This is a genomic window from Microbacterium sp. K2 (genome assembly GCF_051365005.1).
GTDB classification, from domain to species: domain Bacteria; phylum Actinomycetota; class Actinomycetes; order Actinomycetales; family Microbacteriaceae; genus Microbacterium; species Microbacterium foliorum_B.
In genome coordinates, this window is record NZ_JBLWII010000006.1 from 227,218 (window position 1) to 283,915 (window position 56,698).

Below are 56,698 nucleotides of genomic sequence, written 5' to 3' on the forward strand. Positions count from 1 at the left end.
GGCGAGGCCGTGATCCGCCAGGTGCTCGGCGCGACGTTCGTTCGCGAAGAGCCCTACGAGCCCCCGACGAGGTTCTCCTGATGTACGACGGAATCGTTCAGGAGCTGATCGACGAGTTCGGTCGGCTCCCCGGAATCGGCCCCAAGTCCGCGCAGCGCATCGCATTCCACATCCTGCAGACGCCGACGTTCGACGTCGCGCGGCTCGCCGAGCTGCTCGTCGAGGTGCGGGTGCGGGTGCGCTTCTGCGAGATCTGCGGCAACGTGTCGGAGCAGGACCGCTGCGCGATCTGCCGCGACCCCAGACGCAATCCTGCCCTCATCTGCGTGGTCGAAGACGCGAAGGACGTCGCCGCGATCGAACGCACCCGCGAGTTCCGTGGTCTCTACCACGTGCTCGGCGGGGCGATCAGCCCGATCGCAGGCATCGGACCCGACGACCTCCGCATCGCGCAGCTGATGACTCGGCTCGCCGATGCCACGGTGCAGGAGGTCATCCTCGCGACGAACCCCAACCTCGAGGGTGAGGCGACGGCCAGCTATCTCAGTCGTCTGCTCACCACCATGCAGATCACCGTGTCTCGCCTCGCCTCCGGACTTCCGGTCGGCGGTGACCTCGAATACGCCGACGAGGTCACCCTTGGGCGCGCGTTCGAGGGCCGTCGCGTGCTGTGAACACGCAGGGCGGCTTCACGCGACGCGGCTGGCTGCTGTTCGGCGCCATGGCGCTGCTGTGGGGCGTGCCCTATCTGTTCATCAGCATCGCGGTCGAGTCGTTCTCGCCGCCCGCCATCGTCGCAGGGCGCACCCTCATCGCGGCACTGCTGCTCCTGCCGTTCGCGCTTCGAGGCGGTGCGCTGAGAGCTGCGTGGAAGCACTGGCCCTGGGTGCTCGCCTTCGGGCTCGTCGAGATGGCCGGCCCGTTCCTGCTTCTCGGTCACGCCGAGATGACCCTGCCCTCGGGCATGACCGGTCTGCTCGTCGCGACGGTGCCGCTGTTCGCCGCCCTGATCGCCCTGAGCGGCGGGGACCGGGGCGTCCTGCGCCCGACGCGCGGAATCGGCCTTCTCGTGGGATTCATCGGCGTCGCGATCGTGGTCGCCGGCCCCGGACTCTTCGGCGGAGAGGTCAGTCTGCTCGCGGCCGGCGAGGTGCTGCTGGTGGCCGTCCTCTATGCGATCGCGCCCTTCATCGTGGCGCGCAAGCTCAACGACGTCCCCTCGCTCGGCACCATCACGCTGTCACTGCTCATGATCGGTGTGATCTATCTGCCCATCGGTCTGCTCACGCAGCACGAGGTGCCGACGCTTCCCTCGATCTTCGCGCTCCTGGCGTTGGCCGTCATCTGCACCGCCGTCGCCTTCCTGGCGTTCTTCGCGCTCATCCGCGAGGTCGGCCCTGTTCGTGCCCCGCTGTTCACCTACGTCAATCCGGTCGTGGCGATCATCCTCGGGGCGATCGTGCTCGCCGAGCCCCTGACACCGGGGCTGCTCATCGGATTCCCGCTCATCATCGTGGGCTGCTGGTTCGCCGCCACCGGCGGACGCCTCCGCCCGCAGGCCCCCGCCACCCCCGACCTGGCTGTCGCGCCCCTGCCGCCGGCTCCCTGGGCTCGCCCGACAGCGTCACATGCGAAGAAGCGCATATGCGCCGATCGTAGAATGAGGGTGGGCGGATCCGCCCGACATCCCAGGGAGTGAACGTGGCCCTCATCGTGCAGAAGTACGGCGGCTCCTCAGTCGCCGACGCAGAGAGCATCAAGCGCGTCGCCAAGCGCATCGTCGATACACGCCGTGCGGGGCATGACGTGGTCGTCGCCGTGAGCGCGATGGGCGACACGACCGACGAGCTGCTCGACCTCGCGAACGAGGTGGCTCCGATCCCCGCTCCGCGCGAGCTCGACATGCTCCTCTCGAGCGGAGAGCGCATCTCGATGGCGCTCCTCGCCATGGCCATCCACTCGATGGGGTTCGAGGCGCGTTCGTTCACCGGCAGCCAGGCCGGAATGATCACCGACTCGCAGCACGGCGCGGCGCGCATCGTCGACGTCACGCCCATCCGGCTGCGGGAGGCCCTCGACGAGGGGGCGATCGTCATCGTCGCCGGGTTCCAGGGGTTCAACCGCGACACGCGTGACATCACCACGCTCGGTCGTGGCGGCTCCGACACGACGGCCGTCGCCCTGGCCGCGGCCCTCGATGCGGATGTCTGCGAGATCTACAGCGACGTCGACGGCATCTTCACGGCTGACCCTCGCGTCATCCCGAAGGCGCAGAAGCTCGACCACATCGGCAGCGAGGAGATGCTCGAGCTCGCCGCCAACGGCGCCAAGGTTCTCTACATCCGCGCCGTCGAGTACGCACGCCGTCACGGCGTCCTGATCCACGCCCGTTCGACGTTCTCGTCGTCCGAGGGCACATACGTTCTGGGCGAGGGCATGAAGAACCCTCGCGAAGCCGAGGGAGCAGAAGCCATGGAAGAACCGATCGTCGCCGGTGTCGCCACCGATTTCGGCCAGGCCAAGATCACCGTCGCGGGCGTTCCCGACGTTCCGGGCAAGGCCGCGGAGATCTTCAAGATCGTCGCCAAGTCCGGCGCGAACGTCGACATGATCGTGCAGAACGTGTCTGCGACCGGTCGCACCGACATCTCGTTCACGGTTCCCAAGGCCGACTCCGCGGGCGCGCTGAAGGCGCTGGCCGGTGAGCAGACCGAGGTCGGCTTCCAGAACCTCGTGCACGACGACCAGATCGGCAAGCTGTCGGTCGTGGGTGCCGGCATGCGCACGCACTCCGGCGTCTCTGCCGTGCTGTTCGAGGCGCTCTCGGCCGGCGGCATCAACATCGAGATGATCTCGACCTCCGAGATCCGCATCTCGGTCGTGCTGCGCGACACCGACCTCGCCGAGGCCGCCCGTACCGTGCACACCGCCTATGGCCTCGACGGCGACGCCGAGGCGACCGTCCACGCCGGCACCGGGCGCTGACCTCAACACGATAGACTCACCGAAACCCTGACATCGGCGCCAGGCGCGGCATCCGCACCCCGACGTCGCGCCCGAAGCCTCGCATGCAGTACTGCACGACGCCAAGGAACATCATGACCCGCATCTCCGACTCAGGACTCTCCGTCGCCATCGTCGGCGCCACCGGCCAGGTGGGCACCGTGATGCGAGAGATCCTCATCGAGCGATCCTTCCCGATCCGCGAGCTGCGCCTGTTCTCGTCGTCGCGCTCCGCGGGCACGGCCATCGAGTTCGGCGGAGCGACGGTCATCGTCGAAGACGTCGAGACCGCGGATGCCCGGGGCATCGACATCGCCCTCTTCTCGGCCGGTGCGACCGCCAGCCGCGCCTACGCTCCTCGTTTCGCCGAGGCCGGAGCCGTCGTCGTCGACAACTCCAGCGCCTGGCGCAATGACCCCGAGGTTCCGCTCGTGGTCAGCGAGGTCAACCCGCATGCGATCGATGACCGCCCTCGCGGCATCATCGCCAACCCGAACTGCACCACGATGGCCGCCATGCCGGCGCTGAAGGCACTGGATGCCGAAGCGGGCCTCGAACGGCTCATCGTCTCGACATACCAGGCCGTGTCCGGTTCCGGCCTCGCCGGTGCGCAGGAGCTTCTCGGCCAGGTCGAGGGCGTGCTCGCCCAGGGCGACACGCTGCGTCTCGTGCACGACGGGTCGTCGATCGACTTCCCCGAGCCCGAGAAGTACGTCGCGCCGATCGCGTTCGACGTCATCCCGTTCGCGGGCAACCTCGTCGACGACGGCCAGAACGAGACCGATGAGGAGAAGAAGCTCCGCAACGAGAGCCGCAAGATCCTCGAGCTGCCCGACCTCCGCGTCGCGGGCACCTGCGTGCGTGTGCCGGTCTTCACGGGTCACTCGCTCTCGATCAACGTCGAGTTCACCAGAGACATCACTCCCGAGCGCGCGACCGAGGTGCTCTCCGCGGCTCCCGGCGTCGTTCTCGACGAGGTGCCCACCCCGCTGCAGGCGGCGGGCAAGGATCCGAGCTTCGTCGGTCGCATCCGCGCCGATCAGTCCGCACCCGAGAACAAGGGCCTCGTGCTGTTCATCAGCAACGACAACCTGCGCAAGGGTGCGGCGCTGAATGCTGTGCAGATCGCCGAGATCCTCGCCGAGCGCCTGGTGGCCATAGCCTGACCGCATCCCCGTCATGCGGAACCGGTCTGGTCAGGCCGGCCCGCGTGGTCGGCAGCGCCGTGACCTCGAACTAGACTGTTCCGGTGACCGAAACCGTCGATGTCGTCTTGATCGGTGGTGGCATCATGAGCGCCACCCTGGGTACCCTGCTGCACGAATTGCAGCCGGATTGGAAGATCGTCGCCTTCGAGCGACTCTCCGATGTGGCGCAGGAATCCTCGAATCCCTGGAACAATGCGGGCACCGGCCACGCGGCGCTCTGCGAGTTGAACTACATGCCGCAGCAGAAGGGTGCTCCACTCGACCCCGCCAAGGCCGTCTCGATCAACGAGCAGTTCCAGCAGAGTCGTCAGTTCTGGTCGTCGCTGGTCGAGAGGGGAGTGCTCGACGCTCCGTCGACCTTCATCAACGCGACCCCGCACATGACGTTCGTCCGTGGTGAGAAGGACGTCAAGTACCTCAAGGACCGCTACGAGGTTCTCAAGAAGCAGCCCCTGTTCGACGGCATCGAGTACAGCGAGGACTCGCGCGTCATCAACAAGTGGGCGCCGCTGCTGATGCAGCAGCGCCGCAAGGGTGAGCCGTTCGCGGCCACCCGCGTGCCCGCGGGCACCGACGTCGACTTCGGTGCGCTCACGCACCAGCTCTTCGACCACCTCACCGATTCGGGCGTCACGCTGCGCACCAACCACGAGGTCAAGAGCCTGAAGAAGCAGAAAGACGGCACCTGGCTCATCAACTACCGCACGACGATCGGGCGCACGCCCAATCAGATCAAGGCGCGCTTCGTGTTCGTCGGCGCCGGCGGCTGGGCGCTCAAGCTGCTGCAGCGCTCGGGGATCCCCGAGATCAAGGGCTACGGCGTCTTCCCGATCGGTGGTCAGTTCCTCAAGACCTCGAACCCGAAGATCGTCGCCCAGCACCAGGCCAAGGTCTACTCGCAGGCTTCCGTCGGAGCGCCGCCCATGTCGGTGCCGCACCTCGACACCCGTGTGGTCGACGGCGAGGCCTCGCTCATGTTCGGCCCGTTCGCGACGTTCAGCCCCAAGTTCCTCAAGAACGGCTCGATGCTCGACATCGTGTCGCAGGTGCGCACGCACAACCTGTGGCCGATGCTGCGCGTCGCCTTCGCGAATCCCGACCTCATCACGTACCTGGTCGGCGAGCTGATGAAGAACCACGCCAAGAAGGTCGACAGCCTCCGCACATTCATGCCGACGGCGAAGGACGAGGACTGGACGCTCATCGACGCCGGTCAGCGTGCACAGGTGATGAAGAAGGATGCCAAGAAGGGCGGCATCCTGCAGTTCGGCACCGAGGTGGTCGCTGCAGCCGACGGCTCGATCGCCGGTCTGCTCGGTGCCTCGCCCGGTGCGTCCACTGCCGTGCCGATCATGCTCGATCTGCTCAAGAAGTGCTTCCCCGACGAGTACCCCGGGTGGGAGTCCGAGCTGCGTGAGCTCATCCCCACGTTCGGCGAGCAGCTGAACAAGAACCCCGAGCTGGCGGCGAAGTCCACCGCGGCGACGGCGGCCGCTCTCGGCATCAACGAGTAGCGCGCCGGTGGCGAAGCTCTACTTCCGCTACGGGGCGATGAACTCGGGCAAGTCCACCTCGCTGCTCCAGGCCGCGTACAACTACGAGGAACGCGGCCAGCATGTGCTGCTCGCGAAGCCCGCGATCGACACCAAGGGCGCTTCCGAGATCGCAAGCCGTCTCGGAGTGACGCGAGAGGTCGACTTCCTCATCGATTCCGATGCCGACGCTCGGGCGCTGTTCGCGGCGCAGCGAGAGGCGGTGCGCAGCGCGGCCGCAGGGGAGCACCTCGCGGGCGGAGCGCTCGACGTCGCGTGTCTCCTGATCGACGAGGCGCAGTTCCTCACCTCCGAGCAGGTCGACGACCTCTTCCGCATCGCGATCGAGGACGGCATCCCGGTCATCGCCTACGGGATCCGCAACGACTTCCTGACGCACGCATTCCCGGGGTCGGCACGGCTTCTCGCCATCGCGCACTCTCTCGAAGAGCTCAAAACCATCTGCCGCTGCGGTCGCAAGGCCGTCTTCAACGGCCGCGTGGTCGGCGGTCGCTTCGTCTTCGACGGCGATCAGGTCGCCATCGACGAGGGCGCCGACGGGTCGGTGGCGCCGGAGATCACCACGTACGAGTCGCTGTGCGGTGCGTGCTACCTCGAGGAGTCCGGCGGGCGCCTGGGCTGAGAGCCCTCTGCACATCCTCCCTCCGCCTTCGGGCGCTGTCTCGGCATGCGCGGATTGCGTGGTCTGACCACACGCGCTACTGTGGTCAGACCACATGAGCACGACCGTGACGGACGCAGCCAACGTGAACGATGAGGAGAGCGGATGCCGGAGCAACCTGCACGCGCCTGGCGTCTCGTCCTCGAGCACGTCGAGCGAGACCTTCTCGACGGACGTCTCGGACCCGGCGACCGCCTCGCCTCTGAACGCGACCTAGCGGCCGACCTCGGCGTCGGACGATCGAGTGTCCGCGAGGCTCTGCGCGTACTCGAAGTGATGGGCTTGATTCGCACTGCGACGGGCTCAGGGCCCCAGTCGGGGGCGATCGTGATCGCCACGCCGACCGGCGGCATGTCGACGCTCCTGCGGCTCCAGGTCGCCGCACAGGGCTTCCCGCTCGCGGATGTGGTGCAGACCCGTCTGGTGCTCGAAGACGCCGTCGTCGAGGCGCTGGCCGGCCAGCACGAACCCGATCTCTCTGTCACCCATCGAGTGCTCGAGGCGATGGAAGCCGACGGGCTCACGTCCGAAGAGTTCCTCGCCCTCGACGCGCAGCTGCACCTCGCACTCGCCGAGTCCAGTGGCAACACCGTCGTCGCGGCGATCATGGCAGGGCTGCGCACGGCGATCGAGTCGTACGTGCAGGCGGGCGCGGCCGCGATCGATGACTGGGACGCCATGGCCTCGGTGCTCCGCTCCGAACATCGGGCCATCATCGAGGCCATCGGCGCGGGCGACGCCCAGACCGCGAAGTCTCTCGTGCGCGCGCACATCACCGGCTACTACACCGCGGCGGGCCTCACCCGCAGCACTCGACCCACCGACTGAGAGGACACGACATGGTCCAGCGCCAGGTTCCCAACCCCGCAGAGCTTCTCGACCTGATGAAGTTCAAGAAGCCCGAGTTCAACGGCAAGAAGCGCCGCCTCGACGCTGCGCTCACGATCGACGACCTGCGCACGATCGCGAAGCGTCGTACCCCGAAGGCGGCATTCGACTACACCGACGGCGCGGCCGAGGGCGAGCTGTCGCTCACGCGTGCTCGCCAGGCGTTCCGGGATGTCGAGTTCCATCCCGGCATCCTGCGCCCGGCTCCCTCGGTCGACACCTCGGTCGACATCCTCGGCGGCCCGTCGGCGCTGCCGTTCGGCATCGCCCCGACCGGTTTCACCCGTCTCATGCAGACCGAGGGCGAGGTCGCCGGCGCCGGCGCCGCAGCCGCGGCCGGCATCCCGTTCACTCTCTCCACTCTCGGTACGACGTCGATCGAGGGCGTGAAGGCCGCGAACCCGCACGGCCGCAACTGGTTCCAGCTCTACGTCATGCGCGATCGTGAGATCTCGTACGAGCTCACCCGTCGCGCGGCCGCCGCGGGCTTCGACACGCTGCAGTTCACGGTCGACACACCGGTCGCGGGCGCGCGACTGCGTGACAAGCGCAATGGATTCAGCATCCCTCCGCAGCTGACTCTCGGCACGGTCATCAACGCGATCCCTCGTCCGTGGTGGTGGTACGACTTCCTGACGACGCCCAAGCTCGAGTTCGCGTCGCTGAGCACCACCGGCGGCACCGTCGGCGAGCTGCTCGATGCTGCCATGGACCCGACGATCAGCTATGACGACCTCGCCGTGATCCGCGACATCTGGCCGGGCAAGATCGTGATCAAGGGTGTGCAGAACGTCGAGGACTCGGTGCGGCTGCGAGACGCCGGCGTCGACGGCATCGTGCTCTCCAACCACGGCGGGCGTCAACTCGACCGCGCGCCGATCCCGTTCCATCTGCTGCCCGAGGTGCGCAAGGCGGTCGGTGACGACTTCACGGTCATGATCGACACAGGCATCATGAACGGCGCCGACATCGTCGCCGCCGTGGCGCTCGGCGCCGACTTCACGCTCATCGGCCGTGCGTACCTCTACGGGTTGATGGCGGGCGGTCGTGCAGGTGTCGACCGCACCATCGAGATCCTGCGCACCGAGATCGAGCGCACCATGCGTCTGCTCGGTGTCTCCTCGCTGGCCGAGCTCGAGCCCGCGCACGTCACGCAGCTCACCCGCCTCGTGCCGGTGACGCGCACGGCCTCCGACGCGGTCGTGCGCTGACGCAGCCTGTGGTCAGGCCGCGGGCTCGGCGATCGGCCGCGCCCGCGGCGGCCAGGGGATGAGCATCGACGTCCTGCGGCGATACTCCGCGTAGGCCGGGTACTTGCCGGCGGTGATGGACTCGGTGAAGATCGTCGAGCCGACGAACAGGACGCTGAGCAGGAACGGGCCGATGATCGTCCAGTTGACCGTCCCACCGAAGAACCCCGCGCCCGATGCCACAGCGGCGCTGGCCCCGATCGCGTAGAGGACCCACCATTGGCTCTGCTCGAAGAAGAAGTTGGGGTGGCGGCTGCATCGGAACAGCCCTTCGGTGACGAAGCCCGGTGCCAGAGTGCCACCGGCCTGCTTCTTCCGTCGGTGGAACTCCCACTGCTCGCGGTCGGCGACGGTCTCGCCGACCAGCAGCAGGAGGAAGAGCGCACCCAGGAGAAGATCCGCGGCGTTCAGCGGGGCGGGGTTCTGCCGAGCGACCTCGGCCGGAAGCGTGATCAGCACGAGCAGCGTCATCTGGTACCCGACGATGAACAGCAGGTTGAAGATCTGGAACTGCCAGGGCTTCATGCGCCCACGCAGAATCGCCCACCGATAGTCCTCCATGCCGGTGTATCCGCCCTTGCGGGCGAAGTTGAAGGTCAGGCGGATGCCCCAGGCGGTCACGAGCGCCGCCATCAGGGTCAGTCGGCCGGCATCCTCACCGCTCGCGATGCCGGTTCCTGCGAATATCCACACGTAGACGACCGGAAGGATCGACCATGCCCGGTCGACCCAGGAGGTGTCTCGGGTGAGGAGAGACAGGATCCAGCACGCCGCGCTCGCGGCTGCTGCGGTCAGGATGACGATCAGCAGCGGTTCCATATCGACATGCTAGAACTCTGCGGCCGATAGTGGGGGAGGCGGGTCTCGACCGTCAGAGGGTCGGGAGAAGCTCGTCGAGCTTCTCGGCGGTGTCCTCCCAGCCCTCGACGGCCACGGACGGCACACCGATCGCGAGGACGGGGTAGTCGTTGCCGCCCTCGTCGAGTCGGTCGCCGTAGAAGAGCATCGACGCGAGCGGGATGCTCGTGTGCTCGGCGAGCTGCCTCATGCCGAAGGCCTTGTCGATGCCCGCGAGGGTGATGTCGATCGAGGTCGAGCCGCCTGACCGCACCTCGAGGTCGGGAAGTCGCGCCGCCACGGCGTCGCGCAGAGACTCCCGCTTCGCACCGGACGGGTCCCACTCGTGCTTCGCATCACGGGGAGCCTTCTGACCGAGTGCCGAGAAGGTGATCTGAGATCCGCGGTCCTCGAGGATCTCGCCCCACGGCTGCGCCTCCCAGAGCCCCAGGCGCTCCGCCTCTTCACGCAGTGCGGTGAGGGCTGCGGACTTCTGCTCGGCGGTGAGGTCGTGCGCGTAGAGCGGCGAGAAGTCCGTGCCGTCGTGTCGCAGGTACCGGGTGCCGCAGGTCGGGAGCAGATGCAGTCGTGCGGCGGACTCGACATCGATGGCCCCGAGCCGAGCGATCACCTGCGCGCGGAACTGGGTCTCGTTGCCGCCCGAGATGATCGCGACATCGACCTTCTGCAGCAGGGCGAGCAGCAGCGTGGCCATGCGCGGGTCGATCGGCTCTTTCGACGGGGCGAGGGTGTCGTCGAGATCGAAGGCGACGAGTGCGGGCGAAGTCATGATGCCTCCAGCGTAGACGGGTGATGCGGAGAGAAGTGCGGTGCGAAGAGCAGCGTGCCGGCGATCGCGATGGCGACCCCGATCAGGGCTCCGCCGGAGTTCGCGACCACGTCGGTGAGGGTGGCCGCGCGATGGGGCAGTACGAGTCGCTGGAAGGCTTCGATCGAAAGCGACAGCGCAGGTCCGAGCACGATCGCCAGGGGCCAGAGGGGGCGCGGCACGAGGATGAATGCGAGGACGCCGATGGGCACGAACACCAGCACGTTGGCGATGATCTCGAGGCGGGTGAAGTCGAGAGACTCCCACCCCAGACGGTGCGCGGACGACAGCACGAGATCGAGCAGATTCGGCATCGACTCCTCGACGCGCGCGGGAGTGAGTGTGAGCAGCGCCAGACCGAGGAAGAACGGGACTCCGAGAGCGAGCGCGATACCGCGGGTGAGCCGGCGCGGGGGAGGCAGCAGACGACTCACACGGTGCCTTTCGCCTCGGGACGGATACAGAGAAGGCCGCCCGTGAGGACGGCCTTCCGGTGTTACTGGTCGGGGTGACAGGATTTGAACCTGCGACCTCTTCGTCCCGAACGAAGCGCGCTACCAAGCTGCGCCACACCCCGTTTTGCAACCCTCCGAGTCTACAGCGAAATGCTCCCAGCGCCGAATCGAGGCGTCAAGCGCGCGCCGTCAGCGTGAGGAGCGTCGCCTCGGGGCGGCATGCGAAGCGCACCGGTGCGTAGATCGAGTGCCCACAGCCGGCGCTGACGTTGAGCGGAACCGTGCGGTCTCCCTGCGTCCACGTGCTGAGGCCCTTCGCCTGCTTCAGCGGAATGTCGCAGTTGGCGACGAGAGCGCCGAAGCCCGGCAGGCAGACCTGGCCGCCGTGCGTGTGGCCTCCGAAGATCGCATCGGCACCGAGATCGACGAAGCCGTTCAGCACGCGCTGATACGGCGCGTGGGTGACTCCGAGCACGGTCGTGTCGGCATCTCGCTTGCCGAGGGCGTCGATCGCCTCCGGCAGATCTTCGAGTCGATCCCAGTCGCAGTGCGCGTCGCTCACACCGAAGAGCTCGAGCGGGTTGCCGGCGACCGTGAGTCGCCCAGCCGCGTTGTTCAGACTCGTCCATCCGAGCTCGTCGGTGAAGTAGGAATCCATCGCGTCGGTGTCGAGGAAGTTCAGGTCGCGCGGTCGCTCCGACGGGCCCGCGAAGTACCGGATCGGATTTCGCGGCGACGGGCCGATCACGTCGTTCGAGCCGTGCACGAAGACGCCGGGGACGCCTGCGAGAGGATCGAACGCTCGTCGAATGCCCGCGAGACCGTCTCGATGCCCCAGGTTGTCGCCCGTGTTGATGATGAGATCGGGCTTCAGCTGCGCGAGCGAGGCGAGCCAGTCCTGTTTGCGATGCTGCCACGGAGCCATGTGCGCGTCAGAGATGTGCAGCACGCGTAGCGGCGCTGAGCCGGGGGCGAGAGCGGATGCCGTCGACTCGCGCACCGTGAACAGGTAGCGCTCGATGCCGATGCCCCAGACGGCGGCCGCAGCACCAGCGGCCCCCACCGCGCCGAGCGCGATGAGGGCCGGGTGTGCCGCATGGCGCGACGTCACTTGCAGCTGACCTTGATGGATGTGCTCTTGGTGGTCGCCGTGTTCGCTGCCGGGTCGGTCGACGTCACTTCTGCACTCTGTCCGTTGCATGATCCGTCGAAGTCGATCGACGAGAACCCTGCGCCGAACAGAGCGCTCTGCGCTTCGGACTTCGACTGCCCGGTGACGTCCGGCACGGTCGCGCCCTGGCCGTTGCTCGGCGAGATCGTGATGGTCGCCCCGCTCGGAGCCTGTCCGGACGGGTCCTGAGCCATGATCACATCACCTGCGGGTCCGTCGACGGCCGGGCCGACGTTTGCGGTGAAGCCTGCTGCCTCGATGATCGAGCTCGCTTCTCCGACAGACTTGCCCACGACGTTCGGAACGTCCGTCAGCACCTGGCGGACCAGCTTGTCATCGGGCCGGGGGAAGTCGCCGGCGGGGTAGACGGCGTTCGCGGCTCCCTGGATCGCTCGGGCCAGACCGTAACGGATGTCGCCCAGTCGGGTGCCGTCGCCGTTGCGGAAGTCATTCAGCGGCACGCGGCCGTCGATGTTGCCCACCCATACAGCAGTCGTGACTCTGGTGCTCGATTCGACGAGCATCGTGTGCTCCTTCTCGGCGGTACCGGTCTTGCCGATCAGCTGGGTGCCGTCGAACGGGTTCGCCCTCGTGCCCGTGCCGTTGCCTTCCATCACGCCGCGCAGTGCGAATGCGGCGGTGGCCGCGACCTCGGGAGTGAGCTGAGGGGAGCAGTTCTGCGCGGGAGGCGTGATCTCCGCTCCGTTCTCACCGACGACCCTGTCGATCACGCGCGGCTCGCAGTACACGCCACCGTTCGCGACCGCCGCGTAGGCACCGGCCATCTGCAGCGGGGCGACGCTCTTCGAGCCGAGGACCGTCGGGAACGGATCGTTCGGGGCAGTGTTGGAGGTGGTTCCGCCGACAGTGATGTCATCGCCGTTGCCATAGTGGACGCCGAGTCTCTTGGCGACCTCGTTGATGTCGCAGAGGTCGAGCTGCTGCGCCATCGCGAGGAAGCCGGTGTTCAGCGACTGCGCGGTGAACTGCCGCACACTGCCCACCGAACCGCCGGAGTTGCCGAAGTTGTTGATCTTGGCGCTGTTCGTCACCCGGTCCCCGCACTTCGTGAAGGGACTGAAGGTCTTGAGGCGACCGTCGAGCACCTGGTTGACCGAGTGGCCCGACTCGAGCCAGCTCAGAAGCGTGAAGAGCTTGTAGGTCGATCCGGTCTCGAACCCGTAGGTAGAGCCGCCGTGGGCCTTGTCGGCGGCGAAGACCTGCGAGGTCTCGCCGGCGGCGAGGTTCGCCTCGGTCGTCTCGTTGAAGACGGTGTTCTGGGCCATGGCGAGGATGCGCCCGGTGGACGCCTCGACCGACACTCCGGCGCCACCGACGAGGATTCCGGGCATCGCCTGCGGAACCTGAGACCTCACGGCGTCGATCGCGGTCTGCTGCACACGCAGGTCGAGCGAGGTGTAGATCTCCATGCCACCGCGGCGCAGGTTCGCGCGACGCTCCTCCGCGGTGGCGCCGAAGGCCTCGTCGTTCTCGATGACGGCCTTGACGTACTGGCAGAAGTAGGCGTTGTCGCCTGCGGCTCCGCAACCCTGCTGAGGCTCGCTCAGCACCGGGGTGATCGGCGTGGCCACGGCCTCGTCATGTGCGGCCTGCGTGATCTTGCCGTCGAGCAGCATCCGCTCGAGCACGTAGTCTCTGCGGTCCTTCGTGTCCTTGTAGCCGTCGGCGTCGCCGTTGTGCGCGACTCCGGCGTCATCGGTCCAGATCCCGCCAGGGCGGTCGATGCGGAACCTGTTGGGCTCCTGGACCATGCCGGCGATCGTGGCCGCCTGAGCGAGGCTGAGGTTCGCCGCGGTGGTCGAGAAGTAGCGGTTCGCTGCGGCCTCGATGCCGTAGATGGTGCCGCCGAAGTTGGCGATGTTGAGGTAGCCGAGGAGGATCTCGTTCTTCGAGTACTCCTTCTCGATCTTCAACGCGTAGCGCATCTCCTGCAGCTTGCGCTCGACACCTTCGCCGCCCTTGGCGACTGCAGCATCGAGGAAGCACTGCTCGATCTGAGTGGAGTAGTCCTCGGCCGCAGGATCGACGTCCTGCTCGCACTCCTGCACCTGGACGTTCTTCACGTACTGCTGGGTGATCGTGGAGGCACCTCGGTCGGTGGTGCCCGCGACGTTCCCTACCGCGGCCTTGATGGTCGCGCCGAGGTTGATTCCGCCGTGAGTGTAGAAGTTCTTGTCCTCGCTCGAGAGCATCGCGTCGTACATCACCGGTGCGACCTGGTCGTAGGTGACCGGGATGCGCTTCTGCTCGTAGAACGATGCGAGCGCGACGGGGTTGCCGTCGAGACCGGTCGCGTAGATCGTCGACTGCTGCATCGGTGCGCCGACCTGGAGGTTCTCCGGGAGGTCTTCGAAGATGGTGAGGGCCTGCGACCCGGCGATACCGGTCATCGCCAGCACAGGGGTGACGCTGGCCGCGACGAGGAGACCGGCGACGGCGCTCAGCCCGACGAGTCCGAGGACTCCGCCGAGCGCACCTTTCACCGTGCGATTCTTTTGAGGCATACGCTAGATCGTAGGGGAGTTCCCTGAATACCGCCTTTGACGCAGCCGCTTGCGCGGTTGCCGCCAGACAGGAGAGCCATGACCACCTGGGAGTACCTCACCACCCCGCTGCTGATCCACAACACCGCTGCGATCCTCAACAACTGGGGCAAGCAGGGATGGGAGCTCGTGCAGGTCATCCAGGGGCCCGAGGGCGGGCTCGTGGCCTACTTCAAGCGTCCGGTGTCGGCGGATGCCGCCGGCAACGCCGGTCTCGCCGCCGCCGCTGAGGCGTCCCGCCAGTTCGAAGGGGGTGCGGCATGAGCGTCTCCCAGCGCCTGACCGAGCTCGGCATCGAGCTTCCGGCTGTGGCGGCGCCCGTCGCCGCCTACGTCCCGGCCGTCATCCACGACGGACTCGTGTACACCTCCGGTCAGCTGCCGTTCACCGCTGGTGAGCTGCCCGCGACGGGCAAGGTCGGCGCCGAGGTCAGCGCCGAAGACGCGAACGACTACGCCCGCACCTGCGCGCTGAACGCCCTCGCGGCAGCGGCGGATGCTGCCGGGGGAGTGGACAGGATCGGCGGCGTGCTGCGAGTCGGCGGCTTCGTGGCATCCACGCCCGATTTCACCGGCCAGCCCGGCGTCATCAACGGGGCGAGCCTCGTGCTGGGCGAGATCTTCGGCGATGCCGGTCGTCATGCGCGTGCGGCCGTCGGCGTGCCGGTGCTGCCGCTCGACAGCCCGGTCGAGGTGGAGGTCACCTTCATCCTCGCCTGACCGTCGTGTGCAGAAGGCCCCCTCCCGAATCGGGAGGGGGCCTTCTCGCATCCGGGCTATTTGACCTGAGCCGAGATGATGCTCATCACCGCGGTGTCTGCCAGCGTCGTGGTGTCGCCGACTTCGCGACCTTCGGCCACGTCGCGCAGCAGGCGCCGCATGATCTTGCCCGAGCGGGTCTTCGGCAGTTCACCGACGATGTAGACGTCGCGGGGTCGTGCGATCGCACCGATCTGCTCGCCCACCCAAAGACGCAGCTGCTGAGCGAGGCCGGCGGGGTCGTGCGCCGAGAGGTAGCTCTCCTTGATGATCACGAACGCGACGACCGCCTGGCCTGTCGTCTCGTCGGCGGCTCCGACCACAGCGGCCTCGGCGGTGGCCTCATGCGCCACGAGCGACGACTCGATCTCGGCGGTCGAGAGCCGGTGACCCGAGACGTTCATGACGTCATCCACTCGTCCGAGCAGCCAGAGGTCGCCGTCGTCATCGAGACGTGCGCCGTCGCCCGCGAAGTAGTAGCCCTGCTTCTCGAACTTCTCCCAGTACGTCTCCTTGTAGCGCTCGGGGTCACCCCAGATGCCGCGCAGCATGCTCGGCCAGGGTTCGGTGACCACGAGAAGACCGCCGTTGCCGTGGCCCACCTCGGCGCCGGTCTCGTCGACGACGTCGATCGAGATCCCGGGCAGCGGCACCTGGGCGGAGCCCGGCTTGGTGGCCGTGACGCCAGGGAGCGCCGACACCATGATCGCGCCGGTCTCGGTCTGCCACCACGTGTCGACGATGGGCGTCTTGCCCGCACCGATCACGTCGCGGTACCAGATCCAGGCTTCGGGGTTGATGGGTTCGCCCACCGAGCCGAGCAGACGCAGCGACGACAGGTCGAACTTCGCCGGCACGCTGCGGCCGATCTTCATGAACGAGCGGATCGCGGTCGGCGCCGTGTAGAAGATCGAGACCTTGTACTTCTCGATGATCTCCCACCAGCGGCCGGGGTGCGGGGCGTCGGGGGTGCCCTCGTAGATCACCTGCGTCGCCCCGTTGGCGAGCGGGCCGTAGGTGACGTAGCTGTGCCCGGTGATCCATCCGATGTCGGCCGTGCACCAGTACACGTCGGTCTCGGGGTGCAGATCGAACACGTACTTGTGCGAGTACGCGGCCTGGGTCAGGTATCCGCCGGAGGTGTGCAGGATGCCCTTGGGTTTTCCGGTCGTGCCCGAGGTGTAGAGGATGAACAGCGGGTTCTCGGCAGGAAATGCCTCGGCCCTGTGCTCGGGCGACGCGGCCGGAACCACGTCATGCCACCAGAGGTCGCGGCCGTCCTGCCAGTCGACCTCGTTCTCGCCGCGCTTGACGACCAGCACGTGCTCGACGGTCTGCTGCTCGCCGTCGCCACGGTCGGCCAGAGCCTGGTCCACCGCGGGCTTGAGAGCCGAGACGCGACCCTTGCGGTATCCGCCGTCAGCGGTGATCACGAGTTTCGCGCCGGCGTCGTCGATGCGCGAGCGCAGGCTGTCGGCGCTGAAGCCGCCGAAGACCACCGAGTGGATCGCTCCGAGTCGGGCGACAGCGAGCATCGACGCGATGGCCTCGGGGATCATGGGCAGGTAGATCGCGACCCGGTCGCCGTGGGCGATGCCGAGGTCGGAGAGCACGTTGGCGACGCGCTTGACCTCGTCGGTGAGCTCGGCATAGGTGATGGTGCGCGAATCGCCCGGCTCGCCCTCCCAGTGCAGGGCCACGCGATCGCCGTTGCCCGCCTCGACGTGTCGGTCGAGGCAGTTGTAGGCGACGTTGAGCTCGCCGTCGTCGAACCACTTCGCGAACGGCGGGGTTGACCAGTCGAGCACCTGCGTGAAGGGCTTGTGCCACTCGAGCAGCTCGCGGGACTGCGTGCCCCAGAAGGCCTCACGGTCGGCCGCCGCGCTCTCGTACAGCGCGGGAGAGGAGACCGACTGTGCGACGAACTCCTCGGACGGCGGGAACTGGCGGGTCTCATCGAGAAGATGATCGATCTGGCTGCTCATCGGCAGGCGCTCCTTTGCGGCGTAGCAGGTCGTGCGGGCGTGACCGCGGGGTGGCGCGATCAGGTCAGGGTGAATCTAGCCTCGGGCACAGACATCGCATACTGCCGAAAGTGGGTAGTCCGGTCGGTTTTGTCAGGACGGTCGCCTTGCGTACACTCGACGACAGCCGAATTATCATTCTGGCCTTGGCGTGCCCGATTCCCCCATGAGGGACGCCGTGGGCGGCATCTCATTCCCCCCGTGAGATGCCGCCCTCTCTTTTTCGGGAGCGCTCCCATCGGGGGTGCACTCCTCGTGCCCGTCTTCACGACCTCCTCTGCACGCGGAACGTCCGGTCGGGGTTGCCCACAGGTGCCGTTCGAACCTCTTCAGGCGTGCACCGAGCGCCCGGCGCTTGGCCTAGCTTCGGGGCATGTCCGATCCCTTCGTCATCCAGCCGCGCGGTTCGTCGTCGCCCGCCGACGGCACCCCGCGAGGCGGTGGCACGCCGCTGCAGGTCGATCCCGTCTTCGGTCCACTCGCAGAGCACTGCGCCGACGAGGAGGTCACCGACATCTTCGTCAACGGCGCCTCAGGGCTGTTCGTCGACCGGGGCCGCGGCGCCGAGGCCGTGCGGGGGTGGAGCGCGTCCGAACGGGAGGTTCGCGATCTCGCCGTCGCGCTGGTCGGCCTCGGCGGTCGCCATCTCGACGACCAAGCGCCCTGCGTCGACGTGAGGCTCGAGTCCGGCATCAGAGTGCATGCCATCCTCTCGCCGGTCTCGACGTCGGGCACGGCGCTGTCGATCCGCGTGCCCAGAGTGCGCGCCGCGGATCTCGAAGCGCTGGCGGCGCTCGGTGCCTTCGACGCCAGGCAGCACAGTTGGCTCCTCGGCCTGGTGGCCGAGCGCGCGAACATCCTCATCACCGGCGGCACCGGCACAGGCAAGACGACTCTGCTGTCGGCACTGCTGTCGGCCGCGCCGACCTCCGAGCGCATCGTCACGATCGAGGATGTCGCCGAGCTGCGGCCGCGGCACCCGCACCACGTCGCTCTCGAGGCGCGGCAGTCGAACCTCGAGGGCGCCGGCGGCATCAGCCTCGCACGGCTGGTCCGCGAGTCGCTGCGCATGCGCCCCGACCGTCTGGTGGTCGGTGAATGCCGAGGCGAAGAGGTGAGAGAACTGCTGACGGCCCTGAACACCGGGCACGATGGCGGCGCCGGCACCCTCCACGCGAGTGGTCTGAGCGACGTGCCGGCCCGGCTCGAAGCACTCGGCGCGCTGGCATCGATGGACGCCACGGCGCTCGCACGCCAAGCCGTGAGCGCGTTCACGATCGTCCTGCATCTCGACCGGGCTCCCGGCGGACAGCGCCGCATCGCGCAGGCGGGGGAGCTCGCTCTGACCGGTGACCGGCTGAGCATCGAGGAGGTGCGACCGTGGTGAGCGCTCGGCGGTGGGGCGCCGACGACGCGGGAACCGACGCTGCTACCTCCGTGCAGACGCTCGCCGTGCTGCTGCAAGCCGGAGCGGTGCCTTTGGTCGCCTGGCGTCACCTGGCCTCGATCGGCGACGTGCACGCTGCGTCCGTGGTGGATCGAGTGGACGACGGCGCCCCGCTCATCGCCGCGATCGAGGCTGAGGGGGGCCCGTGGCGAGACCTCGCCGCCGCGTGGGAGGTGGCGACAACTGTCGGGGCGCCCCTGGCCGAGGTGCTGCGAATGATCGCCGAGACGCTTCGCGACGCCGCATCTGCGGCCGACGACGTGCGAATCGCCCTGGCTGAACCTGCGGGAACCGCGCGGCTGCTCCTGTGGATGCCGTTCGCGGGTCTGCTGCTCGGCTTCGCGCTCGGCTTCGACACCCTCGGCGTCATCTTCGGGACGCCTGCAGGCGCGGCCTGCGTCGTGGCCGGGCTGCTGCTCGTCCTCGCGGCCCGAGGCTGGACGAACCGACTGCTTCGGCGCGCGAGACCCGAGCCGGGCACGCCAGGAATGCAGGCCGAGCTCATGGCGGTCGCTCTCTCCGGGGGCGCCTCGATCGACCGTGCCCTGCGCCTCGTCGCGGAGAGCCCGGCGTCTCGTCGCGGGGACGACGCGCGAATCCGCGCGGTGCTCGAGCTTTCGCATGCCGCGGGGGTGCCCGCCGGCGAGCTTCTTCGCGCCTCCGCCGGTCAGGAACGCCACGCGTCCCGCGTCGACGGCCGCATGCGCGCGGCGAAGCTCTCGACGAAGCTGCTGATCCCGCTCGGCGTCTGCACACTGCCGGCCTTTCTCCTGCTGGGAGTCGCTCCGCTGCTGCTGAGCGTGCTCCTCTCGACTCCGCTGCCGCTGTGACGGCTGCCGACCACAGGATGCTCGTGCATCCGCACACAGAAAGAAGGAACCCATGAACACTCTCCCTCCACTCACTCGGCGCCGTTCCGCGGCGCTGTTCGGAGACGACAGCGGCGCGGCCACCGCCGAATACGCGATCACGACTATGGCCGTGATGAGCCTGGCTGAGCATACTTGAAATCTTTGCTCTGTCTCCTTGCCACACTGTGCGCCAAGGTAGAGGCATGCCAGTACGTTTCACCATCGATAGCATCACCTCGAACGCCGGAGACACCGTGACCGTGCCTCCGGTGGCCGTCACCGCGATTGTCGGTAGCAACAACGCCGGCAAGTCCCGACTCTTACAAGACATAGCTCTCGTGATGAGTGACCGACGGGCCGCACCAGTCACGCTCGGGGATATTGCGGTGACCAAGCCATCGTCCGATCCGGAAGATGAGCTCATCGAGTGGCTGGATGTGAACGCGCTACGGACAACTGCTCAAAACGGCGTTCCGCAATGGACGTCGCCCACCGGAGGGCAGACGGTCTCGATGGAGCAGCTGAGGAACGCCCTCAACCCTCCCTTAGCGATCGGGAGATTTCCTCGCTTGGGAACTGCAGCCCCTCTGTTCCTCCATCACACGTCTGCGGGCGCACTCGCTGGTCATGCTGCCGGCTCGGCCCCCGTTGGCCCCGTCCATGGGGGCGGGTCGAATCCCCTCGGTCGCCTCTACCGCGATGGTGATCTCGAGGCAGAACTCGATGCATTGTCCCGATCGACGTTCGGCCAGGGGCTTCTGCTGGACCGAGCTAATGCTGAGTTTCGCCTCCGAGTAGGTGATGTGCAAGTGCCGGTCCCGCCTCTCAACCACCCAACTCGTGAGTACGCCGACGCTGTGCTCGACCTTCCGGTCCTCGACGAGCAGGGAGACGGGATGCGAAGTTTTGTCGGTTTGGCGTTGCTCGTGATGGCACGACCGCCCGGCGTTTTGTTGATTGACGAACCGGAGGCCTTCCTGCATCCCGGTCAAGCAAGGGCGTTAGGACGGTGGCTGGGGGGTGCAGCCCACGAAAGGGGCTTGCAAGTAATCATCGCTACACACGATCGCGACCTGCTACTAGGTCTACTTGAAGCATCTGCACCGATCAACGTTGTGAGGATTACTCGTCAGGGGGATCAGAACTCGTTCGCTCAATTGCCGCCGGACGAGATCCAGGAAGTCTGGGCTGACCCCGTCCTTCGCTACTCCAACGTGCTCCAGGGGCTGTTCCACCGACAAGTGGTTGTGTGCGAGTCGGATGGGGACTGCAGATTCTTCGGCGCCGCGTTGGACGACCTCGCTCTAACAACTGATCGTCGCGCGATCGCCGACGATGTCCTTTTCGTCCCAGGTGGGGGAAAGCAGCGGGTAGCTGCGATCGCCCGTGCCCTGGGTCGGTTGCGAGTGAGGTCCCGGGCAATAGTCGACTTCGACGTGTTCCGAAGCAAGGACACTCTTCGAGGAATCGTGGAGAGTGTTGCAGGCACATGGACAAGCGACATGAGCGCCGACTATGTGGCGATGGTTGCCCCTATCCAGGAGCGTTCTCTGTGGGACCAAGTAAAAAATCAGGGTATGGCAGCCGTCCCTCCGGGGGAACCAAACGCTGCGGCGCAGCGCCTCCTGGCGGCGCTGAACACCGTGGGGGTTCACGTTGTCCCAGTTGGTGAAATGGAAGGCTTTGACCGAAGCCAGTCACTCCATGGAGCGGCTTGGGTGAGCACCGCAATCGAACGTGGAGTTCACAAATCCGAGCAGCTCACGAGGTTCATCGAGCCGCTACTCGAAACCTGATTACTCCGCCGTCCTGAAGGCAAGGCGCTCGGCCCTCGCTGGTCCGATCTGGCAGCGGCCTTGCTGCTAGATGTGCAGATCGCCGGTAGCCTCCCCTTGAGGCAGTGCCAGGGCGGCGCTCGGTCGGACGAAAGGGTAATCAGGTGGCCAACAAGGGCTTGAGGAAGTACCGAAGGGTTTTCACGGGCGGATCAGCCGGACTGACCGGTGGAGGCGTGTCGACCTCTCTCGTACAGACGGACGGCTCGTATCTTCACGCTTTGATTGCGCTCATCGACAATAAAGGTGCGTTCTTTGATCCGCTCGATCTGGAGCACACTGGGAGGCTCGCTGACTCCGTGAAAGAGGTGCGCACGCTAGCGGTCGCAACTCAATCATCGGTTGAGTCCCAAGAGGCATATGAGATCGCCTTTGCAATCGCCGACGCCTGCCGCGTGTTCATGCGCGACTTCGACGAGTCTATGGACCTGGTGGTTTGGGGCGGTGTACTCACGGCGCTCCGGCGGGAGGTCGAGCGCCAGACCGCCTTGGCGGTACTCGTGTTCCAAATGCCGACACCTCGTAATCTGGACCTCAAGGCACAAGACGAAACTGTTCAGCTCATGCTTGAGAAGCTACAAAGCCGCTGAGAGCACATCCGAGACCTGCACTTTCTCATCAACCGGATCCACTTTTGTATTCGTCTATGAGTGAAAATTTGTGATTGACGCTCCCGAATGCTAAGTTTTTTGCGGCCCTGCATCCAGTTGGGCCGCACCCGATGGGACCTACAGGGTCGGATCCTGCCCGTCGCTACTGATTCCGAAACCACGGGCGAGTGTGATCACCAGCACATGACGAGCCCGGCGGGTGACCGCTGGTGAAAAACGGATCGCGACGAAGCGGTCCTGGCGGGAGTGACACACTGGCAGGTGCCCGCGAGACATGCAGGTGCTCCTTCTCTTTCGAGAGGAGTGGGCTTGCCTGCTCTCGCCAAACCCCGACCTACCCCGAGGCTTACGCTTCAAGAAGCTGCCCGCGACTCGCGTATTGGTTACTCGACGCTGCGAAAACGCGTTGCTGAGGGACTTCTCCCCGCCGAACGCGTTGGGCGTCGGGTGTTCATTCGCCCCGAACACCTTGCCGCACTGAGTTCCCCTTCTGTGGGACGCCCAACACTCGAGCGCGCCGTTGACGATGCAGTCGCTCGAGTGGTGGCTGCTGCGCCCCGCCTCACCCCAGAACAGCGCGAGCGTCTGGCGGTCATCCTGGGAGGTGCCGCGTGATCCCCGACCCAGCGCCCACCCCCGTAGAGATCCAATCTTCTGAGGTTCGTGAGGTTGCACCTCTCAGGAGCCGCGAAACCATGGCGGGGGGCCTCCTTGGGTGCCCCCCGCCCGCTACTGAGGTTTGTGAGGTTACTGAGGCCGAGAACCCCGACGCCGCTCGCGACTTCTTTGAGCGCTCAAAGTCCTTGGAATCGGACCATCAGAAGAAGCGCGCTACGCGCAGTGCTCGAGTCTTCTCTGTCATGCAGTACTCGCACCATGCAGAGACCGGTGAGGTCATGGTGAATCAAGCTCAACTCGAGCGCGGCCTCCAGCGGGCATCGATCAAGCGGTGGGCCTACGCCTGGCACGACCAGGATCAGTTCGATGCTGCGGACGTTGAGTACCAACGGTCAAAGGGTCGTCAGGTGGAGGTGGGCGACTTGAAGCCTCGACATGTTCACGTGGTGCTGCAGTGTGACGACAACTACACGATCCGTCAGATCTCCAACTGGTTGATGATCCCGTCTGCTCGAGTCAAGATCCCAAGCGAAGAGGGCGAGTACCGCGGCAACGGAGCACGCGAAAAGGCCTTCTTTGATTTTGGTGAGTATCTCACCCATGAGGGTCGCAAGCAGGCCAGCAAGCACCAGTACGACCGTTCGATCGTTATCGCAAACTTCGACTTCAGCTCGGAGCTTGACCAGCACCTCGCCTCGCGAAGGAAGGGCGTTCGCGGCGGCTCATCGGCGACTCGCAAGAGGGACGAAGTACGCATGAGAATCATGCGCGGAGAAGTCTCGTTGAAGTGGGTCCGCGAAAACGAGCCGGAGGTGTACGTGTCGGACCTCACGCATCTGCAGAAGCTTCGGCAAGACTGGCGGCTTCACCAACCGGCTCCGCGGCATCGCACGAGCTACTTCATGGGCAGTAAAGCGTGTGAACTCCGAAAAGGGCGGACAGGAAAGACCACGCTCGCCAAGTTGTTCGCCCGCTCCCTCTTCAGAGATCTGGATGCGGATGAGTGCTATCACGTCGCGACGGACCCCCGCGCTCCGCTGCAAAACTACAGAGGCCAACCGGTGATCATCTGGGATGACTACAACGCGCTCGACCTCATGGAGGCATTGGGCGGTCGCTCCAGTGTCTGGCAAGTGTTCGACGACCATCCCAGTGCGAGTGACGTGAACATCAAGTACGGCACAACCCGCCTCGTTCACACCGTCAACATCATCACCAAGACGACCCCCTATGCAGAGTTCCTCGACGGCCTGGCCGGCGAGTACACCGACAAGAGCGGGAAGCGCCATCACGCAGAGGATCGCAACCAGTCATGGGGTCGCTTCCCTGTTGTCTTCGAGGTGACGGTCGACAGCATCGAGATGCTGCTGAACCGAGGGTTCGTGAGCGACACGGACGACTTCCTCGCTTACCAGACCGTCGCTCGCATGAAGGCCAGCATGCGAAAGATCTCTTCCGCGATCGACTCGATCGAAGATGCCGCGGAACGTGAAGCGGCCACGCACCAGATTGGCGATGTCTTGCTGCGCCCGCTGTTGGAGCAGCATGGCAAGCTTCGCGCGAACCCAGCTCGCGGCAGGGCGGAGGTGGTCGGTGAGTTGCTCGCTTCCATCGAGATGCTCGATCCTGAGCAGGCCGCGGCCGCGGACCGCGCTGCGGAGCTGCAGCGGGAGATTGAACTCCTGGAGGAGCAGAAGCGCGAGCTCGCAGACAGCGCTCGACGGGCGGCGAGGTGTTCGTGTGGTTCGGGGTGTCCGGAAGGTTCAGACATCCACCATGCGACCGATTGCATCGTGGTCTCTGACGAGACGCGAATCGAACGCGGGCGAGCAGTTGCTCTGTCGACGGGGCGTCCGCAGTGAGCGTCGCAGTTTCAGCCCGCTGGCGTATTGGAGCTGCCCGCGCAGCGGCCCCCGGAGGGCACCAGGAGCTTCTGACGAGCGGAGCGGGTTCAGAAGTGTATGGGGCTACACCTTCTTCTGACGCGAAGGAGAACATCACCCACCGAAGGAAGCACAGGGGTGGTGTTCGGATGAGCGACAGGAGAAGCCCCTCGGGAGAGCCGCCGGGGGCTCCGTGGTCTGTTGCGTCGAGGACGGAACAGGATACGGAAGTGGTCGAGAGGAGCGAAGCATGAGTTACACGATGACCTTCGACGCGTCGCACAAGGTGGGACGCGGAGGACACGCGAAGGCCTTTTTCAGACACATCGCAAGGGACGCCGATCAGGCTGCTGGGTTCACATTCCCCCAGGCGAACCGGAACGTCGTTCCGGAGCGAACCAAGCTCAACGTCACATTGGTCAACGACGGGAAAGGTGGTTACAGACGCCTCACCTCAGTCGACGGCCGGCCACCAAGCGACGAGTTCGACGACTACCTTCAGCGGCGCCTCGGTACGGTCGGAAGAGCACTTCGGAAGGACGCTGTCCTCATCCGCGGGGTGATTCTTCAACTCGACCCAAAGTGGTTCGTGGATCACAATCCTGACTGGAGGGAAGCTGGAATGAACCGGGAGGCGTTCGACTACACGAACGCCGCATTGGAATGGGCGCGCAGCGAGTTCAGCGAGGAGAACATCGTTGGGCTCTCGGTGCACCTCGACGAGTACAACCCCCAGCTGCAACTCTTGATATCCCCCGTAACCCAAGATGGTCGGCTGTCGCAGAAGGACTTCTTTAAAGGGCCAACAGACCTCAAGCGTCAGCATCAGGAGCTCCGTGAAGCAGTCGCGGCAGCGGGGTATGACGTTGAGTATCGCGTTACTGAAAGATCGCGGGAGCACCTCAGTAGTCGTGAGTTCCAGTCGAAAGCGGATTGGCTCCGCGATGCAACAAGTGCGGTCGCCGAGGATCTCGAAGTCAGTAGACACAGAAGCAGTCAATTGGCTCGCCGATCCTCGGACCTCGAGGATCGGGAAACACTCTTGGAAGGGCGTGAACGTGAACTGGACGCAGCGCGTGTGATCGCAGAGCATGCAGCGGAGCGTGCGGAAGAAGCTCGGCGGCGAGCCCACAGTGCAGGCCTAGCGGCAGAACGCGCACGCGAAGAGATTGAACTGGAACGAGATCGGCTGCGGAGAATCAACCAGCGCCTCGAGTCGGTCCCCGCATACTTCGACCTCTGGCTGGACAAGACTTCGATCAATGGAGTACCGATACGAAAGCGATTCGATGTGGATCTAATCAAGATGCGCGCGGAACTCAAGCACAAGGTCACCGCGGCGACAGCGGCACCCGTCAAGCAGCAGGACGAGATCGAACGTTGAAACCCCAGGACGGGAGGCGCGGACGAATGCGGGCGCGCCTCGCGTCCGCATCTCGAGTTCTCCGTTCGTGGCACCCAGCTGGAGGCCGATGCCCAGCAGTCGATGCGTTGTACACACATCGCTCTCACTGGGCGACCATCGATAACTAAAGTGAGTCCAGGGCCCACCTGGCACCAGTCGCCGAGGCCTTGGTGACTTGAGGAGAACTATGGATAGGCATCTGAAGCCGCTCACTCCAGCTGAGGTCGAACGAGCCCTCGCCATGATTGAGAAGGGGCATCAGCTCGAGGGGCAGCAGTTGGACGGGGAGACGCTGGATCGCGCGAAACGAATACTCACCCGAGAGCTCAGCCCGGACGAGGCGCGCATCGAGCTTAGAGATGCGCTCCAGGCGATTGTTGAGAGCGAGAGGGCTGGGGGAGCTAACCGCTGAACGAATCGTCCAAGAGCGCTTGCACGGCAACCGCGACCTGCTCGAATCGACCCTCTCGGATTGCAGTGATCACCGTGTCCTCGTGAAGCCACGGGTTGCCGCCGACGAACCAGAGCCGCGCGACGTCATAGCCCTCGAGCGCAGTCAGCTTTCGCCAGGTCTCTTCCGCGCACTCAAGGCGCAGAATCGCTTCTCGGTCGGGACCAGAACCTTCCTGTTGAGCCCACCGAATCGCAGCTCGTGTGTCCTTTGAACCGGCCAACGTAGACACGAGCGTGGGGCCGAGAACATCGTTCAGGCGCCGGGTGATTTGTGCGGCGTGAGAGGCGGTGATGACAATGATCCTTCCCGAGAGCTTGAGGTCCATGCTCGCGGCGTTGCAGCTGCAGTGCAAGCCCCGCCTTGTCCGGGGTTGGGCCGTCGCGCGCGCGTCAATGCAAGTCCTTCACGTAGGCCTCGAACGAAAGCTTTTCATGTAGGCCTCGAACGAAAGCCTTTCGCGTAAGCCTCGAACGAAAGCCTTTCACGTAAGCCTCGAACGAAAGCCTTTCACGTAAGCCTCGAACGAAAGGCTTTCTCATGGCTCGACGGCCCGCGCCCCGGCCCGGCCCGACCGCAGACGAAGCCGCTCACAATGAAAGCCTTTCACGCCCCGACACCCCCGTCGCCTGGCTTGGCCGGCATGAAAGCCTTTCATAGCGCCCGGTAGCCCATGATCTGACGCGACGCGACCCACGACGAGAACCCTTCATCGCATAGGGAACGAAAGGCTTTCGCTCGCCGCAGTCGTGAATGCCTTCTGGTGCACCCGTCCGGGCAGCTTTCACGGCTCGACGGACGCGGCGTCGTCCTGGCATTCCTTGCGATAGTCGGGATAACTGAAGTTATCGGGGGTCAAGATCCGGCGAGAGCTGGCACCTCATCGATGAAGAGCGGTCAAGGGCGATACACCGCGAAAGCGCGCGCCAGACTCTCGGTCTTATTGGCTCTCCGTCGCAGCTTGCTCTTGCTCGAAGAGCAGAGGCGCCGCCGGATCTGCTAGAACGATGCTGGTGACTTCAGGGTTCTCCCCGTCCATCACCATTTTCACGATCACCGTGACCACAAGGCTGCTGTACGCGTCGAAGTAGTGGTTGTTGAGCTCGCCGACGATCTCGATTGACTCACTGTCGTCCATGAACCAGTCACCCTTGAAGATTGCGCCTTCGAGAGAGATCTCAGCGTCGGTGGTCGCGGTGACTACGTGCCCTTCCGTTTCGAAGGAGAACTCGGTGATCTGTGTAATGTCTGTGATGTAGGGACTTTCAATACCGGGAACCTCGAACTCAACGAACTCCGGGCGCTCGTAGTCTCCGCCGTAGGCAAGCTGCGCGCCGACCTCTTCACCAACCAGTTCATACAGCGCGTTGGTGGCCGCAGTAACCTTCGCGGCGTAGGCGGCCGTGGCTTCAATCTCAGCGCTCGCGTTTGGCACGTTCTTCACGGTCGCCAGGCGCCCCGGATCGATGCCGCGTGCATCGAGGTCCTCAAGCAGATCCGCGTGGAGCGACATGGAGTCACTGGTCAAGAAGCCCTTGTCTGCGGTAACAAACAGAACCTTGTCGAAGCCTCGTTCTTGAGCGAGAACGGCGAGTACTGTCTCCCAGATCATCACATCGCGAAAACCAAGAGACTTCATCTTCTGCTGGTGAGTGATCTCCAGAAATGGGCGGCGACGAGCGAGATCTCGTTCGACAATCTGAGCGACCGGGACGTCTGGCGTCGACTCAAGCTCGACACCATCTCTGTCGAACAGCGTCGCGAACGCCGCCGCGATATCGGACTCGATTCGATCGAAGCTCGCGTGCAGATGAGCGTCCGTATCGCTCACATCAACGCCTGCGCGCCCCATCGCTCTGATGCCCTTCGACGCTTCGCCGTGGGATGTCCTTGCAGCCTCGCGCCGCTGCCGATAGAGCTCATCTCGCACAACCTCGGGGACTATCACAGTGCACGATCCGCTCTCGGCTAGTCGCACGAGAACCCTCCCAACATCGCTAGTAAGCCACGGATCAGTGTGGATCGCATTCGAGTCGAGGACAACGGCGAGCATGTATTCATCATGCCGTCGCAGTGCGACGCGCGCCACAGCATTAGCGCCTCATCGGTGGCGGGGCAAACCGCCTGACCGGGTGAGGGCTGACAAGGGGAGCTCTAGCCTCGGTTCCACTCGAGTGTCACGCTTTCAGCTGCTCGCTCGATGGTCGTGACTCGCTTGCCATGGCCCACCGGCTTGATTCGGACGGTCATCAGTTCGCCAACCAAGAGCCGTCGTCGAGCGAGCGTTGCGTCGTTCCACCACGCTTCAACGTCGTCGACGACGGAAAGCTCAACAAGAGGGCTTCTCTGGACGGCGCGCGTGATCTGGTCGTCGAGTTCCGCCAGGGCACTCATGATCTCGGTCAGGCTCTCGTCGGCTTCAGTGTCGGCCATCAGCCCACGCGCAACGAAGCTGGCGATCGACCGCCGCCGAGCCTTGAGCGCCTCGCGCTGAGAGTTCAGGGTGGCGACGTCCACTTCTCCGGAGCCAGCGCCGATCAAGTCAAAAGCGTCGTGAGCCGAGAGGCGAGCGATGCAGACCTCGGAGACATACCTATCGATGATGTCTCCATTGCGCATGAAGTGACCTTGCGGGCAGCGGTAGGCGTGGTAGCGATGCGACTCAGCCGAGCTGCCATCTTGGCGAGCGGTCGGATGCGTCTCACCTCTTGCTGATCGAACCGGACGCGAACAGACCGCACAAACCGCGAGCCCTGAAAGGAGCCATTTCCGTGCTGTTCCACTGTGACTTGGGAGGACGCCGATGAGGCGGCCACGGCTCGCGATGAGTTGCTCCCGCTTGACGATGGGTTCCCAGGCTCCCGGCGTGCAGGTCTCGAGATCGATGGAGGAGGCATCGAACTGTCCGCTTGGCTGCGCAGGTGGTAGCAGTGCCGCGTAGAGCGGGTTCAAGAGCAACCGTCTAACGGTCGTGGCGTGCCAGGTGGATCCCTGCCGCGTTCGCCGTCCTTCGCTATTGAGATCGCGCGCTATCTGCGCCAGAGGCGCACCAGCGAGGAACTCTAGGAAGATCCGCCGGACGTCGTCGGCTTCGCCATGGTTCACTCTGTAGCGCGTGCCCGCGTCGTCCCGCTCGATGCTTGGCACCCAGTTGTAGCCGTGAGGAGGTTTGCCGGGTGTCGGGTGGCCAGCGATACGGCGTCCGACGGCGTACCGTGCAGCCCGTTCAGTCTTGATCCTCACTTCGCGTTCGGCAAGTAGGACGAGCTGCTTGAGCATGAAATCGTCGCGCTCAGTGTCGATACCCTCGCGGATGACCACGACCCTGACGTCGCGTCGGGGCGGGCGAATGTCCAGCACATCGATAAGGCTGCGGGTGATGCGAGAGGTTTCGGTCACGACGATGGTGTCGAGCTCGCCTCGATCAAAGGCCTTGAGCATTGCAGCCCACGCCGTCTTTGGGCCGCGCTCCTTTGATGCTGACGTGTCGTTGTCTTGAAACTCTCCGGCGACATGCCAGCCGCGTCGGAGTACTTCCGAGCGACAGTCTTCGACCTGCTGCGCTATTCCCTGATCCTCATCGACGGATTGCCTCGCGTAGATAGCGACGCGCGGGGTCACTGGGCTGAGTTGAGGCACTGTTCGATCCTTGCAGAGTAAGTGTGTCGATCTGCGGCGGTCGCGACGCTGGCTGGCGCCTTTGCATGTCTGGCTGTTAGGACGGCAAGTTGAGCTCGTGCAACCTGGTCACCTCTGGCGCACTCGATCAAGCGGGATCCCGATCGGATAGCTACCGCGTCAACGCCTCGGATGCTTCTACGCGCTGGTCCACCCGGGCGCGCAGGATCTGACCATACCGAGTCATGCCCTTCCAGTCCACGACTTGTTCCCCGTCTTCGTCAGACGTGATCGGCACCATGATCCTCTGCCGACCGAGCCGGTGAAGCGTGAGCTTGTAACCGAAACCAAATTTTGGGACGCACTGCTGGGTAAGCAACGTCACCATCATGAGGAGTGCGTCTTCGGTGGCCGCGTCCGAAACGGGCTCGAGAGCCGTCACGTCGTCAGAAGCACTGAATGGCATCGGTTGATATTTGGCGTGCCCCGTTCCGCCGTCGCCGTTGTAGATCAGGGTGACCCACCCACCCGGGAACAGAGCCGGAACGTCTGCGAGGTCCACGATGCTGTTGTTTACCCTGGAGCCAGCGACGAAGGGTGTTTGTCCCGGCCGGCGGTGCGCGGTGATGAGTCGCTTTCCCTTGTGCGCGCGGAAGATCCCGCGCTGCCGCTCGGGCACATCGACGACGTACATCGGCCCGAACCTGAGGTCCGGAAGCTCTTCGGACGGATCGCAACCGCCCGTCGTGAGCACGCTCTGAATCGGTCGAGCCGCTGCCGTCATGAGCTCGGCTCCTAGCCGTTCCAGCCCTCGCCAGTCGACGACGAGCTGGCCACCGTCTCCACTAACGACGGGCACCATGATCCGCATCTTTCGGAGGCGCGCCATTGAGACGCCATAACCCCACGAGAACTTTTTCAGCGCACGCCGCATGATCGTTGCCAGTGTGACGCCAGACAGTTCATTCAGCTGCTCATGACGGAAGATGAGGAAGTTCTGCGCCGTATAGAACGCCATCGGCTGGTAGAACGTAGCTTGTGTCTTGAGCGTGACCGTGACGCAGTTACCCGGCTCAGTCGGCACACCCTGGTCAGCGACGATCGCAGCGATGCTGTTGGCGGACTGGGTTTGACTGAGATACGGAATCGCGGGATCCCCTCCCGCAAGATGCACCCTGTCGAACCAGGCGTTGGATGATGCCATCGACTCAAAAACATCGGTGATGAGCATCGGCGCGAACTGTAGGTCGTTGTATGCGCTCATACGGTGAAGTCTTCACCGGTGGCCGCCTCATCGGCCGCCACCTCGTTCTCGACCTCAGCCGTCGGCGCTATGAAGTTTCCAAGCCCATGTGTGTGCATATCAACTTGCCATGTCACGTAGTCCGCGACGGTGGCGTAGAAGTCCTCGTACGCGGGCGGTTGATCGTCGAAGTAAAAGTAGCTGTGTTGCCACTCGTCGGTCGCCGTTACCTCTGAGCGAACGACGAAGCGGGTGTCGTCGGGCACACCGTCCTTGATCACCTCGAGAAGGTGCTTGCGGCGATCAGCAGCCCGGCCATCATCTATGAGGCCGATGTGTTGACGGACCTTATATCCGTCGTCCTGGAAGTCGACGAATGCGGTCTTCTTCGTAGCTGGGTGGGGCACGCCAGCGGTGAACAGCACCACAACCACGTGTGTACCGATGCCATGGAAGGTGTCCGGATTCATGGTGAGCACAGCATCGAGCGTGTGATCCTTCAATATCCGCGCCTTGAGTTCTCTGTCCTCTTTGGTCTTGCCGACCATTGCAGACTGCGGAACGATCGCCGCAAGGCGTCCACGAACCCCGAGGAACGAGAGCGCTCGGTGAATGAATGACAGCTCCGATAGATGTCGAGTGTCCTTCCCCTTCGACTGCGAGTACGGGGGGTTCATCAACACCTTCGTGAAGTCTTCAAGCTTCCCGGGACGATCTGGGTTCAAGGGGAAGAAGTCAGCTCGGGTGACGTCGAAGAAGTTATGACGCTGAAAGTTCGCCTTGCCGTCGCCGCGAAGAATCATGTTCGTCGTGCCAACGGCGAACAGTTTGTCCTGGAGCTCCACGCCGTAGAGACGGAACTTCTTGATTTCGTCGAGTTTTCCCTCCAGCGACTTTGCGTCGTGGCTGTTCCGACGAATAGCGTCATCAAACATCCGGCGCATCGCAGCGATGAGGAACGCCCCAGACCCGGCCGTGGGGTCCAGGACGACGTCGTCGCCGTTTACATCGATGAGTTCGCTCATGAGATCAGTGACGTGGTGCGGAGTCAGCACGATGCCGAGCGAGTTACCATCGGAGCCTCCGTACTTGACGAACTCCCCGTAGAAGTTGCCGAGCACGTCAAATGCGGAGTACGACGGGTCTGAAACAACCTCGAAGACGTCGTGGTCGAGAATCTCCGTGAAGTGGCGCATCGGCGTTCTGCCGAGGTCCTTATTCCTTCTGTTCAGCAAGACGTGGCGCTTGATGAACGAGAACCGATCGAGCATGATGCCGATCTTCTGCTTCGGGCCGAGATCGGCTTCAGGACTCTCGAGGTACTCTTTCGCCGCGTTGTAGACCTTCTCGCCATCCTTGTAACCGTTGCGCTGGTCGCCAGTGAGATCATCCAGCAGGTCGGGACGGTACTTGAGCGCCAGCAAGATCGCTGAAACGAGCGTGGCCTTGTGCTCGTTCTCCAGCGACGCGTGGTTGCGCATCCCCTCATGGAGAATGGCGGCAACCTTGCGGATCTCGCGAACATCCCGTTCCTCTTGGGGCAGCTCGCCGCGAACTGCCACTCGGTAGTACTCGTCAATGTTCGCCGGCGCGAACGTGGTCAGCGTCTCGAGACTGTCGAGTTGCCGAGGTTGTGCGCCGGCCTCGACGAACGCAACGGTCATTTCGTAGTGATTCTCAGTGCCGGCGACCCCAACCGCGAAGACCTTCTTGCCTGTTCGCTGTGCGAACACGAGCGCGTAGTGGACGGCGCCGTTCAGCGCATAGTTCGCTCGGGCAGGGTAGCTGGTGTCAATCTGCCCGTCCTCGTCGAGGCCCACAGAGTCGTCGTACCTAGCCTTGTCCTCGATGACGACGAGGAACTCGCCGGACTCAATGACGAACTCGGGCTTGCCTCGGCCGCTGCCGTTGGACTTCGACGAACCCTCTAGCGCGTTGTAGATGTACGCAGGGGCATCTGCGCAGCTCTGTTCCCAGGGCCTGGAGAATCCAATGTCGCGGAGCAAGTCTCGAACAAACTGGTCCGTCGATCTTTCATTTCCCAAGGCAGTACATCTCTCAATCAAGTCCGTTGTTCTATCTGCGAATCTAGTGGAACCCGAGCAGCCCATGCCGCGAGCTGCGCCCCGGTCTTCGCTCGCTCACCACATCATTCTCGTGTCGGGCAACGAGTCGGGCGTGCCAACCGCAAAAGTATGCCTTTAAATGACGACGGCCGCCGCCGTGGCGTTCGCGGGGCTGCTCGTCGTCATCATGAGGTCGGATGAGGTGCGCGGCATCCTCACCGACCTGGTGCGCCGGGCGCTCACGGTGTCGTGATGAGCGCCGATCGTGACGGCGAGCGGGGGTCTGTGGCCGCCGAACTCGCACTCGCGCTGCCCGCAGTGGTCCTCACGCTTCTGCTCGGGGCCGGTGCGCTGGGCGCGGCGTCTCGGCAGGTCGCGCTCCAGGATGCCTCGGCCGACGCCGCGCGCCTTCTCGGCCGAGGGGAGGACACGGGCAAGGCATCGCACGCGGTGTCGACCGCGGTTCCGGGCGCCGGAATGTCGAGCAGCTCATCCGGTGATCTCGTCTGTGTGCAGGCGCACGCCGACGTCGCAATCGGCGGATTCATCCGGATCCCGTTGCGGGCGTCCAGCTGCGCGCTCGCCGGAGGTCGCTGATGGCGGACGGTGAAGGGGAGGGCAGCTGATGGCAGGCTCGGCAGTTGCGGCCGGTGTTCTCTCGGTCGCGGCGGCGCTCTCGCTGGGGCTCGCGGCTGTCGGGGGAGCCGCGGTCACCGCGCAGCGGGCGGCGGGGGCTGCGGATGCCGCCGCTCTCGCCGCCGCCGATGCTGCCAGTGGGGCGATCATGACCACCGAAGCGCCCTGCGCTCTTGCTGCCCGCGTGGCGGCCGCCTCCGGCGCGACCCTCACCGGCTGCGCTGTGCAAGGCTTCGTGGCGACCGTACAGGTGAACGCGGCGTACGCTGGACTCGCTGCCGTCTCCCGAGCCCGTGCTGGGCCACCCGAGGGATCCTGACGGCGGCACGAGCACTTTCCGGCGAAAATGCAGGCGACCACTGTGACCAACCCATCACGGCGGTGTGTATGGTGTGCTTCGAAGAAAGGACGCTCCCTTGGCTGAAGGCAAGAAGCTCGTCATTGTCGAGTCCCCGACGAAGATGCGGTCGATTCAGGGATACCTCGGCGATGGATATGAGGTGCTCAGCTCCGTCGGCCACATCCGCGACCTCGCAGACAAGAAGGACATCCCCGCCGCCGACAAGCAGGCGTACGGGAAGTACTCGATCGACGTCGACAACGACTTCGACCCCTACTACGTCGTGTCCGATCGCAAGACGAAGACCGTCGCCGAGCTCAAGCGTGCGCTCAAGACCGCTGACGAGCTCCTGCTCGCCACTGATGAGGACCGCGAAGGCGAGGCCATCGCCTGGCACCTGCTCGAGACGCTGAAGCCGAAGGTCCCCGTCAAGCGCATGGTCTTCCACGAGATCACGAAGGACGCGATCCAGGCGGCCATCGGCAACACCCGTGAACTCGACACCGACCTCGTCGACGCACAGGAGACCCGCCGCATCCTCGACCGGCTGTACGGCTGGGACGTCTCGCCCGTGCTCTGGTACAAGGTCAAGACGGGCCTGTCGGCCGGACGCGTGCAGTCCGCAGCCACCCGCATGATCGTCGAGCGAGAGCGCGAGCGCATGGCGTTCGTGTCGGCCGAGTACTGGGATGTCGAGGCGCTCGCCTCGTCCTCCTCGGGCTTCAAGGTCCGCCTGGTCCGCGTCGACGGTGGCCAGCTCGCCCGAGGCACCGACTTCGACGACGACGGAAAGCTCAAGAAGGCCGTCGTCATCCTCGACGAGAAGAAGGCCGCAGCTCTTGCCTCGGCCGTGGATTCCGCCGGAGCCGGTCAGGTCACCAAGGTCGAGGCGAAGCCCGGAACCCGCAGCCCATACGCGCCGTTCACCACCTCCACGATGCAGCAGGAGGCCGGCCGCAAGCTCTCGATGAGCGCCAAGCAGGCGATGAGCGTCGCCCAGCGGCTGTACGAAAAGGGCTACATCACCTATATGCGTACCGACTCCGTGGCGCTGAGCACCCAGGCGGTGCAGGCGGCCCGCAGTCAGGCCGTCGCGCTCTACGGCGACACCGCGGTGCCGCTCAAGCCTCGCGCCTACAAGTCGAAGAGCAAGAACGCGCAGGAGGCGCACGAGGCGATCCGTCCCTCGGGCGAGAACTTCCGCACGCCGAAGTCGGTCGCCTCGGAGCTCGACCGCGAGGAGCACCGCCTCTACGACCTGATCTGGAAGCGCACCGTCGCCAGCCAGATGGCCGACGCGAAGTACGAGACCACGACCGTCACGATCGCGGTGGATGCAGCCGGGCAGAACGCCGAGTTCACCGCGTCGGGCACCGTGTACACCTTCAAGGGCTTCCTCGAGGCCTACGAAGAGGGTCGCGACGAGAAGCGCAACGACAAGGATGCCGACGAGAACCAGTCGCTCCCGGTCGTCGCGGTCGGCGACGAGCTGCGCATGTCGGACGCCGAGGCCAAGGGCCACCGCACGACCCCGAAGCCGCGATTCACCGAGGCGTCGCTGGTCAAGGCGCTCGAGGAGCACGGCATCGGCCGCCCCTCGACGTTCGCCAGCATCATCGGCACGGTGATCGACCGAGGCTACGCGACCAAGCGCGGACAGGCTCTGGTTCCGACCTGGCTCGCCTTCAGCGTCGTGCGCCTCCTCGAAGAGCACTTCGCCACCCTGATCGACTACGACTTCACCGCCGCACTCGAAGACGACCTCGACGCGATCGCCCGAGGCGAGCAGAAGCGCGTCGAGTGGCTGCGTTCCTTCTATTACGGCTCTGATTCGCACGTCGGCCTCCGCCAGACCGTCGACAACCTCGGCGAGATCGATGCGCGTGCGCTCAACTCCACGCCCATCACCGACACCGCCACGCTGCGCTTCGGCAAGTACGGTCCCTACCTCGAGGTCGCGAACCCCGAGGCTCCAGACGAGAAGCCGCGCATCGTGAACGTGCCCGAAGATCTGGCGCCGGACGAACTGACCGCGGCCAAGGCGCAGGAGCTCATCGATGCGCCGGTCGCCGGTGACCGAGTGCTGGGAACCAACCCCGACAACGGCAAGATCGTCGTCGTCAAGGACGGACGCTTCGGGCCCTACGTGCAGGAGAACGATCCGGTGTCCGAGGACGCCGCCGTCGATGAGGCGACCGGTGAGGTCGTCGAGGCTCCCAAGCCCAAGCGGGGAGCGAAGAAGCCTGCGGCGCCCAAGCAGCGCACCGCCTCGCTGTTCCGTTCGATGTCGGTCGACACGATCGACCTCGACACCGCCCTGCAGCTGCTCAGCCTGCCGCGCGTCGTCGGTGCCGACCCCGAGAGCGGCGAGGAGATCACTGCCCAGAACGGCCGGTTCGGTCCGTACTTGAAGAAGGGCGCGGACTCCCGCTCGCTCGAGAGCGAGTCGGAGATCTTCGACGTGACGCTCGAGAAGGCGCTCGAGATCTACGCGCAGCCGAAGTACGGCGCCGGATCCCGCCGTGCGTCGAGCGCGCTCGCCGAGTTCGAGGCCGACCCCGTCAGCAACAAGCCGATCCGCATCCGCGACGGGCGCTTCGGCGCCTATGTCACGGACGGCGAGACGAATGTGACGATCCCCCGTGGGCAGAAGGTCGAGGACATCACCTTCGAGATCGCTGTGCAGATGCTCGCCGACAAGCGCGCGAAGGGTCCGGCTCCCAAACGCGGTGCGGCCAAGAAGGCACCGGCCAAGAAGCCCGCCGCGAAGAAGCCGGCAGCCAAGAAGCCCGCCGCCAAGAAGCCGGCGGCGAAGAAGGCTCCGGCCAAGACGACGGCGACGGATGCCGAGAAGGCCGCCGCACGGTCCGCGGCAGCCAAGAAGGCCGCGGCGACCCGCGCCGCCAACGCCGCGAAGAAGGCCGGTTCGTGACGTCAGGCCCAGGAATCTGGATCACCCTCGAGGGCGGAGACGGATCGGGGAAGACCACGCAGTCGAACCTCCTCGCCCAGTGGATGACGGATGAAGGGCGAACCGTCGTGCGCACCCGCGAACCGGGTGGGTCCGAGGTCGGTCAGCTGATCCGCGACATCGTGCTGCACCACCGAGGCGATATCGCTCCGCGCGCCGAGGCTCTTCTTTACGCCGCCGACCGCGCGCACCACGTCGCAACGGTCGTCCGGCCTGCTCTCGCCCGCGGCGAGGTCGTGCTGCAGGACCGCTATCTCGACTCATCCGTCGCCTACCAGGGTGCAGGGCGTGTGCTCGACGGCGAAGAGATCCGCAACCTGTCGCTGTGGGCCGCTGAGGGCGCACTGCCCGACCTCACCGTGCTGCTCGACCTCGACCCCGAGTCGGCTCGCGTGCGACTCGATTCGGCTGACAAGCCCTTCGACAGGCTCGAGGCCGAGAAGACCGAGTTCCACGCCCGGGTCCGCGACGCCTACCTCGCTCTGGCGCGCGCCGAACCGGAACGGTTCCTGGTCATCGACGCCGCAGCGGCGCCCGAGGGCATCGCCGCGCAGATCCGCGAGCGGGTCGCGACGCTGATCGGCTGAGCCGCCCGCCCGCCGGCACGCGCGCCTGCCTGCCTGCCTGCCTGCCTTCCCGCACGGCACGCCGCCTTCCTCGGGCCGACCCCGCGCATCCGGCGGCGGTCGCCGCGCACGTCGGTGCTCCCGATTAGGCTGAGGACATGCCCCAGACTGTCGCCGCCCCTTTCCCGTGGGCCGATGTGTGGGGGCAGGATGCCGCGGTCGACACTCTGCGCAACGCCGCATCCGATCCTTCCGCGCTGTCGCACGCCTGGCTCATCACCGGCCCTCCCGGGTCGGGGCGCTCCACGCTCGCGCACGCCTTCGCCGCTGCGCTCGTAGCGGATCACCCCGATGACGAGGCAGCGATGCGTCAGGTCCTCGCGGGAACGCATCCCGACGTGACCGCATTGCGCACCGACAAGGTCATCATCACGATCGCGGAGGCTCGTGCACTCGTCGAGCGCTCGTATTTCGCGCCGTCGACCGGCCGCTATCGCGTGATCGTGGTCGAAGACGCCGACCGCATGGTCGAGCGCACCTCCAACGTGCTGCTGAAGGCTCTCGAAGAGCCGCCCGAGCAGACGGTCTGGATACTCTGCGCCCCGAGCGAAGCCGACCTGCTGCCGACGATCCGCTCACGGGTGCGCTCGCTGCGCCTGCGCGAGCCCGACGTCGCAGACGTGGCGCGTCTGATCACCCTCCGCACGGGGGTCGACGAGGGCATCGCCGAGCAGGCCGCCCGTCATGCGCAACGGCACATCGGCATGGCCCAGCGCCTCGCCACCGATGAGGCTGCCCGTCGCCGCCGCGACGAGACCCTGCGGTCGGTGCTGGGGGTTCGCGGTGTCAGCGACGCCGTCGAGGTCGCCGGCCGCATCATCCAGGCCGCCACGGACGACGCCAAGGCGCTCACCGCCGAGCGCGACGCCGCCGAGCGTGCATCTCTGCTCCGGATGGTCGGCATCGCCGAGGGGCAGGCCGTTCCTCCGGCTCTGCGTACACAGATCTCCGCGCTGGAGGACGACCAGAAGAAGCGTGCGACCCGAAGCCTGCGCGACGGCATCGACAGGGTGCTCACCGATCTGCAGTCGCTGTTCCGCGATGTCGTCATGCTGCAGTTCGGCAGAGACGACGAGCTGATCAATCGCGAGCTTCGCGAAGACCTGGCCGCGCTGGCAGCGGCCTGGCCCGAGACCCGTACTCTTGTCGTACTCGACCACCTTGCCGACACACGCCAGTCGCTGGAGCGCAACGTCGCACCGCTGCTCGCCCTCGAGAGCTTGCTCGTGACTGTCACGAGCGGGAGGACACCGTGAACAATCGACCGACTTCCCGCTTCCGACGTGCCGTCGCCGTGATCGCCGGCCTCGCCGCAGCCTCGGTCGCACTCTCCGGGTGCCTGTACTCGATGATCCCCGAGCAGGCCGCGCCGAAGCCCTCCACCACGAACGCGCCGGACACCGAGGGCGTGTCAGAAGACCTGCTGCCGTTCTACGGGCAGACGCTCACCTGGAGCGAGTGCGGCACCGGGTTCGACTGCACCGACGTGACCGCACCGCTCGACTGGGAGAACCCGGGCGAGGGCGAGATCACCCTCTCCGTCGTGCGCCATCAGGCGACGGGGACGTCCCAGGGGTCACTGCTGACGAACCCCGGTGGCCCCGGCGCCAGCGGTGTCGAGCTCATCCGTGACAGCCTCGACTTCGCGGTCGGCGCCGATCTCATCGACAACTACGACGTGATCGGATTCGATCCCCGCGGCGTCGGAGAGTCGACAGCCGTGACCTGCTTCGATGCTGCCGGCATGGACGACTACCTCTACACGATCCCCGCAGGGAAGCGGGGAAGCGCGGAATGGGAGGCCGAGCTGCTCGAGGCGCACAAGGAGTTCGCCGATGCGTGCGAGGCGAACAGCGGCGGCATCCTGCCCTACGTCACCACGATCAATGCCGCACGTGACATGGATCTGATCCGCGCTGTGCTCGGCGACAAGGAGCTGAACTACATCGGCTACTCGTATGGCACGTTCCTCGGGGCGACCTACGCCGAGCTGTACCCCGACAAGGCGGGACGGCTCGTGCTCGACGGTGCGATCGACCCGGCCGTCTCCGGGCTCGATGTCGGCGCGACCCAGGCGCTCGGATTCGAATCGGCTCTCCGCGCGTACATGCAGAACTGCCTCGACTCGGGCGAGTGCCCGTTCAACGGCACGGTCGATGAGGCCATGGCCGACCTCGGGGCGCTCCTGGCAAGCGTCGACGCGAATCCGCTCGAGAACGGCGACGGACGCATGCTCGGGGCGGACGCGCTGATGACCGGCATCATCGCGGCCCTGTATTCGGCAGACAGCTGGCAGTACCTCACGCAGGCGCTCGACGAGGCTCTGCAGGGTGACCCGACGACGGCATTCTTCCTCGCCGACTTCTACAACGGACGCGAGAACGGCACCTATCTCGACAACTCGAGCGAAGCGTTCCGCGCCTACAACTGCATGGACTATCCGGTCGAAGACGACCCGGCGGCCGAGGCTGCCACCGAGAAGAAGATCGCCGACGGCGCGCCGACCATCGCTCCCTACTGGAGCGGTCCCGACTCCTGCTCGGTGTGGCCCTACCCGCCGACCGGCATGCGTGGCGAGATCAACGCCGAGGGCGCAGGGCCGATCCTCGTCGTCGGCACGACCAACGACCCGGCGACGCCGTACGAGTGGTCGGAGTCGCTCGCTGCGCAGCTCGAAGAGGGCGTACTGATCACCCGTGCGGGCGAAGGTCACACCGGATACAACAAGGGCAACACGTGCGTCGACGACGCTGTCGAGGCGTTCCTCCTCGACGATGTCGTGCCCGAGGGCGACGTCCGCTGCGAGTGATCGGGGCTCGATTCGCGGTGCGGCTCCGGAACGGGTAATATCGATGATCGCGCCGCTTTAGCTCAGTCGGCAGAGCATTTCACTCGTAATGAAAAGGTCGTCAGTTCGATTCTGACAAGCGGCTCCAGCAGGCCCCGTGATGTGAACACATCTCGGGGCCTTTTGGTTTCCTGCCTTGGGGCCACCGGCGGGGCGGCGTACTCTCAGATCATGAGCAGAGCACTTCTGATCGTCGATGTGCAGAACGACTTCACCGAGGGCGGTGCATTGGCCGTCGACGGCGGTGATGCCGTGGCATCCGCTGTCTCCGCCTTCCTGGCCGCACACGCGGCCGAGTACGACGTCATCGTCGCGTCGCGCGACTGGCACGACGCAGAGGGCGACAACGGCGGCCACTTCGGAGAGGCGCCGGACTTCGTCGACACGTGGCCCGTGCACTGCGTCGCAGGCACGCCCGGTGCCGACTACGACCCGCTGCTGGTGACCGATGTCGTCACGCATCATGTGCACAAGGGGCAGGGACGCCCCGCCTACTCGATGTTCGAGGGTGCGACCGAATCGGGCGAGACCGTCGGCGCGATCCTCACAGCGGCGGGTGTCCTGACGGCCGATGTCGTGGGCATCGCCACAGACCACTGTGTGCGGGCCACTGCGCTCGACGCCGTGGCGCACGGGGTCCGGGTGCGCATCTTCACCGATCTGATCGCGGGTGTCGCACCAGAGCCGAGTGCGGCGGCCCTCGCAGAACTCGCTCATGCGGGTGCCGAGCTCGTCGAGAGCGACGCTGCGTGACCCGCAGCGTCCTGCTGCTGCGAGCGGTCAACGTCTCGGGTCGCAACCGGGTGCCGATGGCTCAGCTGCGCGAGGTGCTCGCTCCGGTGCTGGGTGAGGTGTCGACCTACATCGCGAGTGGGAACATCGTGTGTGAGCATCCGGACGACCCGAGGTCCGCATGTGCGGACGTCCGCGCGCTGATCGTCCGCGAGTTCGACGTCGACACCCCGGTGATCCTGCGCACGCACGACGATCTCGTCCATGCCCTCGATGCGCACCCGTTCGTCGGCGCGTCGGAGAAGCTGCTGCACGCGATGTTCCTCGAGGCGCCGGCAGCGCCCGGGGCCGTCGAGGCGCTGCAGGAGCGGCTCGTGCCGGGGGAGCGGATCGCGCTGGTCGGCGACGATCTGTGGATCGACTACGCCGAGGGCGGTGTGCACAGCACGAGGCTCACCAAGGCCGTCCTCGATCGTGCGCTCGGGGTCGCAGGCACGGCGCGCAACCTCCGCACGATCCGGAAGCTCGCAGAGCTGACCGCATGAACGGGCCGGAGCCGTTCGTGATGACCCTGCCCTTCACGGGGCGGTGGATGGTCCAGAACAGCCCGGCGTCGCGCGTCCCCAGTCACGGCACGGAGCTGTTCGGCAGTTCGCACGCGATCGACTTCGTGCCGGTCGATGCACGCGGTCGCAGCGCACCTCGCAGTCTCGGTAGCATCTTCGGAACCGAGCCCGCCTCGGCGTTCGTCGGCTTCGGGCGTCCGATCCTCGCGCCCGTGTCGGGCGAGGTGGTGCGGGTCCACGATGGGGAAGACGACCACGTCGCCCGTCGATCGATCGGAGCGCAGCTGAGATACGCGCTGACACAGAGATCGCGTGTGCTCGCGGGTGCACCGGCGATCGCCGGAAACCACGTCGTCATCCGTCGCGACGGTGCTCTCGTGCTGCTCGCTCATCTGAGGGCCGGGAGCGTGCGTCTCCGGCTCGGCGACCGAGTCTCGATGGGGGAGATGATCGGCGAATGCGGCAATTCGGGGAACAGCACCGAACCGCATCTGCACCTCCAGGTCTCGGACTCGGTCGAGCAGGACGGGCGCGGAATCCCGCTCGCCTTCGTCCGCGAGGGGACGCAGACCTGGGTGCCGCGGAACGGCGAGATCGTCGCCGCCTGATCGGGCGGTCAATCCGAGGTCTCGCGGCTGATCGCGGCGGGAGGCGTCAGCGGGTGCGCCTGCAGGTCGACGCGATGCGTGCCGCAGTCGGCGCAGCGGACGTACACGACGACGCCCTCGCTGGTCGGATGCCGTGAGTCCGCGAGCCAGGCGTGCTCGTGCGCGGTGGTGGTCTGACGGGGGATGGACAGGGTGTGCAACGTGGTCATGCATCCAGCGTGATGTAATGGCCTTATGCATCTCAACCCTTACGGCGAGTATGCGGTTCTCCTGGCCGCATCCCTCGCCGATGACTTCCCCGTCGATCGTGCGGGCATCGAGGAGCGCACCCTCGAGATGGGCATGACGATGACGTTCCCGCCCGCCCCCGACGACCACGCACGGGTCCGCGAGGTCATCGACGACTGGCTGCGGGTCGTCGATGCGGCGGATCCGGATGCTCGTGCCGAGATCCTCAACGCGCAGATGGTCGACGCTGCGGCATACCCGCGCCTGACGAACCACGACGGCGAAGGCTGGCACCTGCACTATCGCGACGACGTGAGATCTCTGCCGTACGTGCTGCGGGCCGTCTTCGCCGTCGGCACGTCGCTGCACCTCGTCACGCGTGGCATGGATCGACTGGGCCGCTGCGCTGCCTCACCCTGCACGAACGTGGTCGTCGATGTGACTCGCAACGGTCGGCAGCGGTTCTGCTCGGTGCGCTGCGCGAACAGAGCGGCGGTCCGGCGTCACAGGGCGCGCGCTGGCGCCTGACGCCGGACCGCCGGGTGTTCGGATTCAGATCACGCGGTCTGCCCCGCGTGCCGCCCCTCGGCGACTTCTTCGATCAGCTTCGCGTTGAAAGCGGGGAGATCGTCGGGAGTGCGGCTGGACACGAGGCCCTCGTCGACCACCACTTCCTCGTCGACCCAGGTGGCTCCGGCGTTGCGGAGGTCGGTCGCGAGGCTCGGGTAGCTGGTGAGCGTGCGTCCGTCGACGACGCCGGCCTCGATCAGGATCCAGGCGCCGTGGCAGATGACCGCGACGGGTTTGTGCTGCTCGAAGAACGAGCGAGCGAGGTCGATCGATGCCTTGTCGAGCCGCAGGTGGTCGGCGTTCACGACGCCGCCCGGAAGCACGAGAGCGTCGAACTCGTCGGCCTTCGCGGTCTCGGAGGTGAGGTCGACGTGCTGCACGTGACCGTTCTTTCCAGTGATCTGCTGTCCGTCCGGTGCGATGAGCGTGGCGCTCGCGCCCTCGCCCTGCACCGCTTCCCACGGACTGGTCAGCTCGCTGTCCTCGAATCCGTCTGTCGCGAGAAATGCCACTCGGCTGTCGGTGAGAGTCGCCATGATGCGTCCTTTCGTGGGGTGAGTGTCCCGGATGGGGACGCCACGACTCTCTCGCAGGGTGCCGACGTACTGAAGGGGGTGGCCGGATCCGGCCGACGGTGATAAACGGTGGGCCCCGTGGGGCTCGAACCCACGACCCGCGGATTAAAAGTCCGATGCTCTGCCAACTGAGCTAGAGGCCCGCCCCTCCAGTCTAGGGCGCAAAGAAGGAGCCGCTGACGACGTGTCGTCAACGGCTCCTTCTCCATCCCACCGACCTCCCCCGAGAGGTGAGATGGCTTACCGAGTGTCCGCCTCGGCGTTCCCTTGCCTTACTCGGCCGGGGGCATCAGGACCGTGTCGATGAGGTACACGGTCGCGTTCGCGGTCTGGACTCCACCGCAGATGACGGTGGCGTCGTTGACCATCAGGTCGTCGCCGCTGCCGGTGACCTCGAGGTCGGCACCCTGGACGGTGGTGTGCATGCCGGCGATCTCGTCGGGAGCGACCTGGCCGGGGACCACGTGGTACGTCAGGATCGAGCTCAGCGTGGCGCTGTCGGTCTTGAGTGCCTCGATGGTGGCCGGGTCGATCTTCGCGAAGGCGTCATCGACGGGTGCGAAGACGGTGAACTCGTCGCCGTTCAGCGTGTCGACGAGGTTGACGTCGGGGTTCAGCTGTCCGCTGACTGCGGCCACGAGCGTGGTGAGCAGCGGGTTGTTGGATGCTGCGGTGGCGACCGGGTCGAGAGACATGCCCTCGACGGATCCTGCGCCGTCCGGAACAGCCTCTGCGTATGCGGCGCAGCCGGGGCCGACCAGGTTCGCGGCCGGGTCCATCGTCTCGGTCTCGGGAGCCATCGTCTCGGACGACTCGGGGGCCGTCGACTCTGCCGGCTCTTCGGTGGTGCCGCCCATGGAACATGCGGAGAGCAGGAATGCGCTCGCAAGGCCGAGGGTGATGGCTGCGGTGACCTTCTTCTTGGTGCTGAACATCTCAAGCTCCTTCAGAACACTGCCACGGCCTCTCCGTGGCGTTGACAGTCGTTCGGAGCCCCTCGGGGATCGGATGGGAGAAATCGCAAAGAAATTTTCCGCGCTGCCGATTCCAATCCGTTTCGGGGGTCCGCGGCGAACAGGTTTCGACGAAGAACACTTAAGAGGACTCGTTTCCGTCACTTTTGGGTGGCGGCTGCACGGGAAAGCGGGGTGGATGCGGCATGCTGGTAGAGATGGTCATCGACGGAATGGACGTACCCGAAGACGGTACGGCTCGGGATGCTGTCGCTGACCTGCTCGTTCGCATCGGCGACGGTGACCAGCGCGCGTTCGCGGAGCTCTACGACACTCTTTCTTCCCGCGTCTTCGGCCTCATTCTCAGGGTCCTCGTGAACCGCTCACAGAGCGAAGAGGTGCTCCAGGAAGTCTTCTTGGAGATCTGGCAATCCGCTACGAAGTTCGCTCCGAACAAGGGGCAGGGAAGAACCTGGGTGATGACGATCGCGCACCGTCGTGCGGTCGACCGGGTTCGGGCGTCCCAGTCCAGCGCGGACCGAGACGTACGAGCCGGGTTCAGAGACATCGGAGTCGCGCACGACAGTGTCGCGGAGACGGTGGAACTGGGCATCGAGGGCGAGAAGGTCGTACACGCGCTCTCCGGTCTTCCTGAGGCGCAGCGCGAAGCTCTCGTTCTGGCCTATTACGGCGGTTACAGTCAGAACGAAGTGGCTGTGCTCGTGGGAGCACCGCTGGGGACGATCAAAACACGGATGCGGGATGGGCTCTCGAGACTGAGGACAGCTATGGGGGTGACGGCATGAACGAGCAGGAATTCGCAGAACTCGCGGCAGGAGCAGCGCTCGACGCGCTGTCGCCCGATGATCAGCAGCGGTATCACGCCGCCCTCGCAGCGCACCCGGAATGGCAGCGCATCGTGGATGCCGACGCCGACAGTGCGGGCTTCCTCGCCGAGGGCGTGACGCGGGCCGCCCCCTCGCCCGACATCCGCGCCGCCCTGCTCGCACGCATCGCCGTCACCCCCCAGAACGGTGACGTCGTCCTCACGCACTCGACGTCCGACGGCACGCCTGACGAGACGGCGGATGCTGCACCGGCGACCGACTCAGCCCCCGCCGCACGCGGTGGAGACGACACCCCGAAGGCTCCCGCGCACCGCCTCCGCTTCCTCTTCGCCCTCGCTGCATGCCTCGCGCTGCTCGTGGGTGTGGGGGCAGGCGCGGTCGCGATCAACACCTACATCAACCGACCGGCGAGTGTCGTCGCGCTCGAGGACATCCAGGCGGCGGGCGACGCTCAGCAGGCCAGCGTGTCGCTCGAGAGCGGGGGCACTGCCACCGCGCACTGGTCCGCGTCGCTCGGCAAGTCCGTGCTCGTGACCGACGGCATCCCGTCGCTCGCCGAGGGTGAGACGTACGAGCTCTGGTACGTGCGTGGCGACACTCCGGTGTCGGCAGGTGTGTTCGCGGCAGACGGCGGCGAAGCGACAGCGGTGCTCGCCGGGGAGATGCATGCGGGCGATGTGATCGCCGTCACGGTGGAGCAGGACGGAGGCTCGCCCTCGGGTCTGCCGACGTCCGATCCCGTCGTCGTGATCCCGACGGCCTGATCCCTCGGATCGCGCGTACCCTGGACTGATGCCTGAGCAGTTCTCCCGTCCGGTGCGCCGGCCCACCAGCGCCTTCGACAACATCGTGGGCAGTCACGATCCCGCCGAGGAGACACGCGTCGCACATGCGACCGCATCCGCTCTGCTGACCCGTGTGCGCGCCGACGAGAGCGGCGTGAGCGCCGACCGGCTCGTCGCCTTCACCGACGAGCACGGCATCGACGAGATCGCCGAGCTCTGGTCGAAGGCGCCGGCTCGCACGCTGCCGGGCGCGCTGTGGCGGCTGTACATCCTGCAGCTGGCTATCCACGGCGATCCGCAGACTGCGGCCCTGCTGTACGAGCGGGGCAGGGTGGAGCTCGCATCCGTGGATGCCGTGATCGCCGGAGCGCCGGTGCCGGCGAACCCCGAAGAGCTCGTCGCCCTCATCGACACGATCCTCCGCGGGGCGTTCCGCGGCGACTTCGCCGTGGCGCTCGACAGGGCGGCGGCGTTCTGCCGCGTGCAGGCATCCGGTGCGACGCACACCGCCGACGACTACGAGCCGACCGAGCCGTCGCGCGCCAGCGAACTCACCACCCGCGCCCTGCGGCTGAGCAGCTACGCGCAGGACCTGTCGGCCTCAGCAACGCTCTGGCGCACCGACGCCCTGGCCTGAACCCGCGATCGCACCGAGGTGATCTGCGCCCTGACATGAAAAGACCGGGCCGCAAAAACGCCTCTCGGCGGAAGGCCGCTCGCAGCGGCAAAAATTGGAGCCCGGGGTTATGCGGCCCGGCCACTCCAGTGTAACAAGATCACGCCGAAGCTATTCCCGGGCTCTAGGCTCGGATCATGACACGGCGCTTTGCTCTGATGATCGATCCTGAGGCGGCTGACGTCGACCGCTCCGACTTCGCAGACACGTTCACCCTCGTCGATGCCGCGGCTCCAGCACTGAGCGTGGGAGAGCTGAGCACGCAGCGCGGCGACGGCGTGTTCGAGTCGATCGGCGTGATCGACGGGCACGCGCAGGAGGTCGTGCCGCACCTCGAGCGTCTCGCGCACTCGGCGCAGCTGTGCGACCTGCCCATCCCGAATCAGGCGCAGTGGCATCAGGCCATCGAGCGTGCGGCCGCCCACTGCGAGCAGGGTGAGTACGTCATCAAGCTCATCCTCAGTCGTGGTGTCGAACACGGACCCACACCGACCGCCTGGGTCACGGCTGCGCCGGCATCCGACTTCTCAGGGGTGCGCGTGCGGGGAATCCGCGTCGTCACCCTCGACCGCGGGTACGACCTCGACGTCGCCGAGAAAGCACCGTGGCTGCTGCTCGGGGCGAAGACCCTCTCGTACGCCGTCAACATGGCGGCGCTTCGCGAGGCGCACCGACGCGGAGCCGACGACGCGATCTTCCTGTCGCGCGACGGCTTCGTGCTCGAGGCGCCGACCGCCTCACTGATCCTGCGCTTCGGCGACCGATTCGTGACGCCGGCCCCGAACGGCGGCATCCTGCACGGCACGACCCAGCTCAGCGTCTACGAGCACCTCACAGCGCGTGGATTCCTCGCGGAGTATGCCCAGGTGCCGGCATCAGACCTGCCGCGTGCCGATGCCGCCTGGCTCGTCTCGAGCGTCCGCCTCGCCGCCCCGATCACCGCCATTGACGGCGTCGAGCTGCCGGTCGATCACGCCCTCACCTCCGAGCTGAACGAGTACCTCCTCTCGCCCCGCGACTGAAACGACGAAACGCCGTGAGACCAGAAGATCTCACGGCGTTTCGAGCCTTCAGCTCCGAAGCCGTGCCCGCGCGAAGAGCGGAGGCTCAGATGGAGACGGAGGAGGGAGGACCGGATGCTTATCCGAAGCGACCCGAGACGTAGTCCTCGGTGGCCTGCACCGACGGGGTGGTGAACATCGTGCGCGTGTCGTCGTACTCGATGAGCTTGCCGGGCTTGCCGGTTCCGGCGATGTTGAAGAATGCGGTCCGGTCGGACACGCGGCTCGCCTGCTGCATGTTGTGCGTCACGATGACGACGGTGTACTCGGACTTGATCTCGGCGATGAGCTCCTCGATCGCGAAGGTCGAGATCGGGTCGAGCGCCGAGCAGGGCTCGTCCATGAGGATGACGTCGGGGGAGACGGCGATGGCACGCGCGATGCACAGACGCTGCTGCTGGCCGCCCGAGAGCCCGGAGCCGGGGCGGTCGAGGCGGTCCTTGACCTCGTTCCAGAGGTTGGCGCCGCGCAGCGACTTCTCGACGAGGGCATCCTGATCGCTCTTCGCCATGCGCGTGTTGTTGAGCTTCACGCCCGCGAGCACGTTCTCCTTGATCGACATGGTGGGGAACGGGTTCGGACGCTGGAAGACCATGCCGACCTGACGACGCACCAGCACGGGGTCGACGCCGGCGCCGTAGAGGTTCTTGCCGTCGATCAGCACCTCGCCCTCGACGCGTGCGCCGGGGATGACCTCGTGCATGCGGTTGAGGGTGCGCAGGAACGTGGACTTGCCACAGCCGGACGGTCCGATGAACGCCGTGACGGTGTTGGGCTTGATGTCGATGCTGACGCCTTCGACGGCGAGGAAGTCGCTGTAGTAGACGTTGAGGTCGTTGACTTCGATGCTCTTGGACACGTGTGATCCTTCTTCTTCAGTCGGGAAAGACGGCTCAGCGGCCGTTGATCTTGGGGGCGAACACCTTGGCGATGATCCTGGCCAGCAGGTTCAGCACCATCACGATGACGATCAGGGTGAGGGCCGCGGCCCAGGCCCGGTCGAGGTAGGCATCGACGGGGATGCCGGGGTACTTGGCCTGCATGTATGAGAACACGGGTAGCGTCGCCATCTGCCCGCTGAACATGTTCAGGTTCATGCCCTGCACGATGCCGACCGTGAGCAGCAGCGGCGCGGTCTCGCCGATCACGCGTGAGATCGCGAGCATGATGCTGGTCAGGATTCCGGCGATGGCGGTCGGCAGGACGACCTTGATGATCGTCAGCCACTTCGGAACGCCGAGCGCGTAGGCCGCCTCGCGGAGCTCGTTCGGAACGATGCGCAGGAGCTCTTCGGAGCCGCGGACGACGACCGGGATCATCAGCACCGAGAGGGCCAGCGAACCCATGATCCCCATCCGGGTGCCCGGTCCGACGATGAGCGCGAACACGGAATAGATGAAGAGACCGGCGACGATCGACGGGATGCCGGTCATGACGTCGACGAGGAAGGTGATGCCGCGGGCGAGCTTGCGACCCTCGCCGTACTCGACGAGGTAGATCGAGGTCATCAGGCCGATCGGCACCGAGATGATCGTCGCGCCGAGCGTGATCAGCAGCGTGCCGTAGATGGCATGGATCGCGCCGCCGCCCTCGCCCACGATGTTGCGCATCGAGAAGCTGAAGAACTCCCCGTCGAAGCGCATGAGGCCGTTGACGACCACGGTGTAGAGCAGCGAGATGAGGGGGAGGAGCGCGACCACGAATGCGCCGGAGACCAGCGCGGTCATGAGCCGGTCGATCGCGTGGCGGCGGCTCTCGACCACTGTCGAGATGACCATGATCAGCGCCATGTAGAACACGAGGCCGACGACGAGCGTGAGCGCGATGTTGAAGTCGGCCGGGTCGCCGCCCGCATTGACGAAGGCGAAGATCGTCGCCGACAGCACGAACGCGACCAGCAGGAGCGCCCACGGTGCCCACTTGGGCAGGTGGCCCGCCGAGGTGGTGTGCACCGGAGCGACGACGGACGAGGGAGACGGGGAGGGGGTGAGGGTGGCGGTCATGTCAGTTGGCTCCCGAGAACTCGGCGCGGCGCGAGACGATCCAGCGGGCCAAGAAGTTGACCGCGAAGGTGACGATGAAGAGGATCAGACCCGCCGCGATGAGCGTGTTGACGCCCTCGTCGTGAGCCTCGGGGAACCGCAGCGCGATGATCGCGGGGATCGTCGTGGGGTTCTCCGGGTTGATCAGGTTGAACGTGACGATGCCGAGAGGCGAGAGCACGAGTGTCACTGCCATGGTCTCGCCGAGCGCGCGGCCGAGGCCGAGCATGGCGCCCGACACCATTCCGCTGCGTGCGAAGGGGAGCACGGCCATCCGGACCATCTCCCAGCGGGTCGCACCGAGCGCGAGTGCCGCCTCCTCGTGGAGCTTCGGCGTCTGCAGGAACACCTCACGGCAGATGGCGGTCATGATCGGCAGGATCATCACGGCGAGCACGAGGGATGCCGTGAGGATGGTCTTTCCGGTGCCCGACGGGGTGCCGCTGAACAGCGGGATGAACCCGAGGTTGTCGTTGAGCCACTTGTAGAAGGGCACGAGCATCGGTGCGAACGTGAGTGCGCCCCAGAGACCGAAGACGACCGAGGGCACGGCCGCCAGCAGGTCGATGATGTAGCCGAGGAAGCCGGCGAGGCGGCGCGGGGCGTAGTGCGAGATGAAGAGTGCGATGCCGATCGCGATCGGAGCGGCGATCACGAGTGCGATGAAGCTCGACCACAGCGTTCCGAAGACGAAGGGCCACACCCAGGAGAGGAACGACTGTCCCTCGAGGATGTGGTTGTTCGAGGTGTCGGACGACAGAGCGGGGAGCGCCTGCACGATGAGGAAGACCGCCACCGCGGCGAGGGTGACGAGGATGATGATTCCCGCCGCCAGCGCGGTGCCGGAGAAGATGAGGTCACCCCGTCGGCGTGGGGCGGTGCGCGTCCCGGGGGAACGGGTGGTATCGGGACCCGTTGAGGTTGTGGTCATCGGAGCGACTCCAGGCTCTGAGGGACTTTCGGGGTTTTCATGCGGGTGCCCCCGCGGTGTCGGTCGAGTCCTACGACCGACACCACGGGGGCGTCGGGACCGGAGCTCAGCGGTGTGCTGAGCCTACGGTCACTCCGTGACGATCGCGTCGATCGCCGTGTTGATCTGATCGCGCAGGGCGTCGGAGATCGGCGCGCTGCCTGCGGCCTCTGCGGCGGCGTCCTGGCCCTCGGCCGATGCGACGTACTGGAAGTACGCCTTCACCAGGCCTGCGACCTCGGCGTCGTCGTACTCGACGCAGCCGATGAGGTACGACACGAGTGCGATCGGGTACGAGCCGCCGGGTGCTGCAGCCGGGTCGACGGCGTATGCGAGGTCGTGGTCGGAGCGGCCCTCTTCGAGCGGCGATGCCTCGACGAGCGCTGCTGCGGCCTCGGCGGAGTACGCGACGTACTCGCCCTCGACCTCGACGGCGACCTGGCCCAGGTCACCGGTGCGCGAAGCATCCGCGAAGCCGATGTAGCCCACGCCGTTGGTGATCGCGTCGACGACGCCCGAGGTGCCGTCGCCGGCCTCGCCCGTCTGGAGCGGCCACTCGTCGCTGGCCTCGTAGGTCCACACGTCCGGTGCGACGGCGCTGAGGTACTTCGTGAAGGTCTCCTGCGTGCCCGACGCGTCTGCGCGGTGCACGGCGACGATCGCCTGGTCGGGCAGCTCGACGCCCTCGTTCTGCGATGCGATGGCGGCGTCGTTCCAGTTGGTGATCTGGCCCGCGAAGATCTTGGCGATGGTCTCGCCGTCGAGGTTCAGCTCATCGATGCCCTCGAGGTTGAAGGCGACGGCGACCGGCGAGATGTAGACGGGGATCTCGACGATGTCGTCGGAGGCGCAGGAGCCGAAGCCGCCAGCGGCCAGCTCGTCCGCGTCGAATGCGCGGTCGGAGCCGATGAAGTTCGACGAGCCGGCGATGAAGTTCTCGCGGCCGGTGCCCGAACCCGTCGCGGTGTAGTTCACCGTGGTGTCGGGGTTGGCGGTCTGGAATGCGGCGACCCAGGACTGCTGGGCGGCCTCCTGCGAGGAGGCTCCGGTGGCCTCGATGGTGCCGGAGAGGGTGGACTCGCTCGGTGCGTCGGTGGAGCCGCCGGCTCCGCCTTCATTCGCGGCACAGCCGGCGAGGGCGAGAGCGGCCACGGCGCCGACGGCGCCGATTCGTGCGATTCGGGAGATCTTCACTGTGGATCCTTCGATCTTTGATGTGGTGGGGCCCGGTGCAGGGCACACAGTGACGCTATGTGCGGCGGTTAACGAGACTCTCCCGCTCAGGTGAACGGGAGGTGAACGGCACGCGTCTCTCTGGGGCATGCGAAAGGCCGCATCCGTTGCAGGATGCGGCCTTTCGTCGCTGTCGGCGGCGCGCTAGACCTTGGGGATGTGCGTCTCGATCGCGATGATCCCCGACCCCGGATTGGATGCCGAGAGGTGCACGACCGAGAAGGCCGCAGGTTCCAGGGCGGCGGCGCTGCTGACATACGAGCCGCGCACCGTGCCCGTGGCCAGAGCGATCTCGGTCAGGATTCCCGGAAGCACCGGGCCATGGCTGCACAATACGGCCGGCTTGCCCGAGCGCACGCGGCGACCGACGACCGAGCGCAGATCGTCTTCGCCGTCCTCCCATGCGTCCTGGCTGATCTTCGGCGTGGTGACGCTCTTGCGATCGAGGGCCTTCGCGAGCGGTGTCACGGTCTGCATGCAGCGCACGGCATCGCTCGTGATGATCTTGCGCACGCCGAACGCCCGCAGCGGGCCGACGATCGATTTCGCCTGCTGCACGCCACGATCGGTCAGAGGCCGTTCGGCATCCGGGCCGTCCCAGTCGCCGCGCGAGAGCGCCTTCGCGTGGCGCAGGGCGATGATCGGGAACGTGCGCAGCACGCCGTCGTCGACGAGCTTGGTGAAGAAGTCGAGGATCTCGATGTCGACCGGATAGCTCAGGCGGGCGCGCGCCTTCTTGACGCTGACCCATTCGAGGGCGGCGATCTCGCGATTCGGAACGAACGTCGAGGCGCGGATGGCATCGGACGTGGCCTCGGCCGCCCAGTAGTGCACGACCTTCTGCTTGCTGGAGGGCAGGTGGTAGCGGCTCACGCCGACGGGAACTCCGAGGGAGACGCGGATGCCGGTCTCCTCGTGCACCTCCCGCACTGCGGTCTCGGCGAGCATCTCACCGGGGTCGACCTTGCCCTTGGGGAGCGTGACGTCGCGGTACTTGGTGCGATGGATCAGAAGGATCCGCAGCTTGCCGTCGATGAGTCGCCAGACGACGGCGCCGGCCGCGTAGACGGCCTTGTCCGTCCACTTCGACCGTGTGGCCCTGGTGCTCGAATCGTCGCTCATCGAACCGCCCGTGCGCGACGACGTCGCTGGACCAACCCCATGGTCTTGTCCTGCAGGTCGACCAGCGGCTTGCCGGCGGCATCCGTGGCGTGCCTGGTCCAGACGCCGTCGGCCCCGAGGTGCCACGACGTGGTGCCGGGGTCCATGGCGAGGTCGAAGAAGTCGAGCAGGTCCTTCATGTGACCGGGGTCGGTGACGCGTACCAGCGCCTCGACCCGGCGGTCGAGGTTGCGATGCATCATGTCGGCGCTGCCGATGTACACCTGAGCGTCGCCGTCGTTGTGGAACGCGAAGATGCGCGAGTGCTCGAGGTACCTGCCGAGGATGCTGCGGACCGTGATGTTGTCGCTGATGCCCTCGAGGTCGGTGCGCAGGCTGCAGATCCCGCGCACCCACACGTCGACCTTCACGCCGGCGGCGCTGGCGCGGTACAGGGCGTCGATGACCTCTTCATCGACCATCGAGTTCACCTTGATGCGGATGCCGGCCGGCTTGCCGTTCTCGGCATTGCGGCGCTCGTTGTCGATCTGGCGCACGAGGCCCTTGCGCAGGTGGAGGGGAGCTACGAGAAGGCGCTTGAACTTCTTCTCGATCGCATACCCGCTGAGCTCGTTGAACAGACGGGTGAGGTCCTTGCCGACCTGGGCGTCGGTCGTGAACAGCCCGAAGTCCTCGTAGATGCGGCTGGTCTTCGGGTTGTAGTTGCCCGTGCCGATGTGCGAGTAGTGGCGCAGCACCCCGTCTTCCTCGCGGATGACGAGCGCGAGCTTGCAGTGGGTCTTGAGCCCGACGAGACCGTAGACCACGTGGACGCCCGCCTTCTCGAGCTTGCGCGCCCAGACGATGTTGTTCGCCTCGTCGAAGCGTGCCTTGACCTCGACCAGCGCCAGTACCTGCTTGCCCGCCTCGGCGGCGTCGATCAGCGCCTCGACGATCGGGCTGTCGCCCGAGGTGCGGTAGAGCGTCTGCTTGATCGCGAGCACGTGGGGATCGCGCGCAGCCTGCTCGAGGAACGAGACGACGCTGGTGGTGAACGACTCGTACGGGTGGTGCACCAGCACGTCCGACTTGCGGATCGCCTTGAAGATGTCGGCTCGGGTGTTGCTCCCGGTCGGCTGGAAGGCGACGGCCGTGGTCGGAAGGTGCGGCGGGTAGCGCAGATCGGGGCGATCGATGCGCGACAGATCGAAGAGGCCTCGGAGGTCGAGCGGCCCGGGGAGCCGGTAGATCTCCTGGTCGGTGATCTCGAGCTCGCGCACGAGGAGGTCCATCGTGACCTCGTCCATGTCGTCGGTGATCTCGAGGCGGATCGGCGGGCCGAAACGGCGGCGGAGCAGCTCGGCTTCGAGCGCCTGGATGAGGTTCTCGCTCTCGTCCTCCTCGATCTCGACGTCCTCGTTGCGGGTGAGGCGGAAGGCGTGGTGATCGAGGACCTCCATGCCGGGGAAGAGGTCGCCGAGGTGGTTCGCGATGAGCTCTTCGAGCGTGAGAAATCGCTTGATCTCGCCGGAGCCCGGAACCTCGACGAAGCGGGGCAGCATGGGCGGCACCTTGAGGCGTGCGAACTCCTGACGCCCGGTGCGGGCGTTGCGGATGCGGATGGCGAGGTTCAGGGACAGCCCGGAGATGTACGGGAAGGGGTGCGCGGGGTCGACCGCGAGGGGCATCAGCACGGGGAAGACCTGTGCTCCGAAGTACTCGGAGAGCTTGGAGCGCTCTTCGTCGGTGAGCTCGGACCACTCGGTGATCTCGATGCCCGACTCGGCCAGTGCCGGACGCACGAGCGACTTCCAGGCGTCGGCGTGGCGCAGCTGCAGCGCGTGCGCTTCGCGGGCGATGTCGGCGAGTGCGTCGGCGGGGGAGCGGCCGATGTTGGTGGGCACCGCCAGGCCGGTCACGATACGGCGCTTGAGTCCGGCGACGCGCACCATGAAGAACTCGTCGAGGTTGCTCGCGAAGATGGCGAGGAAGTTCGCACGCTCGAGTTCGGGGAGCGACGGATCCTCCGCGAGTTCGAGCACGCGCTGGTTGAAGGCGAGCCAGCTCAGCTCGCGATCGTGGTAGCGGTGGTCGGGGAGGAGCGCGTCGTGGGACTCGATGGCATCGAAGTCGTCATCTTCAGCGTCACCGAGACCTGCGTCGGCGAGTGCGGGATCGATCATGGGGTACATCTAAGCACCGTGAGGTGACGCGTGCGTGAACTGACGTCGAGTGCGTCACCGCGATGCGGCGACCGTCTCCTCGTCGTAGACGTTGAATCGGTACCCGACGTTGCGGACCGTGCCGATGATCTGCTCCTGGTCGCCCAGCTTCGCCCGCAGGCGTCGCACGTGCACGTCGACGGTTCTCGTGCCGCCGAAGTAGTCGTAGCCCCACACCTCGCTGAGCAGCTGCTCGCGGGTGAAGACCCGCGAAGGGTGCGTGGCGAGGAAGTGCAGCAGCTGGAACTCCTTGTACGTGAGGTCCAACGGGCGCCCTCTGAGTTTCGCCGAGTAGGACTGCTCGTCGATCGTGACTCCGGAAGCCTGCACACGGGTCGGCTCTGCGACCTCGTCGCGGCGAGCGAGGGCGAGTCGCACGCGAGCGTCGGTCTCGGCCGGGCCGGCGGTGGCGAGAAGCACGTCGTCGATGCCCCAGTCTCCGGACAGTGCGCTCATCCCGCCCTCCGTGACGACGAGCAGCAGCGGCGCATCCTGGCCGGTGGCTCGCAGCAGGCGACAGAGAGACTTCGCACCGACGAGATCGAGACGCCCGTCGACGATCACGATGTCGTACTCGGGGGCGCTCACGAGTTGGGCGGGCTCGGCCGGGATCTGGCGCACTCGATGGCTGAGAAGCTCGAGTGCGGGCAGGACCTGCTCCGAGACCGGAGCATTGGTCAACACCAGGACCTGGGCCACACGCACTCCTTCCGGGCGGCGGGGTACGCCGTGCCGCAATGATACCGGGCGCCGATGGGTCACAATGGTGTCATGACGGATCCAGCGCTCGCACCGCGTAATGCCTTCGTCGGCGTGCTCATCGTCTGGGCGGTCGCGTTCGTCGCCTCCATCGGCGTGGGCATCTTCGTCGCCGAGGA

At 65.9% G+C, this 56,698-nt stretch carries 55 protein-coding genes, 3 tRNA genes and 1 pseudogene (2 of these 59 running past the window's edge); 36 read left to right on the plus strand and 23 right to left on the minus strand.

The genetic code is table 11. The annotated features are described in order from the left end of the window. The 9 genes from ACLKOY_RS16145 to ACLKOY_RS16185 all read left to right on the plus strand — a co-directional run. Positions 1–81, plus strand: partial view of a DNA polymerase III subunit gamma and tau gene (locus ACLKOY_RS16145; protein WP_436454540.1) — the end only. Its footprint begins 2,325 nt before the window's first position; only the last 81 of its 2,406 coding nucleotides appear in the window; its start codon lies beyond the left edge, outside the window; its stop codon occupies positions 79–81. Beyond that, positions 81–674 (plus strand): recombination mediator RecR, encoded by a 594-nt coding sequence (gene recR, locus ACLKOY_RS16150; RefSeq protein ID WP_140037790.1) that lies wholly within the window; start codon positions 81–83, stop codon positions 672–674. Before ACLKOY_RS16145 ends, recR begins: the two co-directional genes overlap by 1 nt. Further along, positions 671–1,699: a DMT family transporter gene (locus ACLKOY_RS16155; protein WP_436454541.1), complete on the plus strand. Its 1,029-nt coding sequence runs from the start codon at positions 671–673 to the stop codon at positions 1,697–1,699. Before recR ends, ACLKOY_RS16155 begins: the two co-directional genes overlap by 4 nt. A gap of 2 nt (positions 1,700–1,701) precedes the next feature. Further along, positions 1,702–2,985: an aspartate kinase gene (locus ACLKOY_RS16160; protein WP_436454542.1), complete on the plus strand. Its 1,284-nt coding sequence runs from the start codon at positions 1,702–1,704 to the stop codon at positions 2,983–2,985. 113 nt (positions 2,986–3,098) lie between these two features. Continuing rightward, positions 3,099–4,169, plus strand: coding sequence for an aspartate-semialdehyde dehydrogenase (locus ACLKOY_RS16165; protein WP_436454543.1), 1,071 nt, complete (start codon positions 3,099–3,101; stop codon positions 4,167–4,169). Positions 4,170–4,252: 83 nt separating this feature from the next. Continuing rightward, positions 4,253–5,725, plus strand: a complete 1,473-nt coding sequence (locus tag ACLKOY_RS16170; RefSeq protein WP_436454544.1) for a malate:quinone oxidoreductase — start codon at positions 4,253–4,255, stop codon at positions 5,723–5,725. Positions 5,726–5,732: 7 nt separating this feature from the next. Next, entirely contained in the window at positions 5,733–6,386 is a 654-nt protein-coding gene (locus ACLKOY_RS16175; protein WP_363574909.1) for a thymidine kinase, read from the plus strand. Positions 6,387–6,530: 144 nt separating this feature from the next. Continuing rightward, positions 6,531–7,253 (plus strand): FadR/GntR family transcriptional regulator, encoded by a 723-nt coding sequence (locus ACLKOY_RS16180; RefSeq protein ID WP_436454545.1) that lies wholly within the window; start codon positions 6,531–6,533, stop codon positions 7,251–7,253. Between the two features lie 11 nt (positions 7,254–7,264). Continuing rightward, positions 7,265–8,524, plus strand: coding sequence for an alpha-hydroxy acid oxidase (locus tag ACLKOY_RS16185; RefSeq protein WP_436454546.1), 1,260 nt, complete (start codon positions 7,265–7,267; stop codon positions 8,522–8,524). Between the two features lie 12 nt (positions 8,525–8,536). On the opposite strand, the gene ACLKOY_RS16190 is transcribed toward ACLKOY_RS16185, so the two are convergent. The 6 genes from ACLKOY_RS16190 to ACLKOY_RS16215 form a co-directional block, all read right to left on the minus strand. Beyond that, the gene (locus ACLKOY_RS16190; protein ID WP_436454547.1) at positions 8,537–9,382 is read right to left on the minus strand and encodes a DUF1295 domain-containing protein; all 846 of its coding nucleotides are present in this window, start codon (positions 9,380–9,382) and stop codon (positions 8,537–8,539) included. Between the two features lie 52 nt (positions 9,383–9,434). Beyond that, positions 9,435–10,190, minus strand: coding sequence for an HAD-IIB family hydrolase (locus tag ACLKOY_RS16195; protein WP_436454548.1), 756 nt, complete (start codon positions 10,188–10,190; stop codon positions 9,435–9,437). Further along, a complete protein-coding gene (locus tag ACLKOY_RS16200; protein WP_436454549.1) occupies positions 10,187–10,663 on the minus strand; it encodes a VanZ family protein in 477 nt (158 codons plus the stop codon). Before ACLKOY_RS16200 ends, ACLKOY_RS16195 begins: the two co-directional genes overlap by 4 nt. A gap of 66 nt (positions 10,664–10,729) precedes the next feature. Beyond that, a tRNA-Pro gene (locus ACLKOY_RS16205) sits at positions 10,730–10,806 on the minus strand. Between the two features lie 53 nt (positions 10,807–10,859). After that, complete coding sequence (locus ACLKOY_RS16210; protein ID WP_436454550.1) at positions 10,860–11,795, minus strand: metallophosphoesterase; 936 nt, start codon at positions 11,793–11,795, stop codon at positions 10,860–10,862. Further along, positions 11,792–14,380, minus strand: coding sequence for a transglycosylase domain-containing protein (locus tag ACLKOY_RS16215; protein WP_436454551.1), 2,589 nt, complete (start codon positions 14,378–14,380; stop codon positions 11,792–11,794). Before ACLKOY_RS16215 ends, ACLKOY_RS16210 begins: the two co-directional genes overlap by 4 nt. A gap of 78 nt (positions 14,381–14,458) precedes the next feature. On the opposite strand from ACLKOY_RS16215, the gene ACLKOY_RS16220 reads away from it, so the two are divergent. Together ACLKOY_RS16220 and ACLKOY_RS16225 are read left to right on the plus strand one after the other, a co-directional pair. After that, a complete protein-coding gene (locus ACLKOY_RS16220; RefSeq protein ID WP_042539664.1) occupies positions 14,459–14,683 on the plus strand; it encodes a hypothetical protein in 225 nt (74 codons plus the stop codon). Further along, positions 14,680–15,138, plus strand: a complete 459-nt coding sequence (locus ACLKOY_RS16225; protein WP_436454552.1) for a RidA family protein — start codon at positions 14,680–14,682, stop codon at positions 15,136–15,138. Before ACLKOY_RS16220 ends, ACLKOY_RS16225 begins: the two co-directional genes overlap by 4 nt. A gap of 56 nt (positions 15,139–15,194) precedes the next feature. Here ACLKOY_RS16225 and acs read toward each other — a convergent pair whose 3' ends face one another. Next, positions 15,195–17,162 carry an acetate--CoA ligase gene (gene acs, locus ACLKOY_RS16230; RefSeq protein WP_436454553.1) on the minus strand — a complete coding sequence of 656 codons (1,968 nt, stop codon included), beginning with the start codon at positions 17,160–17,162 and terminating at the stop codon, positions 15,195–15,197. Between the two features lie 412 nt (positions 17,163–17,574). Between acs and ACLKOY_RS16235 the strand changes: the two genes are divergently transcribed. From ACLKOY_RS16235 to ACLKOY_RS16270, 8 genes are all read left to right on the plus strand, one after another. After that, the gene (locus ACLKOY_RS16235; protein ID WP_436454554.1) at positions 17,575–18,588 is read left to right on the plus strand and encodes a TadA family conjugal transfer-associated ATPase; all 1,014 of its coding nucleotides are present in this window, start codon (positions 17,575–17,577) and stop codon (positions 18,586–18,588) included. Further along, positions 18,585–19,478 (plus strand): type II secretion system F family protein, encoded by an 894-nt coding sequence (locus ACLKOY_RS16240; protein ID WP_436454555.1) that lies wholly within the window; start codon positions 18,585–18,587, stop codon positions 19,476–19,478. Before ACLKOY_RS16235 ends, ACLKOY_RS16240 begins: the two co-directional genes overlap by 4 nt. 52 nt (positions 19,479–19,530) lie before the next feature. Continuing rightward, positions 19,531–19,656, plus strand: coding sequence for a DUF4244 domain-containing protein (locus tag ACLKOY_RS16245; protein WP_436454556.1), 126 nt, complete (start codon positions 19,531–19,533; stop codon positions 19,654–19,656). A gap of 46 nt (positions 19,657–19,702) precedes the next feature. After that, entirely contained in the window at positions 19,703–21,295 is a 1,593-nt protein-coding gene (locus ACLKOY_RS16250; protein WP_436454557.1) for an ATP-dependent nuclease, read from the plus strand. A 143-nt stretch (positions 21,296–21,438) separates the two neighbouring features. Beyond that, the gene (locus ACLKOY_RS16255; RefSeq protein ID WP_436454558.1) at positions 21,439–21,924 is read left to right on the plus strand and encodes a hypothetical protein; all 486 of its coding nucleotides are present in this window, start codon (positions 21,439–21,441) and stop codon (positions 21,922–21,924) included. A gap of 881 nt (positions 21,925–22,805) precedes the next feature. After that, on the plus strand, positions 22,806–24,425 hold the full coding sequence (locus ACLKOY_RS16260) for a hypothetical protein (RefSeq protein ID WP_436454559.1): 1,620 nt from the start codon (positions 22,806–22,808) through the stop codon (positions 24,423–24,425). Positions 24,426–24,696: 271 nt separating this feature from the next. Further along, positions 24,697–25,830: a plasmid recombination protein gene (locus ACLKOY_RS16265; RefSeq protein WP_436454560.1), complete on the plus strand. Its 1,134-nt coding sequence runs from the start codon at positions 24,697–24,699 to the stop codon at positions 25,828–25,830. A gap of 208 nt (positions 25,831–26,038) precedes the next feature. After that, complete coding sequence (locus tag ACLKOY_RS16270; protein ID WP_436454561.1) at positions 26,039–26,263, plus strand: hypothetical protein; 225 nt, start codon at positions 26,039–26,041, stop codon at positions 26,261–26,263. Here ACLKOY_RS16270 and ACLKOY_RS16275 read toward each other — a convergent pair. The 5 genes from ACLKOY_RS16275 to ACLKOY_RS16295 all read right to left on the minus strand — a co-directional run bounded on the left by ACLKOY_RS16275 (position 26,253) and on the right by ACLKOY_RS16295 (position 33,169). Further along, positions 26,253–26,630 carry a hypothetical protein gene (locus ACLKOY_RS16275; protein WP_436454562.1) on the minus strand — a complete coding sequence of 126 codons (378 nt, stop codon included), beginning with the start codon at positions 26,628–26,630 and terminating at the stop codon, positions 26,253–26,255. The two genes, ACLKOY_RS16270 and ACLKOY_RS16275, sit on opposite strands and share 11 nt — an antisense overlap. A 612-nt stretch (positions 26,631–27,242) precedes the next feature. Further along, positions 27,243–28,355 (minus strand): PIN domain-containing protein, encoded by a 1,113-nt coding sequence (locus ACLKOY_RS16280; RefSeq protein WP_436454563.1) that lies wholly within the window; start codon positions 28,353–28,355, stop codon positions 27,243–27,245. A gap of 101 nt (positions 28,356–28,456) precedes the next feature. Next, positions 28,457–29,941: a recombinase family protein gene (locus ACLKOY_RS16285; RefSeq protein ID WP_436454564.1), complete on the minus strand. Its 1,485-nt coding sequence runs from the start codon at positions 29,939–29,941 to the stop codon at positions 28,457–28,459. A gap of 151 nt (positions 29,942–30,092) precedes the next feature. Continuing rightward, positions 30,093–31,184, minus strand: a complete 1,092-nt coding sequence (locus ACLKOY_RS16290) for a restriction endonuclease subunit S (RefSeq protein ID WP_436454565.1) — start codon at positions 31,182–31,184, stop codon at positions 30,093–30,095. Further along, entirely contained in the window at positions 31,181–33,169 is a 1,989-nt protein-coding gene (locus ACLKOY_RS16295) for an HsdM family class I SAM-dependent methyltransferase (RefSeq protein WP_436454566.1), read from the minus strand. The genes ACLKOY_RS16290 and ACLKOY_RS16295 overlap by 4 nt, the downstream gene beginning before the upstream one ends. Positions 33,170–33,368: 199 nt before the next feature. Between ACLKOY_RS16295 and ACLKOY_RS16300 the strand changes: the two are divergent. The 11 genes and pseudogenes from ACLKOY_RS16300 to ACLKOY_RS16350 all read left to right on the plus strand — a co-directional run. After that, positions 33,369–33,482: pseudogene (locus ACLKOY_RS16300) on the plus strand (DUF4244 domain-containing protein); the annotation flags it as partial. After that, positions 33,482–33,826, plus strand: coding sequence for a TadE family type IV pilus minor pilin (locus ACLKOY_RS16305; protein WP_436454567.1), 345 nt, complete (start codon positions 33,482–33,484; stop codon positions 33,824–33,826). The pseudogene ACLKOY_RS16300 and the gene ACLKOY_RS16305, both read left to right, overlap by 1 nt. A 28-nt stretch (positions 33,827–33,854) precedes the next feature. Then, on the plus strand, positions 33,855–34,184 hold the full coding sequence (locus tag ACLKOY_RS16310; protein ID WP_436454568.1) for a helicase: 330 nt from the start codon (positions 33,855–33,857) through the stop codon (positions 34,182–34,184). Positions 34,185–34,281: 97 nt separating this feature from the next. Beyond that, a complete protein-coding gene (gene topA, locus ACLKOY_RS16315; RefSeq protein ID WP_436454569.1) occupies positions 34,282–37,137 on the plus strand; it encodes a type I DNA topoisomerase in 2,856 nt (951 codons plus the stop codon). Beyond that, on the plus strand, positions 37,134–37,763 hold the full coding sequence (gene tmk, locus ACLKOY_RS16320) for a dTMP kinase (protein WP_436454570.1): 630 nt from the start codon (positions 37,134–37,136) through the stop codon (positions 37,761–37,763). The genes topA and tmk overlap by 4 nt, the downstream gene beginning before the upstream one ends. Positions 37,764–37,900: 137 nt before the next feature. Beyond that, positions 37,901–39,058: a DNA polymerase III subunit delta' gene (locus tag ACLKOY_RS16325; protein WP_436454571.1), complete on the plus strand. Its 1,158-nt coding sequence runs from the start codon at positions 37,901–37,903 to the stop codon at positions 39,056–39,058. Beyond that, on the plus strand, positions 39,055–40,611 hold the full coding sequence (locus ACLKOY_RS16330) for an alpha/beta hydrolase (RefSeq protein ID WP_436454572.1): 1,557 nt from the start codon (positions 39,055–39,057) through the stop codon (positions 40,609–40,611). Before ACLKOY_RS16325 ends, ACLKOY_RS16330 begins: the two co-directional genes overlap by 4 nt. Before the next feature lie 51 nt (positions 40,612–40,662). Further along, positions 40,663–40,738: transfer RNA gene (locus ACLKOY_RS16335), tRNA-Thr, on the plus strand. A gap of 83 nt (positions 40,739–40,821) precedes the next feature. Then, positions 40,822–41,403: an isochorismatase family protein gene (locus ACLKOY_RS16340; protein WP_436454573.1), complete on the plus strand. Its 582-nt coding sequence runs from the start codon at positions 40,822–40,824 to the stop codon at positions 41,401–41,403. Further along, positions 41,400–41,927, plus strand: coding sequence for a DUF1697 domain-containing protein (locus tag ACLKOY_RS16345; RefSeq protein WP_436454574.1), 528 nt, complete (start codon positions 41,400–41,402; stop codon positions 41,925–41,927). Before ACLKOY_RS16340 ends, ACLKOY_RS16345 begins: the two co-directional genes overlap by 4 nt. Next, positions 41,924–42,556: a M23 family metallopeptidase gene (locus ACLKOY_RS16350; RefSeq protein ID WP_436454575.1), complete on the plus strand. Its 633-nt coding sequence runs from the start codon at positions 41,924–41,926 to the stop codon at positions 42,554–42,556. The genes ACLKOY_RS16345 and ACLKOY_RS16350 overlap by 4 nt, the downstream gene beginning before the upstream one ends. 8 nt (positions 42,557–42,564) lie before the next feature. Here ACLKOY_RS16350 and ACLKOY_RS16355 read toward each other — a convergent pair whose 3' ends face one another. Next, the gene (locus ACLKOY_RS16355) at positions 42,565–42,765 is read right to left on the minus strand and encodes a hypothetical protein (protein WP_436454576.1); all 201 of its coding nucleotides are present in this window, start codon (positions 42,763–42,765) and stop codon (positions 42,565–42,567) included. 25 nt (positions 42,766–42,790) lie between these two features. Here ACLKOY_RS16355 and ACLKOY_RS16360 point away from each other — a divergent pair, with 25 nt between their 5' ends. Beyond that, the gene (locus ACLKOY_RS16360; protein WP_436454577.1) at positions 42,791–43,312 is read left to right on the plus strand and encodes a CGNR zinc finger domain-containing protein; all 522 of its coding nucleotides are present in this window, start codon (positions 42,791–42,793) and stop codon (positions 43,310–43,312) included. A gap of 29 nt (positions 43,313–43,341) precedes the next feature. Here ACLKOY_RS16360 and ACLKOY_RS16365 read toward each other — a convergent pair whose 3' ends face one another. From ACLKOY_RS16365 to ACLKOY_RS16375, 3 genes are all read right to left on the minus strand, one after another. Next, positions 43,342–43,890, minus strand: a complete 549-nt coding sequence (locus ACLKOY_RS16365; protein WP_290159376.1) for a type 1 glutamine amidotransferase domain-containing protein — start codon at positions 43,888–43,890, stop codon at positions 43,342–43,344. Between the two features lie 109 nt (positions 43,891–43,999). Next, positions 44,000–44,072, minus strand: a tRNA-Lys gene (locus ACLKOY_RS16370). 129 nt (positions 44,073–44,201) lie between these two features. Next, entirely contained in the window at positions 44,202–44,864 is a 663-nt protein-coding gene (locus ACLKOY_RS16375; RefSeq protein WP_042539725.1) for a fasciclin domain-containing protein, read from the minus strand. A 224-nt stretch (positions 44,865–45,088) separates the two neighbouring features. Between ACLKOY_RS16375 and sigK the strand changes: the two genes are divergently transcribed. From sigK to ACLKOY_RS16395, 4 genes are all read left to right on the plus strand, one after another. Then, the gene (gene sigK / locus ACLKOY_RS16380) at positions 45,089–45,688 is read left to right on the plus strand and encodes an ECF RNA polymerase sigma factor SigK (protein WP_436454578.1); all 600 of its coding nucleotides are present in this window, start codon (positions 45,089–45,091) and stop codon (positions 45,686–45,688) included. After that, on the plus strand, positions 45,685–46,494 hold the full coding sequence (locus tag ACLKOY_RS16385; RefSeq protein WP_436454579.1) for an anti-sigma factor domain-containing protein: 810 nt from the start codon (positions 45,685–45,687) through the stop codon (positions 46,492–46,494). Before sigK ends, ACLKOY_RS16385 begins: the two co-directional genes overlap by 4 nt. Positions 46,495–46,522: 28 nt before the next feature. Continuing rightward, positions 46,523–47,152 carry a DNA-directed RNA polymerase subunit beta gene (locus ACLKOY_RS16390; protein WP_436454580.1) on the plus strand — a complete coding sequence of 210 codons (630 nt, stop codon included), beginning with the start codon at positions 46,523–46,525 and terminating at the stop codon, positions 47,150–47,152. Between the two features lie 176 nt (positions 47,153–47,328). Next, on the plus strand, positions 47,329–48,213 hold the full coding sequence (locus ACLKOY_RS16395; protein ID WP_436454581.1) for an aminodeoxychorismate lyase: 885 nt from the start codon (positions 47,329–47,331) through the stop codon (positions 48,211–48,213). 118 nt (positions 48,214–48,331) lie between these two features. Here the strand turns inward: ACLKOY_RS16395 and pstB are convergent, their stop codons facing one another. The 7 genes from pstB to ACLKOY_RS16430 form a co-directional block, all read right to left on the minus strand. After that, positions 48,332–49,111, minus strand: coding sequence for a phosphate ABC transporter ATP-binding protein PstB (pstB, locus tag ACLKOY_RS16400; RefSeq protein ID WP_140037722.1), 780 nt, complete (start codon positions 49,109–49,111; stop codon positions 48,332–48,334). Positions 49,112–49,145: 34 nt separating this feature from the next. Beyond that, on the minus strand, positions 49,146–50,255 hold the full coding sequence (gene pstA, locus ACLKOY_RS16405; RefSeq protein WP_436454582.1) for a phosphate ABC transporter permease PstA: 1,110 nt from the start codon (positions 50,253–50,255) through the stop codon (positions 49,146–49,148). A gap of 1 nt (position 50,256) precedes the next feature. After that, on the minus strand, positions 50,257–51,225 hold the full coding sequence (pstC, locus tag ACLKOY_RS16410) for a phosphate ABC transporter permease subunit PstC (RefSeq protein ID WP_436454583.1): 969 nt from the start codon (positions 51,223–51,225) through the stop codon (positions 50,257–50,259). Between the two features lie 129 nt (positions 51,226–51,354). Further along, positions 51,355–52,458, minus strand: coding sequence for a phosphate ABC transporter substrate-binding protein PstS (locus tag ACLKOY_RS16415; RefSeq protein WP_436454584.1), 1,104 nt, complete (start codon positions 52,456–52,458; stop codon positions 51,355–51,357). A gap of 183 nt (positions 52,459–52,641) precedes the next feature. After that, positions 52,642–53,619, minus strand: a complete 978-nt coding sequence (locus tag ACLKOY_RS16420) for an NUDIX hydrolase (protein ID WP_436454585.1) — start codon at positions 53,617–53,619, stop codon at positions 52,642–52,644. Next, on the minus strand, positions 53,616–55,781 hold the full coding sequence (locus tag ACLKOY_RS16425) for an RNA degradosome polyphosphate kinase (RefSeq protein ID WP_436454586.1): 2,166 nt from the start codon (positions 55,779–55,781) through the stop codon (positions 53,616–53,618). The genes ACLKOY_RS16420 and ACLKOY_RS16425 overlap by 4 nt, the downstream gene beginning before the upstream one ends. 54 nt (positions 55,782–55,835) lie before the next feature. After that, the gene (locus ACLKOY_RS16430) at positions 55,836–56,519 is read right to left on the minus strand and encodes a winged helix-turn-helix transcriptional regulator (protein ID WP_042539745.1); all 684 of its coding nucleotides are present in this window, start codon (positions 56,517–56,519) and stop codon (positions 55,836–55,838) included. A gap of 72 nt (positions 56,520–56,591) precedes the next feature. On the opposite strand from ACLKOY_RS16430, the gene ACLKOY_RS16435 reads away from it, so the two are divergent. Next, a protein-coding gene (locus ACLKOY_RS16435) for a hypothetical protein (protein ID WP_042539747.1) crosses the window boundary here: on the plus strand, positions 56,592–56,698 show its start. The gene runs 181 nt beyond the window's last position; 107 of the gene's 288 nt are visible here — the first part of the coding sequence; it begins with the start codon at positions 56,592–56,594; its stop codon lies off the right edge, out of view.

Coding starts and splice junctions, on each gene's coding strand:
- recR (WP_140037790.1), top strand. CDS start 81: ATGTACGACGGAATCGTTCAGGAGCTGATCGACGAGTTCGGTCGGCTC.
- ACLKOY_RS16165 (WP_436454543.1), top strand. CDS start 3,099: ATGACCCGCATCTCCGACTCAGGACTCTCCGTCGCCATCGTCGGCGCC.
- ACLKOY_RS16180 (WP_436454545.1), top strand. CDS start 6,531: ATGCCGGAGCAACCTGCACGCGCCTGGCGTCTCGTCCTCGAGCACGTC.
- ACLKOY_RS16185 (WP_436454546.1), top strand. CDS start 7,265: ATGGTCCAGCGCCAGGTTCCCAACCCCGCAGAGCTTCTCGACCTGATG.
- ACLKOY_RS16190 (WP_436454547.1), bottom strand. CDS start 9,382: ATGGAACCGCTGCTGATCGTCATCCTGACCGCAGCAGCCGCGAGCGCG.
- ACLKOY_RS16195 (WP_436454548.1), bottom strand. CDS start 10,190: ATGACTTCGCCCGCACTCGTCGCCTTCGATCTCGACGACACCCTCGCC.
- ACLKOY_RS16215 (WP_436454551.1), bottom strand. CDS start 14,380: ATGCCTCAAAAGAATCGCACGGTGAAAGGTGCGCTCGGCGGAGTCCTC.
- ACLKOY_RS16220 (WP_042539664.1), top strand. CDS start 14,459: ATGACCACCTGGGAGTACCTCACCACCCCGCTGCTGATCCACAACACC.
- ACLKOY_RS16225 (WP_436454552.1), top strand. CDS start 14,680: ATGAGCGTCTCCCAGCGCCTGACCGAGCTCGGCATCGAGCTTCCGGCT.
- acs (WP_436454553.1), bottom strand. CDS start 17,162: ATGAGCAGCCAGATCGATCATCTTCTCGATGAGACCCGCCAGTTCCCG.
- ACLKOY_RS16235 (WP_436454554.1), top strand. CDS start 17,575: ATGTCCGATCCCTTCGTCATCCAGCCGCGCGGTTCGTCGTCGCCCGCC.
- ACLKOY_RS16245 (WP_436454556.1), top strand. CDS start 19,531: ATGAACACTCTCCCTCCACTCACTCGGCGCCGTTCCGCGGCGCTGTTC.
- ACLKOY_RS16250 (WP_436454557.1), top strand. CDS start 19,703: ATGCCAGTACGTTTCACCATCGATAGCATCACCTCGAACGCCGGAGAC.
- ACLKOY_RS16260 (WP_436454559.1), top strand. CDS start 22,806: ATGCAGTACTCGCACCATGCAGAGACCGGTGAGGTCATGGTGAATCAA.
- ACLKOY_RS16265 (WP_436454560.1), top strand. CDS start 24,697: ATGAGTTACACGATGACCTTCGACGCGTCGCACAAGGTGGGACGCGGA.
- ACLKOY_RS16270 (WP_436454561.1), top strand. CDS start 26,039: ATGGATAGGCATCTGAAGCCGCTCACTCCAGCTGAGGTCGAACGAGCC.
- ACLKOY_RS16275 (WP_436454562.1), bottom strand. CDS start 26,630: ATGGACCTCAAGCTCTCGGGAAGGATCATTGTCATCACCGCCTCTCAC.
- ACLKOY_RS16280 (WP_436454563.1), bottom strand. CDS start 28,355: ATGCTCGCCGTTGTCCTCGACTCGAATGCGATCCACACTGATCCGTGG.
- ACLKOY_RS16290 (WP_436454565.1), bottom strand. CDS start 31,184: ATGAGCGCATACAACGACCTACAGTTCGCGCCGATGCTCATCACCGAT.
- ACLKOY_RS16305 (WP_436454567.1), top strand. CDS start 33,482: ATGAGCGCCGATCGTGACGGCGAGCGGGGGTCTGTGGCCGCCGAACTC.
- ACLKOY_RS16310 (WP_436454568.1), top strand. CDS start 33,855: ATGGCAGGCTCGGCAGTTGCGGCCGGTGTTCTCTCGGTCGCGGCGGCG.
- ACLKOY_RS16325 (WP_436454571.1), top strand. CDS start 37,901: ATGCCCCAGACTGTCGCCGCCCCTTTCCCGTGGGCCGATGTGTGGGGG.
- ACLKOY_RS16340 (WP_436454573.1), top strand. CDS start 40,822: ATGAGCAGAGCACTTCTGATCGTCGATGTGCAGAACGACTTCACCGAG.
- ACLKOY_RS16350 (WP_436454575.1), top strand. CDS start 41,924: ATGAACGGGCCGGAGCCGTTCGTGATGACCCTGCCCTTCACGGGGCGG.
- ACLKOY_RS16355 (WP_436454576.1), bottom strand. CDS start 42,765: ATGACCACGTTGCACACCCTGTCCATCCCCCGTCAGACCACCACCGCG.
- ACLKOY_RS16360 (WP_436454577.1), top strand. CDS start 42,791: ATGCATCTCAACCCTTACGGCGAGTATGCGGTTCTCCTGGCCGCATCC.
- ACLKOY_RS16365 (WP_290159376.1), bottom strand. CDS start 43,890: ATGGCGACTCTCACCGACAGCCGAGTGGCATTTCTCGCGACAGACGGA.
- ACLKOY_RS16375 (WP_042539725.1), bottom strand. CDS start 44,864: ATGTTCAGCACCAAGAAGAAGGTCACCGCAGCCATCACCCTCGGCCTT.
- sigK (WP_436454578.1), top strand. CDS start 45,089: ATGCTGGTAGAGATGGTCATCGACGGAATGGACGTACCCGAAGACGGT.
- ACLKOY_RS16385 (WP_436454579.1), top strand. CDS start 45,685: ATGAACGAGCAGGAATTCGCAGAACTCGCGGCAGGAGCAGCGCTCGAC.
- ACLKOY_RS16390 (WP_436454580.1), top strand. CDS start 46,523: ATGCCTGAGCAGTTCTCCCGTCCGGTGCGCCGGCCCACCAGCGCCTTC.
- ACLKOY_RS16395 (WP_436454581.1), top strand. CDS start 47,329: ATGACACGGCGCTTTGCTCTGATGATCGATCCTGAGGCGGCTGACGTC.
- pstA (WP_436454582.1), bottom strand. CDS start 50,255: ATGACCGCCACCCTCACCCCCTCCCCGTCTCCCTCGTCCGTCGTCGCT.
- pstC (WP_436454583.1), bottom strand. CDS start 51,225: ATGACCACAACCTCAACGGGTCCCGATACCACCCGTTCCCCCGGGACG.
- ACLKOY_RS16420 (WP_436454585.1), bottom strand. CDS start 53,619: ATGAGCGACGATTCGAGCACCAGGGCCACACGGTCGAAGTGGACGGAC.
- ACLKOY_RS16425 (WP_436454586.1), bottom strand. CDS start 55,781: ATGATCGATCCCGCACTCGCCGACGCAGGTCTCGGTGACGCTGAAGAT.